Consider the following 57,671-nt stretch of genomic DNA (forward strand, 5'->3'; position numbering starts at 1 on the left):
CCCCGCACCTCCCTCCCTACCTCCCTCCATCGTTGTTACTTGCTTCGCTCGCCCTGCGGGCCAGCCTTCGGCTGTTACTTCGCTTCGCAACGATTCCGCTCGGCCTCCTGAAGGGGCGTAGTCGCTGCCCCACCTCGTCTGCCCGGTGTCAGGCCCGTGTGGGCTTCGGGATGGTTCCTGCCTTGCCGGCGCGAGTCACCCCTCTCCTCTTCAGGGGTGAAGCGGCACGCTTTCGTAAGCATCGCTTCCGGTGCCGATGAACGCCGGAGCGCAAAGCGATCAGGCCGGGGCGCAGGGCGGGGAACGGGGCGGGCCGCGTTCGGATGAGGGGGAGGATTGGCACGGAGTCTTGGAGGTGCGGGGCTAGAGGACTCTACTCAACGTTGCAACAGCTAACGCAGACAGAGCCAATGTATTCGCAAGTGAACCCGCTCCCACGGCTGGTCGCATATCCCCGCCCACCACTCGGCGGCGAATCCTGACTGATGGCAAGTTAATTCCTCATCCCAGATTCCTATTGTCCGACAGCTCTCATAGACTCTTGCCCACTTCTATCCAGGGATGGCCTTGATGAAACGTACGTTGTGGACGCTGTTTGGGGTGATTGGGCTGCTCACGGTTTCCTGGGCTGAGGAACCGCCCGCGCAGGACCCGTTGCTCGATGCGCCCGCCGCGGCCACTTCCACCGGAAGCGAAGCCCGTGGCGTTCTGCGTGCCCGCAACCAGGCCGTGCTGGCCAGCGAGCTGCCCGGGCGTATCGTCGAGATGCCTTACGCCGAAGGCCAGGCCTTCAAGAAGGGCGAGGTGCTGGTTCGCTTCGACTGCAGCGCCTACCAGGCCCAGCTGAATGCCGCCAACGCCGCCGTGCGTGCGGCGCGAGAAGAACTGAAGAACAAGCAGCAACTCGCCGCCCTCAATTCGGTTGGGCGCTTCGAGGTGGCCGTGGCCGAGGCGCGGCAGGCCCAGTCCCAGGCAGAGGCGCAGGTTTACCAGGTGCAAGTGCAGCGCTGCCAGGTGAAGGCGCCCTTCGACGGCCAGGTGGTGGCGCGCAAAGTGCAGCCCCACGAGAGCGTGGCCAGTGGCGCGCCGCTGTTGGAGGTTGTGGATAACCGCAACCTGGAAATCCACCTGCTGGTGCCTTCGCGCTGGCTGGACCGCCTCAAGCCCGACCAGTCCTTCGAGTTCATCCCCGATGAAACCGGAAAGTCGCTGCAGGCTGTGGTCAAGCGTCTTGGGGCGCGTATCGACGAGGGCAGTCAGACGCTTTTGCTGATCGGTGGCCTGCCCGCTGATGCCGATGGTCTGCTGGCCGGCATGAGCGGCACCGCGCACTTCCCGGAGACGCCATGAACGCGGCGACACCCGGTGCTGTCGAGCGTGTTTTCGCGCTCTTCCTCGGCCTGGAAAAAAAGGCTCGCCAGGCGGCCAGCACCGAGCAGCTGGGCTTCGCCATGGTCAACGACGGACAGACGCTGTTCGGCTTTCGCCATGCGGCACTGCTGATTGCCGGCAAGGTGCAGGCGTTGACTGGCATCAGCCTGGTGGAGCCCAACGCTCCCTTCGTGGCGTTTGTCGAGCGTGCGGCCTCGCAATTGCTGGGTCAGGGCCAGCTGAATGAAGTCCGCGCCGTCGATGCTGTGCTGCTGGACGAACAATCCCGAGCGGATTGGCAGTCGTTGTCGGCCGCCCAGGCCTGCTGGGTGCCCCTGAAAGATCGCCGTGGCGAGATGTTCGGCGGGCTCTGGTTGGCCCGCGAGCAATCGTTCAACGAGGCTGAACTGGCCCTGCTGGTCCAGCTCGGTGAAACCTATGCCCACGCTTGGCTGGCCTTGCAGCCGCGCAAGCCCTGGCGCCTGCGCTGGCCGAAGAAGAAGTTGCTGGCCATTGCCGGTGGCCTCTGCCTGCTGCTCCTGGTGCCAGTGCGCCAGTCTGTGCTGGCTCCCGCCGAAGTGGTGCCCCTGGGCGGCCGCGTGGTGGCTGCCCCGCTGGACGGCGTAATTGCCGAGATCCTGGTCAAGCCAAACCAGAGCGTGGCCGCCGGCGACCTGCTGGTGCGCTTTGACGCCACCAGCCTCAAGGCCCAGGCGGATGTCGCCGAGCGTACCTTGGGGGTGGCTGAGGCCGAGCTAAAGGCCAACATCCAACGCGCTTTTGCCGACGCCGAATCCAGCTCACGTATCGACCTGCTGGCCGCGCGGGTGGAACAGAAGCGTGCCGAGCGCGATTACGCCCGCCAACTGCTGGCCCGTAGTGAGGTGCGTGCCGAGCGTGCCGGTATTGCCGTGTTCGCCGATGCAGAGCGCCTCACTGGCAAACCGGTACAGACCGGCGAGCGTTTGATGCAGATCGCCGACCCACGCCAGGCCGAACTGCGTATCGAGTTGCCCGTAGGGGATGCCATCGCCCTGCAGCCTGGCGCCGAGGTGGCGCTTTTTCTCGACAGCGATCCGCTGAACCGCCACGGTGCGCGCCTGGAACGGGCGGCCTATGAAGCCCAGGCCACCGCCGCCGGGCAACTGGCCTACCGCCTGGACGCTGCCTTCCTGGAAACGCCGCCCCGCATCGGTCTGCGCGGCACCGCCAAGCTCTTCGGTGACCGCGCGCCGTTGGCGTATTACCTGCTGCGCCGGCCGCTCGCCGCACTGCGCCAGAGTCTGGGCTTCTGATGCTGCCCGCACTGCGTCCCGACCTGCAGCTGTCACCGGCCGCGCCAGCGCTCGACGGTGCGCCCCAGTGGACACTGGCCGACCCACTGAGCGGACGGTACTTCAAGCTCGGCGCCGCCGCCGTGCGCCTGCTGCGTCATTGGGCGCTGGGCGATCCGCAGCAGGTGCTGGAGGCCGCCAATACCGAACCCGGCCTGCCTCTGGGAAAGGAGGAGGTCGAGGAATTGCTGCGTTTCCTCGGCAACCACGATCTGATCACTGGCCTGGATGACGCGCAGCGGGCCAGCTACGCCGTGAAGGCCACGTCAGTGCGCCAAAGCCCGTGGAAGAAGGTGCTGCACCAGTACCTGTTCTTCCGCATCCCACTGTGGCGGCCCGACGCCTTCCTCAACCGCGCCTGGCCCGTACTCGAGCGCAACGGCCATTGGCTGCTGCGCTGGGGGCTGCCGCTGGTGTTCGCCCTCGGCCTGTTCCTGGTGGCGCGGGACTGGCAGCGCTTTATTGCCACCTTCCCGCATTTGTTCAGCCTCGGCGGCGCCCTGGCTTTTGGTGTCGCAGTGACCTTCGCCAAGCTCTGCCACGAGTTCGGCCATGCCTTCATGGCCAAGCGTGCCGGCTGTCGGGTGCAAAGCATGGGCCTGGCGTTCATGGTGCTGCTGCCGATGTTCTACACCGACGTGAGCGACGCCTGGCGGGTCAATGACCGCCGCTCGCGGCTGCTGATCGGCGCTGGCGGCGTGCTCGCCGAGCTGGTGCTGGCCGTGCTCGCACTGCTGGCCTGGTCGCTGCTGCCGGACGGGCCGGCGCGCACGTCGGCCTTCATGCTGGCAAGTGCCACCTGGATCACCACGGTGATAATCAACCTCAACCCGTTCATGCGCTTCGATGGCTACTTCCTGCTCAGCGACCTCTGGGGCGTGGAAAACCTCCAGGCGAGGGCCTTCGCCCTGTGCCGCTGGCGTCTGCGCGAAGCGCTGTTCGGTTACGGCGAGCCCATGCCCGAACCCTGGCAGCCGGCCATGGCGCGGCGCCTGATTGTCTGGGGCTACGGCTCGTGGCTGTGGCGCGCGGTGTTGTTCTTCGGGATAGCCCTGGCGGTCTACCACCTGTTCTTCAAGGTGCTGGGCATCTTCCTGATGCTGGTGGAACTGGTCTGGTTCATCGGCCTGCCGATCTGGCGCGAGCTGGGCGAATGGTGGCAACGCCGCGCCCAGGCCGAACCTCGCAAGGTCGTGCTGACCGGGTTTGGGCTTGCGGTGCTGCTGGCATTGCTGGCGATGCCCTGGCGCGCTTCGGTGGAAGTGCCAGCGCTGCTGGAAGCCGCCCGCGCTACCACCCTGCACGCACCGGTGGCCGCGCGGCTGAAGGCGCTGCATGTGAAGGATGGCCAGGCGGTGGAAGCGGGCGAACTGTTGCTGGAACTGGAATCCCCGGACCTGGACGCCCGGCAGTCCATCGTTCGTCGCGAGATAGAGATTCTCCAACTGCAGCTGCGCCGTCAGGCCGGGCGCAGCGAGACAGCCGCCGACGCCGGTATTATCGAGCAGCAGCTGGCCGAAGCCGTGGCTGAGTACCGTGGCCTGGCCGCCCAGCGTGAGCGCTTGCAACTGCGCGCGCCCCAGACCGGGGTGGTGCGCGACCTGCTGCGTGACCTGATCCCCGGCCGCTGGCTCAACCCCGGCGAAACCCTGGTGCGCGTGGTGGAGCCTGGTCTGCGCCTGCGCGGCTACCTGGCCGAAGAAGAACTCTGGCGGGTGGCGCCCGGTGCCGAAGGGCGCTTCATCGCCGACGACCCCGCGCGCCCGGCTCTGCCGGTACGGCTGGACGAGGTGGATGCCACCGGCATTGCCTATCTGGAGCTGGAGGCCCTGAGTTCCGATCACCACGGCCCCATTGCCGTGCGCCGTGACGCCCAGCAGCGCGCCGAGCCGGTACAGGCCCAGTACGGCGTGCGCCTGAGTCTGCTGGACGACGACATCCACCCGGCCCAGCCCTTGCGTGGCGTGGTCGTGCTGGATGGGGAAGGGCAGTCGCTGCTGGGCGCCGCCTGGCGAAAACTGGCGGCGTTGGGCGTGAGGGAAAGCGGTTTCTGATCTCCAAGGAGCAAGGACGGTTCCATGCCAATCCCCCCATTGCCGATCTGCTCGCGCCTGCCGCTGAGGTTCGCGCTGGCCCCCCTGCTGGAAGCCCTGGCGCGTATCGAGGCCGAGGCATGGCAGAGCCACTTCAACACCGGCTACTACGAAGGCGACTGGAGTGGCGTCGCACTGATTACCCCCGAGGACTCGCTCTTGCCGCTGGCGCCAGGGCAGGGCTCGCCTATCCGCAGCACCTGGTGGCAGCGCGAGGCGGCCTGGAATGAGCTGCTCGGAGCCTTCCACACCACCGTGCGCAGTGCGCGCCTGCTCCGCCTGGGCCCGGGGTCGCGAATCCATGAGCATCGCGACCTGGATCTGGGCCAGTCCGGTAGTGACGTGCGCCTGCACGTACCCTTGCTGAGCCCGGTCGGCGTGGAGTTCCTCGTCGATGGCCTGCAGGTGCCCATGCAACCTGGCGAGTGCTGGTTCCTCGACCTGTCACGCCCGCATCGGGTGGACAACCCAGGGCCGGGGGAGCGCATCCATATGGTGCTGGACTGCCAACCCAATGACTGGATGGTTGCTGCCATCGACCAGGGGCTGCCCACCACTCCCACGCTGCAACAGAGTAGGGCGGGGCAGGACTTTGCACGATTCCGCCAGTTGGTGGAGCAGGACGCGAGCCTTGCCCAGCGACTGCGGTCGTTGACTGAGGTTCGCGACTTCTTACGGGAAGCCGTCGAACTGGCTGCCGCGCGCGGCCTGCACTTTTCCGAGGCGGACGTCCGTGCCGCCATGCGCCTGGGCAAGCAGGCGTGGAGCGAGCAATGGAAAGCATGAATTCACACGGCGATCTTCACGGCTGGCTGCCCGTCCGCGCCTGGCAACGCGACGGCGAATGGCGCCTGGACTGGTGCTGGTTCGGCGAGCAGCGGCTCACTCGACCGTTCTTTCGTGACGACGTTGACCTGGCCCTGCGCCTGCCGTTCAACCAGGCCTTCCGCCGCGAAACGGGATTGGATGCGCTGCTGGAGTGGCACGTCTCCAGCCCGGGGCTTGCGCCGAGTGCCCTGATCTTTCATGCCTCCCGCTGCGGCTCGACCCTGATGGCCCAGATGCTGGCAAGCCTTGAGCGGCATGTCGTGCTGTCCGAACCGCCACCGCTGGATAGCCTGTTGCGCGCGCATTTCCACGATCCCGCCGTGGCGTCGCAGCAGCCGACGTGGGTCGCAGCACTGATGTCGGCCTATGGCCAGCGCCGTAGCGGGGGCGAGCAGCGTCTGATGGTCAAGCTGGATGCCTGGAACGTGTTCGAAGCGCCGCTGCTACAAGGCCTCTACCGGAATACGCCGCGCATCTTTCTGTACCGCGATCCGCTGGAAATCGTCGTTTCCCAACTGCGCCAGCCCGGCATGCATCGGGTGCCGGGCATGCTGGGGCCATCGGCCCTGGATTTCGCCGGGGAGGACATCGCAGCCATGTCGCCGCTGGAGTACACCAGCCGCACGATCGGACGCATTCTCCAGCAAGGGCTTGAACTGTGTTTGGACCACGGAGGCATACCGGTGAATTACAGCGAACTGCCCGATGCGCTCTGGGGGCGACTGGCTCCCGTGTTTGGCCTGGACGAAGCCGATACGCCGACGCTACGAGATATTGCGGCATTCGATGCCAAGCAGCCTGCCATGTGGTTCAGCGCCGACAGCCAGCGCAAGCGTGATGAGGCCAGCGGCGAAGTGCGCGCGGCCGTGGAACGTTGGGCGGACGATTCGTACGAAGGATTGGAGCGCTTACGCCGCATAGAGCGGACATGTCCGACAGGCTTTGGTGATTAGTCGTATTGATTATTAACTGAACGGTGGCTATTGGCCGGCAGGTTCAGCTAATCTCTCGCTGTTGAGGTCGCGTGATATCAGAACAATAGGATGCCTACTCTCCCAGGCGGGGAGGTCAGCAAGGACGCACGACACCATGGCAACTCTCGAGTTGAACCTTCGCCCCATTGCAGAAGCCGACGTGGTTTTCCTGCGGCAGCTTTACGCGACCACCCGTGCTGATGAAATGGCCTCCACCGGCTGGAGCCAGCCGGCCATCGACGCCTTCCTCGCTCAACAATTCGAAGCCCAGCACCGCTATTACCAGGAGCATTACCACGATGCGCAGTTCTCGCTGATCTGCCATCTGGGCCAGGCCATCGGCCGGCTGTATGTCTTCCGTGGTCCAAACACTCTCAATCTGATCGATTTCGCCCTTTTGCCCGAATGGCGCGGGCAAGGCATCGGCACGCGCTATCTACAGGCGCTGACCAACGAGGCGGATGAAGCCGGCAAGGCGATCCGCCTGTTCGTCGAGCCTGGTAATCCGGCTACGCGCCTGTACAGCCGTTTCGGCTTCGTCGTCACGGGCAATAACCGCGTGTATCTGCAGATGCAGCGCAGCGCCAGGACTTCACTCGCACAGGAAGCATCCGCATGAGCCTGATCCCGACTCGCCAGGATTTCGAACAGCAGCTTCATCAGCCATGGCAGCTGAGCTGGGAGAGCGGCGAAGGTGTCGCCGTGACGTTGATCGAGGTCAGCGAGGGCCAGGCGATGAACTCGCGCCATGAATGCTACAGCGCCATCTTCGCGCAGCCGGTTGGCATCCAGATGCCACAACACAGCTATCGGTTGCGTAGCCCCAGCAACGCCGAATGGACGGTGATGCTGAGCCCCATCGGGCCGGATGAGGACGGCGAGCATCATTTGTTGCAGGCGGTGTTCCACTGCCGCAAGCCCCTGTAGGGCGGTCCGGATTCAAGAGTTGTCCGCGCATCGATGCGCACCCTGCCGCCTGGGCGGCATCAACAAGGAGCAACAGCAATGAGTGATCCCTTCCTCGGCGAAATTCGTATGGTCGGCTTCAACTTCGCCCCCCGTGGGTGGGCCTTATGCCAGGGCCAAGTGATGTCCATCGCGCAGAATTCCGCCCTGTTCTCGCTGCTCGGCACCATGTACGGCGGCAATGGCCAGGTCACCTTCGGCCTGCCGGACTATCGTGGTCGCAGCCCGGTGGGACAGGGGCAAGGCCCGGGCCTGAGCCCGATCGATATCGGTGAGGTGAGCGGCACGGAGAACGTGACCATTCTCTCCAACCAGATGCCGGCCCACACCCACACCGCGACGCCCGCCAGCAACTCCATCAGCGCGTCCGGTCAGGCCTCCATTCCTGCTGCGACCACCGGTACCACTCAGGCCAATCCAGGTCCGACCACTGTCCTGGGCCCGATCGCGGCTGCTGGCCGTGCTGGCAGTCTGTACGCCACCGGTACCCCGGATACCACCCTGGCACCGTTCAATGTCAGCGTGCTGGGCGACATGCCGGGCATCACCATCGGCCTTGCCGGTGGCAGCCAGCCCCTGGCGATCCGCAACCCGTTCCTGGGCACCAACTTCGTAATCGCGCTCGAGGGTATCTTCCCGTCGCGCAACTGACGCCGGCCCCGCGCTGGCGGATGACTGGAGTCGTAACAGTACAGAGGGGGCAGGCGAGACTCGTCTTCCCCCTCGTTGAATGGCAGTAGGAGGTGTTCCATGTGGTGGAAGAAGACTGCTCGCGAGCAAGTGGCCGTTCAGCCGGCTCGCTCGGCGCTTGCCTTGGCGCTCGAAGCTCGAATGATGTTCGACGGCGCAGTCGCTGCCACCGCAGTGGAAGCGGCGGATGCCGCACCTGCTGCTGATGCCTCCGGTGACCAGGGTGGGCAGGCGGATGCTACCCAACACGACAGTGCAAGCGAGAACCTGGCCGCGACGCCCTCGGGCACCTCCGACAATCGCCAGGAAGTGGTCTTTGTCGACAGCAATGTCAGGAATTACCAACAGCTCGTCAGCGGCCTGAAACCGGGCACCGAAGTCGTGGTGCTGGATGCGAACAAGGACGGGCTGCAGCAGATTGCTGACTACCTCGACGGTCGCAGCGGCATCGATGCCATTCACATCCTTAGTCACGGCGATGTGGGCAAGATCCAGCTGGGTAACGACTGGCTGGGCAGTGGCGATCTAGCCGCTCGTAGCGAGTTGCTCGATGCCATTGGCCGATCCCTCGACAAGGATGGTGACATCCTGGTCTATGGCTGCCGAGTGGGAGACGGCGGCGCGGGCAACGACTTTGTCCAGACCCTGGCCAACGCAACTGGCGCGGATGTCGCCGCCTCTAACGACATGACCGGCGCGGCAGGATTGGGCGGTGATTGGACCCTGGAGCGAAGCCAGGGCACCGTTGAAACCATCGCGTTGCTTGGTCTGGAGACCTACAACGGGCTGCTGGCAACGCCCGCGGACCAGAATTTCGACGCGCTTCCTCTTGCGGGCCAGGGGAGCAATAGCGTCACGATCGGCGGTGTCACCTACTTCAACAACGACAGCGTTCCCATCTCGATCGTCAATGACGGTTTCATCGCGGGCGGCACTGACCATGTCCTCGCATACAGAAGCACGGGCCCCAATACCTCTACGGAAGTCGGATTCAAGACCCAGGATGGGTCGGAATTCAAACTGAACGGGTTTGTCGTGGACCGTGGTTTTGGTCTGGACAACTCGTTCACTATCACCGCCTATCGGAATGGTGTGCTGATCGATACCAAAGTTGTCGATGTGTCGGCGGGCACCGCGACCTTCAACGTCAGCGGCGACAGCAAATGGGAGTACATCGACGAAGTCAGGATCACCGGAGCCGACCTTGACGTCGATATCGATGACATTGACTTCACCGATCCCGTCATCCCCGATACCACGCCGCCAACGGTGACGTCCGTCAGTTCCAGTACGGCCAATGGCACTTACAAAGCGGGAGACGTGATCTCCGTCACCGTGACCTTCAGCGAGGTGGTCACGGTCACCGGCACGCCCCAGCTCACCCTGGAAACTGGCGCCATCGATCGAGTCATCAACTACAGCAGTGGTTCCGGGTCCAACACCCTGACCTTCAATTACACGGTACAGGCGGGTGATACCAACGCCGATCTGGACTATCTCAGCACCGGCTCCCTGGCCCTCAACGGCGGCACTATTCGTGATGCCGCCGCCAACAATGCCACCCTGACACTGGCGTCACCGGGCGCTGCCGGCTCGCTAGGCGCCAACAAGAACATCGTGATCGACTCGGCGCCGAACATCAGCAACGTCAATGGTGAAAGCGTCGCCTGGGCTGGGGTCGGCAACACGGTCACGCTGGATTCGGGCAGCAACGCTGTCGTCAGCGATATCGAGAAGGGCGCGCTCAATAGCGGCAACGGCAACTGGGCGGGCGCAAGCCTGACCGTGCAGCGCTCGGGTACAGCCGTTACTACGGATACCTTTGACTTCAACACCTCGGGTGCGTTGTTCACTGTCAGCGGCAGCAACCTGCAGTCCGGCGGCCAGACCTTCGCCACCTTCACCTCCGCTGGCGGCGTGCTGACAATCACTTTCACCAGCAGCGGCACCACTGCCACGACCGCCCTGATCAACAACGTGGCACAGCGCGTTACCTATAGAAGCGATACGCCAGCTGGCGACGCCACCATCCAGTACGCCCTGAGCGATGGCACCTCCAGTACCACGGCCGATGTCACGGTCACCAGCGACACCATCTACGTCACCAACACCAGTGATACCGCCACCATCGGCGCCAGCGATGGCGTGGGCCTGCGTGAGGCGGTAGCCATCGCGGCGGCTGATGCAACGGGTACGCAGACCATCATTCTCGGCAGCGGCGTGGCGGGCCAGACCATCACGCTTGGCAGTGGCCTGAGCCTGGGCGAGAGCCTGAGCTTCAATGGCGATTCGGCCGCCGGGCTGACCATTGCTGGCAGCACCATCACCCTGGGCGGCGGCACCACCACAGGTTTCACCAACGCCAGTGGCAGCGTCACTCTCAACAGCACCCTGGCAGGCACTGGCGCATTGGCCAAGTCCGGCGCGGGTACGTTGACGCTCGGCTCCACCAGCAACAACGGTGGCTGGTCCGGTGCCCTGTCGGTGACCGGCGGTACCCTCAATGCCGATACCGGCTCGCGCTTGTCGAGTGGGAACCTGACCCTGGACGGCGGCACCCTGGCCATGACCGTGACGGGCGCGGCAGGGACGACCACCACCGTCGCCAACGCGGTTACCTTGGGAGCGGGCGGCGGCACGATCAGCGTCGGCGGTGACTTCGACACCAATATCGCCAACTTCAGCGGCGTGATTTCCGGTTCCGGTAGCTTGACCAAGACCGCGACGGCCATCCTGCAGCTCAGCGGTAGCAACAGCTACGCCGGGACGAGCACCGTCAATGCGGGCACTCTGTCTATCAGTGGCGATGGCAATCTGGGAAGCGGCGGCGTCGTCCTGAACAACGCCGCCACGCTAGCGATCACGGGCCCCACTACCATCGACAACGCCACCACTCTCAATGGCTTCGCCACCGTCCGCAACAGCGGAGCAGTAACGCTGGCTGGCGCAATCAGCGGTGGCGGTGACTTGAATAAATTCGGTGGCGGTACGCTGACTTTGACGGGAACCAACAGCTACCTGGGCTCCACAACGGTGAGTTTGGGCACCCTGAGTATTGCCGGTGATGCCAACCTGGGCAGTGGTGTGGTGAACCTGAACAGCGGCGGGGCGCTGACGGTGACCGGTGCGACCACCATCGATAACAACATTGTCCTGGGAGACAATATCTCGTTCACCAACACCAGCGCGGTCACCGTGTCGGGTGTGATCAGCGGCGGTGACAATTTCAGCAAGTTCGGGGCGGGCACCCTGACGCTCAGTGGCACAAACACTTACACCGGCACTACCGAAGTGAGAGCTGGCACCCTGAGCATTACTGGTGACCAGAACCTGGGCAGCGGCGCCGTGAGCTTCCTCAGCGGGACCGCCCTGAGCATCACGGGCAACACCACGATCGACAACGCCATCGGCCTGGCCGGTACGGCCAGCCTGGCCACCAGTGCAGCGGCCACCCTCTCCGGCGTCATCAGCGGCTCGGGCGGCCTGACCAAGACGGGCACCGGCACACTGACCCTGTCGGGAACCAATAACTACACCGGTGCCACGACGGTGTCGGCGGGCACGCTTGCCGTGAATGGCAGCACCACCAGCGCCACCACCGTAGCCAGCGGCGGAACCCTGGCCGGCAGTGGCACCCTGGGCGGTGCCGTGACCATTCAGAGCGGCGGCATTTTATCTCCCGGCAATTCCGGCGCAGGCGCGTTGACCATCAACGGCAACCTGGGCATGGCCACCGGCAGCACCCTGGCAGTGGATATCAACGGCACCGCTGCCGGTACCGGCTTCGATCAGTTGGTGGTCACTGGCACGGTGGATGTTTCCGGCGCGACCTTGGCTGTCAATCACGGCTATGCATCTGGCAACGGCGACACCTACACCATCATCTCCAACGATGCCGCCGATGCCGTCACCGGTACCTTCAGCGGCCTGGCCGAGGGCGCTACCACCACCGCAGGTGGCAACAACACGGTGCTGACCGCCAGCTACATCGGCGGCACCGGGAACGACTTCACCCTGACCGCGCCGATCAACGCAGCGCCTGTTGTCGGCAGCCTCAACGGCGACAGCATCACCTTCACCCAGGGCAGCGGCACCGTCCTGCTCGACGGCGGCAGCAACGCCACCGTCATCGACTCCGATTCGCCCGATTTCGATGGCGGCAACGTGACCGTGTCCATCGTCACCAACGGCGTAGCCGGCGAGGATGCGCTTGGCATTCGCAACCAGGGCACCGGCGCGGGGCAGATCGGCGTCTCCGGCAGCAACGTGACGTACCAAGGGACCATCATCGGCAGCCTCACCGGCGGCAGCGCAGGGGCCGATCTGGTCATCAGCCTGAACAGCTCGGCCGATGCAGTAGCCGTCCAGGCGTTGATTCGCAACCTCAGCTACAACAACACCAACGCCACCAACGGCATTGGCCAGGCCGACCGCACGGTCCGCATCACCGTCAATGACGGCGATGGCGCTACGTCCAGCAATGCCGATGTAACGGTTGCCGTGGTCGAGACCGTCGCGCCGGCTACCGTCAGCATCGTGGTTGCCGACACAGCACTGAGCGCTGGCGAAACCAGCACCGTCACCATCTCCTTCAGCGAAGCGGTGACGGGCCTCACCACCGCTGACTTCACCGTGGCCAACGGTGTACTCAGCAACCTCAGCACCTCGGACGGCGGCATCACCTGGACCGCCACCCTGACGCCGGATAGCAATGTCCAGGATGCCGGCAACCTGATCACCCTGGACAACACCGGCTACACCGACCAGGCCGGCAATGCTGGTGTCGGCACCACCGATTCCAACAACTACGCCATCGACACCCAGCGCCCAACAGCCACCATCGTGGTGGCCGACACTGCATTGAAGGCCGGCGAAACCAGCACCGTCACCATCACCTTCAGCGAAGCGGTGAACGGCCTCACCGCCGGCGACTTCACTGTCGCCAATGGCGCGCTCAGCAGCCTGAGCTCGTCCAATGGCGGCATCACCTGGACCGCCACCCTGACGCCGGATAGCAATGTCCAGGATGCCGGCAACCTGATCACCCTGAACAACACCAGTTACACCGACCAGGCCGGCAACACGGGTTCCGGCACCACCGATTCCAACAATTACGCCATCGACACCCAGCGTCCAAACGCCACCATAGTCGTGACCGACACCTCGCTGATTGTTGGAGAAACCACCACCGTCACCATCACCTTCAACGAAGCGGTGACGGGGCTGGACCTGGCCGATTTCACCGTCGCCAATGGCAGCCTGAGCAACCTTTCGAGCGCGGATGGTGGCACCACCTGGACCGCCACCCTGACCCCGAGTGCCAGCGTCGAAGACAGCGGCAATCTCATCAGCCTGGACAACACCGGTGTGATCGACGCCGCTGGCAATACCGGCTCCGGCAGCACCGACTCCAACAACTATGCCGTCGATACCCAGGCTCCGTTGAATGCAGTGCCGGGCGCGCAGGTCACCAACACCGTGACGCCGATCGTGTTCAGCAGTGGTAACGGCAATGCCCTGACCGTGACCGAGGGTGGCAACCTGACGACCGTCGTCTCGGTGGCCAGCGGCACCCTCAGTGCCACCACCGGTGGCGGCGCGATCGTCAGCAACAACGGCACCGGCAGCGTGACCATCAGCGGCACGGCAGCAGAAATCAACGCCGCGCTGGAAGGGTTGGTCTACACCCCGGCAGCGGCCGGTGGTACCAGCATCAGCATCCAGTCTACCGATGCCGCCGGCAACACCGACAGCGACAGCGTTGCCGTGACAGTGAACAACAGCACCCTGCTGGTGACGTCCAACCTCGATACCGGCGATGACCAGAGTGCGTCCAGCAACATGGCGGCCGATCAGGCTGACGGCGGCGGCCTGAGCATTCGCGAAGCGCTCTTCTGGGCGCGCGGGGGCGACACCATCACTTTCGACCTGAATGGCGCGCTGGCCGGCAACCAGGGCGGCACTATCGTCCTTGGCGGCAGCCAGCTCGACATCAGCTACAGCAACCTGCGCCTGGACGGTGACCTGAACGATGACGGCGTCGCCGACGTGACCCTCTCCGCCAACGGCGCCAGTCGGGTGATGCACGTCGGCAACAGCCTTACCGGCGTCGAGATTTCCGGCCTGGTGCTGACACAGGGCAGTACGGGTGGGGGAGGCGCTGGTCTCAATATCGGCATTGGCTCCAGCGTGACCCTTCGTGATTCGGTAGTCAGCAACAGCGCCGACAGTGGCCTCGGCGGTGGTGGCATTTATGGAAGTGGCGCGAACCTGACGATGGTCAACAGCACCGTCAGCGGCAATACCAGCAATAATTTCGGCGGCGGTATTCGTGTGGTGGGGTCTGGCGGCACGCTGACGATGCTCAACAGCACCGTCACCGGCAACACCACCACCGGCGCTGGCGCACACGGCGGTGGCCTCCAGTTCGGCGGCACTGGCGGTTTGACGATCATCAACAGCACCTTCAGCGGCAACGCCGCCCTTGGCGCCGGCTCGCTGGGGGGCGGTATCCGTGTCACCAGTGGTACGTCCTTCATCTACAACACCACCGTGGTCGGCAACGCCGCGTCCGGCAGCGGTGGCGGTATCCACGCCAATGGCATCGATACCCTGATCAACACCGTGGTCGCCGGCAACACCTCCGGTGCCGGCGCCGCCGCGGCAATTGGCGGTTCGCCGCTGGCTACGGGCGGCATCGCAGATGACGTGGCCTCGACAGTCGAGGCAGCCACCAACAGCTATTTCGGCAGCAACGTCAGCATCACTACTGCCAGCGGTGTACTGAACAACCAGGGCACCGCCAACCTGCTGCTGGGCAACCTTGCCAATAACGGCGGATCGGTGCAGACCCACAAGCCCCAGGCGGGCAGTGCTTTGCTCGACGCTGGCAGCAATGCCGGCCTGCCGCTCGACACCTATGACCTGGATAACGATGGCAATACCACCGAGGTGCTGCCGCTCGACGCCATAGGCAACGTGCGGGCCACCGGCAGCGCCGTCGATATTGGTGCAGTGGAAGCCAATGCACCGCCGGTGCTGGGCAACGTAAATGGTGGCGGCAGCTACACCGAGGGTGGTGCGGCCATCGTGATCGATGCCGATGCCAGCGTGTCCGATGCAGACCTGGACCTGCTGGGCGGCGGCAGCGGCAACTACGACGGTGCCTCCCTGGTCGTGGTGCGCAATGGCGGCGCCAATGCCAGCGACCTGTTCGGCTTCCTCGATGGCAACGGCATTACCCTGGTGGGCAGCAATCTGGTCAAGAACGGCCAGGTGATCGGCAGCTTCGACACCAGCACGAGCGGCCAACTGACCCTGACCTTCACCGACGCCAACGGCCAGATTCCGACCACGGCGGACGTGAACCACATCCTCCAGCAGCTGACCTACGCCAGTAGCACCAATGACCCGGCCGCTAGCATTACCTTGAGCTGGGCCTTCACCGACGAACTGGGCGCCACCACTGCAGGCAGCACTCTCGTCAACATTGTCGCGGTCAACAACGCACCAACGGCCACCGCCACCGGTGGCAACCCCACCTTCACCGAGAATGGCGCCGCCGTCGATCTGTTCAGTGGCATCAGCGTCGGCACGGTCGAAACGGGTCAGACCATCACCGGCCTGACCCTGACCGTCAGCAACCTCGCCAACGGCACCAGCGATATCCTGAGCATCGACGGTACCGACGTCCTGCTGATCAACGGCGCCAGTGGCACTACCGCCAGTAATGGCATCGGCTACAGCGTCAGCCTGGTGGGCGGCATCGCCACCATCACCCTGACCCATGCCGGCCTGAGCACTGCAAGTGCGCAGGGCATGATTGATGGCATGACCTATCGCAACAGCAGCGAGGCGCCTGCTGCCGGTAGCCGCGTGGTCGCCCTGGCCAGCATTCGTGACAGCGGCGGCACCAGCAATGGCGGGGTGGACACCAGCAGCCTCGCGATTGCGGCCACCGTGAACGTGGTGGCGGTCAACGATGCACCGGTCATCACTGCACCGGGCTCCATCGGCGTCACCGAAGATGTTGCCCAGGCCCTGACCGGCATCTCCTTCAGCGATGTGGATGCCAGCACTGGCAGCGTCACCGTGACCTTCAGCGTGGCCAGCGGCAGCCTGGGCGCCATCAGCGGCAGCGGCGTGACCGTGGCCGGTTCCGGCAGCGGTACCCTGACCCTCGCGGGCAGCATCAGCGATATCAATGCCTTCATCGCCGCCAACGGTGTGAGCTTCACCGCCGCAGCCAATGCCACGGCCAACGTGACGCTGACCGTCAGCATCGACGATGGCGGCAATACGGGTGCCGATCCAGGTAACTCCGGCACCGGTACCTCCGAAGCCTCCAGCACCACCGTCACCCTGGCGGTAAGTGCGGTGAACGATGCACCGGTCAACAGCCTGCCAGTGGGGCAGGGCGTCAACCAGGATGCGAACCTGGTGTTCAACGCCGGCAATGGCAACCTGATCAGCATCAGCGATGTGGACGTCGGAGGTGGCCTGCTGGAGATCACGCTCACCGCCAGCAACGGCCTGATTTCCCTGAGCGGTATCACGGGTCTCAGCTTCACCAGCGGCGATGGCACTGGCGACGGCAGCATGACCTTTACCGGCACATTGGCGGACATCAACAACGCCCTTAACGGCCTGACCTTCAGCCCGACCGCTGGCTACAACGGGCCGGCCAGTATCCAGATCAGCACCGGCGATATGGGGGGCACGGGCAGCGGTGGCGCCCAGGCCGACATCGACACCCTCGCCATTACCGTCAACCCGATCAACCCCGTGATCACCAACATCGGCGTCAGCAACCCGGATGGCGGCTACAAAGTGGGCGACGCGATCACCATCACCGTTACCTTTGATCAGTCGGTGATCGTTGACACGTCCGGCGGCGTGCCCGCGCTGCTGCTGGAGACCGGGCTGATCGATCGCAACGCGACGTACCTGTCCGGTTCGGGCACCAATACCCTGACCTTCAGCTACACCGTGCAGGCGGGTGACCTCAGCGCCGACCTGGATTACCAGTCCACCGGTGCCCTGGCACTCAACGGTGGCAGCATCCGCAATGCGGGCAACGCCAGCGCCATCCTGACGCTGCCGACCGCTGGCAGCGCCGACTCCATCGCTGGGCAGCACGGCATCGTCATCGACGGTGTGGTGCCGCAAGTCACCAGCGTCGCCGTGCCGGCCAATGGCACCTACGTGGCCGGGCAGAACCTGGACTTCACCGTCAACCTCAGCGAAGCGGTGACCGTCGACACCACTGGCGGCACGCCGCGCATCGCCATCACCCTGGACGGCGGCGGTACGGTGTTCGCCGACTACCTGAGCGGTTCTGGTACTACGGCGCTGGTGTTCCGCCTGACTGTCGCCAGCGGCCAGCTCGATACCAATGGCATCAGCGTCGGCGGCGCCATTCAGGCCAATGGCGGCACCCTGCGCGATGGCGTGGGTAACGACGCCAACACCAGCCTCAACAACGTCGCCAGCACCATGGGTGTGCGGGTAGATGCCGTAGTGCCGGTGGTGGGCAGCGTCAGCGTGCCGGTGGGCATTCCCTACAATGCTGGCGATACCCTGACCTTCGTGGTCAATGCCAGCGAAGCGGTGATCGTCAATGGCGTCCCGCGCCTGTCCCTGGATATCGGTGGTACCACGGTCTTCGCCAACTACGTGGCCGGTTCCGGTACCAGCACCCTGGTGTTCCAGTACACGATCCAGGCGGGCGACAACGACGCCAACGGCATCGCCGTGACCGGTCTCGCCAGTAATGGCGGCAGCCTGCTGGACGCCGCTGGCAACGCCATGACGTTGACGCTGAACAGTATTGGCGACACCAGTGGCGTGATCGTCGACACCGTCGCGCCCAACCCGAGCGGCATCGTCAGCGTCGATCCGTCGCCGATCAACGCCGGCAGCGTGCGCTACACCGTGACCTTCAGCGAAGACGTCAGTGGTGTGGACCTCGGCGACTTCACCCTGGTGACCACCGGCAGCGCAGGCGGTAGCCTGACCGGCCTGGTGCAGATCGACGCCCGCACCTATCAGCTCACTGTCAGCGGCGTGAGCGGCACCGGTACCCTGGGGCTCAACCTCAACGGTTCCGGTACCGGCATCGTCGACGTTGCCGGCAACGCCCTCAGCGGCGGCCTGACCGGCGCGGTGTACAGCGTCGACCGCGATGGACCCACCGTCACCGGCGTCAGCGTGCCGGTCGGCGTGCATTACAACGCCGGCGACACCCTGACCTTCGTGGTCAACGCCAGTGAAGCGGTCATCGTCAACGGCGTACCGCGCCTGGCCATCGACATGGGCGGCACCACCGTGTTCGCCGATTACGTGGCGGGCTCGGGCAGCAGCACACTGGTGTTCCAGTACGCCGTCCGCGCGGGCGACAACGACGCCGACGGCATCGCCGTCACGGGCCTGGTGGCCAATGGCGCGACCCTGCGTGATGCCATCGGCAACTCGATGAACCTGACGCTGAACGGCGTCGGCAACACCCGCGGTGTGATCGTCGATACCACGGCGCCGAACGCCAGCGCGACAGTCACGCCGCTGCCCACACCCGGCAGCGTGCAGTACACCGTGACCTTCGACGAGAACATCAGCGGTATCGACCTCGGCGACTTCAAGCTGGTGACCACCGGCAATGTCACCGGCACCCTGCAATCGCTGGTACAGGTGGATAGCCGTACTTTCCTGGTCACCGTCAGCAACGTTGCAGGTGCTGGCACTCTCAGCCTCGGCCTGAACGCCACCGGCACGCTGATCACCGATACCGCAGGCAACGCCATGCTCAGCGGGCTCCCGGCGCAGACCTACAGCGTTCCGCAGAACGATGGCGATCCGGAGTTTCGTCACAACCCGCCGGTCATCGTGCCGCCGGAGCCGACGGTGCCGGTGGACACGGTATTGCCGAATCCGCCGCCGCCGCCGTTCACCTCGCCACTCATTCCGCCGCCGCTGTTTGAGCAGCCGACGCTGGGCAGCGGTATTCCGACCCTGGGCAATATCTTTATCAACCAGGGGGCCCTGGCGCCCAGCTTCATCGCCCAGGTATTCGGCAGCAGCGACGGCTTCGGCGATGGCTCCGGTTCGGGCTTCCTCGGCTTTGGCGGGGGCGATGGTGGTGTGTTCGGCAGCAGCAGCCTGTCGAGCTTCTTCGACAAGGATGTGCCGCAGGACTCCGAAGAAATGAAGCTGTTCGACGGCAAGCAATGGAAGGGCGGCTCCGGGGGGAGCGGCCAGGGCATCTTCGGGGCGCCCACGCTTGGCCAGCAGTTGCAGGACATCAAGGACAATGAGCAGCGTCAGGTCAGGGAACTGGCCATGGCACTGGGACAGATCCAGGTGGGTCGCCCGCAGGCTTAAGAACAACGAATTAGAAATCTGTAAGTGCCGTGTCTAGGGGGCGGCCCAAGGATGAGCAAAGCAGTGAAGCTTTTCACCGTAAGCGTACTGGCGCTGGCGGTCACCGGTTGTGCGGTGACCAGCCAGCCCATTGACCGTAACGTCAGCGAACAGCGCGCCCGCGCGGACCTGGCCACCATGTTCAAGGACCAGGAACCCCTCAGCGGGCCCCTGACCTTGCATGAGGCCATGGCCCGTGCGGTGAAGTACAACCTGGAGGCACGCCTCAAGGTGATGGAAGAAGCCCTGGCCAAGCGCCAGGTCGATCTGGCCAGCTTCGACATGCTGCCGCGCATGGCCATGGAAGCGGGCTACGCCGGGCGCAGCAACGTCAGCGCCTCCAGTAGCCAGAGCGTGCTGACCAACACCCAGTCGCTGGAGCCTTCCACCTCCCAGGACCGCGACCGTGGCGTGGCGGACCTGACCATGGTGTGGAACGTCCTCGACTTCGGCGTCAGCTACGTCAGCGCCAAGCAACAGGCTGACCAGCGCCTGATCGTCCAGGAGCGCCGCCGCAAGGTGGTCCACACCATCATCCAGGACGTGCGCTCGGCCTACTGGCGTGCTGTGGCGGCCGACCGCCTGCTGAAGCAGATCGACAGCTTGATGGCCCGCGTGGATGAAGCACGCAACAGCAGCCAGCGCATGAGCTCGGAGCGCATTGGCGATCCGGTGCAGGCCCTGAGCTACCAGCGCGCCCTGATCGAGGCCACGCGCCAGCTAGAAGAGCAGCGCCGCGCGCTGTCCCTGGCCAAGACGGAACTGGCCGCGCTGATCAACCTGCCGCTGAACACCGACTTCACCCTGGCCGCCACAGACGATTACCAGGTGCCGGAACTCAAGGTGGACATGAACCGCCTGGAAGAAGAAGCCCTGGCCAGCCGCCCGGAACTGCGCGAGCAGGATTACCAGGCGCGCATCAGCGCTGCCGAAACCCGCAAGGCCATGCTGCGCCTGCTGCCGGGCCTGGAGTTCTCCGCTGGCGGCCATTACGACAGCAACTCCTTCCTGGTGAACCAGAGCTGGGCCGACTACGGCGTGAAGGTCACCTGGAACCTGTTCAACGTCCTCTCCGGTCCGGCTGCCATTGACGTCGCCAAGGCTGGCGAGTCCGTCGCCGCTGCCCGTCGCCAGGCCATGTCCATGGCCGTGCTCGCGCAGCTCTACGTGGCGAACGCCAACTTCCACGAGGCGCAGCGGCAGTTCCAGACCAGCGAAGAACTGGCGAAGCTGGACGGGCAGATCGCCGAACAGCTGCGCAATCGCTACAAGACCCAGAGCATCGGCGAGCTGGACCTGATACAGGGCGAGCTGAACACCCTGCAGGCGCAGCTCAAGCGAGACCTGTCTTACGCCGAACTGCGCAACGCCTACGCCCAGCTGTTCGTCAGCGCAGGCGTCGACCCGCTGCCCGAGACGCTCCCGGACGACAAGCTCGCCACCATCGCCAATGCGCTGGAGAGCGGCGAGTCGCGTTGGGAGAGTGGGGAGATCGGTAAGTAGCTCGGAATATCGCAGGCAGCAGGGCTCATTCGCTGTCGGTAGGGTGGGCCAGGCGGCGCTTCGCCTGGGTCGATCTGCGTGGGCTAATGCCCACCCTACTGGGCTGCCTCACGCATCTCTGATGTGAGTCACCCCTCTACCGCGTGTGGGAGAGGGGTCGGGGGTGAGGGCCGCTCAGAACCACAGTCGAACACCCGCCACGAGGCGGGCTTCGTCATTGTCTTCACCTTCTTCGCGTGCGAAGTCGGCGGTGTTGCCGTAGTTGCGGTTCCAGGTCACGCCCACGTAAGGGGCGAACTGGGGAACGATCTCGTAGCGCAGACGCAGTCCCAGCTCGGTATTGGCCAGGCCAGAGCCGACGCCGCGCTCGTGGTCGTTGCGTCCGTAGAGGTTTACCTCCGCCAGGGGCTGCAGGATCAGCCGGTTGGTCAGCAGGATGTCGTACTCGGCCTCCAGGCGCATTGCGCTCTGGCTGCTTTCGCCGAGGTAGGCGGTGGCCTTCGTTTCCAGGCCATACACGGGCATGCCCTGTGCCCCGAATGCCGCCCAGGTTTGCGGCGAGCCGGGCTTGAAGTCCTGACGCACTCCGGCCACCAGCTCCCACCAGGGGCTCACGGCGCGGCCGTAGAGGGCCTGGACCTCGGCTTCCTCGGTAGTGCCGTTGCTGCGCTCGCCTTCCGAGCGCAGCCACAGCCGATTGATATCGCTGCCGATCCAAGCCGAGGCGTCCCAGCTCAGCACGCTGGCATCGTCGGCGTCCTGGTACTCCAGTTGGTCCATCAGGAAGTAGCTGTTGATCCCGCCGGCATGCATGGCGTGGGGCGGCAGGTCCGGGAAGGCTGCGGCACGGTCGGCGTCGGTCGGCACCGGGATGGGCGCGCGACTGCCATGGCCGCCGGGCTGTTTCTGCGGGTGCTCCATGGAACCGTGATTCATCTGCCCATGATTCATCTGGCTGTGATCCATGGCGCCGTGGTCCATCTGGCCATGCTGCATCTGGCCGTGATCCATGGTTTCGGCCGCCTGTGCACTGCCGGCCGAGCCAAGGGCCATGGCCAGGGCGAGCAGGGCAGGGCGCTTGAGGCTATCGATCATCTTTGCTGTCCGCCTTGGGTTTGGCGTCCTGGGCCGGATGCATGGCGCCGTGGCCCATCTTGCTGTGATCCATGTTCTGCATCTGGTTGTGGTCCATGCCCTGCATCTGGCCGTGATCCATCTGCCCGTGATCCATCTTCTGCATGTTGCCGACATGGGGTTTCTGGTGGTCGCCATGGTCGTTCTCACCGGCCCAGGCGGCCGGCGCCAGCAGGGCAAGGACCAGGGTGGCGACTGTGAGGGGCTGCATCGATTTGTTCATAGGTTTCTCCTTCATTCGATTACGCGGACTTCACGGAACATGCCCATGTCCATGTGGAATAACAGGTGGCAGTGGTACGCCCAGCGGCCCAGTGCATCGGCCGTGACGCGATAGCTGCGTCGTGTGCCGGGGGGCATGTCGATGGTGTGCTTGCGCACCTGGAAGTTGCCTTGCTCGTCCTCCAGGTCGCTCCACAGGCCGTGGAGGTGAATGGGGTGGGTCATCATGGTGTCGTTGACCAGGGTGATGCGCAGGCGATCGCCGTATGTCAGTAGCAGCGGCTCCGCGTCGGCGAAGGGGATGCCGTCGAACGACCAGGAGAAGCGCTCCATGTGCCCGGTGAGGTGCAACTCGATGGTGCGAGTCGGCTCACGGCCGTCAGGGTCGGGGAAGGTGCTGCGCAGGTCGGCGTAGGTCAGCACGCGGCGGCCGTTGTCGCGCAGGCCGATGCCGGGGTCGTCCAGCTTGGGCGCTGGTGTCATGGTCTGCATGTCCACTAGCGGGTTGTTGGCTTCCGATACCGGGTGGGCCTGCATCTGGCCACCCATCTGCGAGTGGTCCATGCCCTGCATGGCCGAATGGTCCATTCCTGCCATGTCGTCCCCATCCTGCGATCCATGTCCCATGGCACCGTGGTCCATACCCATATCGGCCATGCTGATCAGCGGGCGTGGGTCGGGGGTTGGTACGGGTGCGCTCAGCCCTTCGCGCACCGCCAGGGTGCCGCGGGCGTAACCAGAGCGGTCCATGGACTGGGCGAAGATCGTATAGGCCTCGTCGCTCGAGGGCTCCACCAGTACGTCATAGGTCTCGGCCACGGCAATACGGAACTCATCCACGCTCACCGGCTCAACGGGCTGCCCGTCGGCGGCGATCACCGTCATTTTCAGGCCGGGGATGCGCACATCGAAGTAGGTCATGGCCGAGCCGTTGATGAAGCGCAGGCGGATCTTTTCGCCCGGCCGGAACAGCCCGGTCCAGTTACCATCCGGCGCCTGGCCGTTGAGCAGGTAGGTGTAGGTGGCGCCGCTGACGTCCGCGAGGTCGGTGGGGCTCATCTTCATGTCTGCCCACATCGTGCGGTCGGCCAGGGTGGCGGACCAGCCCTTCTCGCTGACGTCGTTGATGAAGTCCCCGACGGTGCGCTTGCTCTGGTTGTAGTAGTCCGACTGCTTCTTCAGCTTGGCCATCACGCGGGCCGGGTCTTCGTCAGTCCAGTCGCTCAGCATCACCACGTAGTCGCGCTGGTACTGGTAAGGCTCCGGCTCCTTCGGGTCGATGACGATGGGGCCGTACACGCCCACCTGCTCCTGCAGACCGGAGTGGCTGTGGTACCAGTAGGTGCCGTGCTGCTTCACCTGGAAGCGGTACTCATACATGCCGTCCGGCGCGATGCCAGCGAAGCTGAAGCCCGGCACGCCGTCCATGTTGGCCGGCAGGATCATGCCGTGCCAGTGGATGGAGGTGTCTTCGTCCAGGCGATTGCGCACCCGCAGGGTCACGATGTCGCCCTCGCGCCAGCGCAGCAGCGGGCCGGGGAGGGTGCCGTTGATGGTCTTGGCGATTCTCGCCTTGCCGGTGAGGTTAACCGGCGTCTCGCCAATGAACAGGTCGAACTCGGTGCCGCTGAGTACCGTAGGCTGCCCCGGGCTGGTCACCGCCCAGACAGGCGCTTTCCACAGCCCCAGGCCACCGAGAATGCCGCCAGCGGCAAGGCCTTTGACGAAGGTCCGCCGCGAGGTTTTGCACTGCATGCCGTTTCAATCCAGTCAGTCAGAAAGGGCGCCGCGCAACGGTCTGCTGCACGGCTTACGTGCAAAACTGCCACATCGGAAAACGGCGGGTGATTACATTTCTGTCAGTTTGGCCAGGCTCGGTGCTGGCCTCTGGGCTATCGTTTCTCCACGGCAGCGGTAAGGCTCAGCCCTTTGCCGGGTTCAGGGACAACCACTCCTTTTGGCGGGAGAAACGCCATGTCTATCCGCACCCGATTCAGCGCCGTGCTGCTGGCCTTGCTGGCCTCCGGCGTCAACCTGGCCATTGCCGCCACGGATGCAGGCATCTCCGCCGCCGAAAGCGATGACGCCCCTACCGCTGGCGTTTCCGCCGCGCCGGCCGCGGATGCTGCTCCGGCAACTGACGCCGCGCCAGCGACCCAGCCCGCCGCCACTCAGGCGGTATTCAGGACCGAAGAACTCGACCAGATGATGGCGCCCATCGCTCTCTATCCGGATTCCCTGCTGGCCCAGGTGCTGATGGCCGCGACCTACCCGGGCAACGTGGCTGACGCCGTCGCCTGGTCCAAGGCCCACCCGGACGCCCAGGGCGATGCGGCCGTGAAGCAGGTGGCCGACCAGCCGTGGGACCCCAGCGTGCAATCCCTGGTGGCCTTTCCGCAGGTGCTTGCCACCCTCGGCCAGGACCCGGCCTGGGTGCAGCGTGTGGGAGATGCCTTCCTGGCCCAGCCCAATGACGTGATGGATTCCGTCCAGCGCCTGCGGCGCCAGGCCCAGGCCGCCGGCAACCTGGAATCCAATGAACAGCAGACGGTCAGTGTCCAGCAAGCTGCGCCCGCGCCCAGTTCCACCACCACCGTGGTGCAGCCGGCCGCCAGCACCCAGACCATCGTCATCGAGCCCGCCGACCCGCAGGTGGTCTACGTTCCCAGCTACAACCCCACCGTGGTTTATGGCAGTTGGTCCTATCCGTCCTACCCGCCGCCCTACTACCCGCCGCCACCCAGCTATGGCTATCCGGTTGCCACCGCATTGGCGACGGGCCTGGCCTTTGGCGTCGGCGTGGGCATCGTCAACTCCCTCTGGGGCGACTGCGACTGGGGCGGCGGCGACGTCGATATCGACGTCAATCGCTACAACAACATCAACACCAACCGGCAGATCAACGCCAACCAGAACAAGTTCGTCCACAACCCCGTCAACCGGCAGGGTGTGCCCTACCGCGACAACATCAACCGTCAGCAGAACGGCCTGCGCCTCAATGGCAGTCAGCAGCGCGAGGCCCTGCGTGGGTACGACGCCAATCGCACCGCGCAACGCCAGCGCGCCAGCCAGAGCTTGCAGCAACGGGGCATCCAGGCGCCCGCCGGCAGCAACCAGCAGGCACGCGAACGCGCCCAGGCTGCAACCCGCGATCTGCGCAACGACCCGCAGGCGCGCCAGCGCGCCGAAAGTGCGGTGCAGCAGCGCCAGCGCACCGACGCCAACCGGCCGCAACAGCGCCCGCGTGCGCAGAGCAACCAGCAAGTGAGGCAACAGGCCCGCCAGCAACACACCGCCGCCCGCCAGCAGGCACCGCGCAACAACGCCTTTGCTGGCGCTCGTCAGCCGTCCCAGACGCGTGCGGCTGCCAGTCGGGGTGAGGTCAGTCGGGCCTCAGCGTCGCGCCCGCAAAAGGCTTCTGCCGGCCGGCAGGTACAACGTCCAGCCCAATCACCGTCTCGTGGCGGTGGTGGCCGTAGGCGCTGAAAGGAGACAGCCCATGAACCGCGTAACCCGCATCCTCGCCCTGCTGTCGCTGGCCGCCTGCGCCATAAGCGTCAATGCCATCGAACGCTTCAAGACCCCGGAGGCTGCAGCTGATGCCTTCGTCGCTGCCCTCGGAACCGAAAAGGCCGATGCCAATCGCCTGGCCGCGTTGCTCGGCGCCGACTGGCAGGACTACATCCCTACCAAGGGCATCGAGCGCAAGGACGTCGACGCCTTCATCGCCCACTACAAGGAAAAGCACGAGATCGACATCGCCACCAAAGGCCGTGCCCACATAGTCGTTGGCAATGACCCGTGGAAGCTGCCCATCCCCATCGTCCAGGGCAAGCAAGGCTGGAGCTTCGACGCCAAGGCCGGTGGCGAGGAGATTCGCCTGCGCCGCATTGGCCGCAATGAATTGGCCGCCATCCAGGCCGCCGAGGCTTACCACGACGCGCAGATGGACTACGCCGAAGTCGATCGCAACGGCGACGGCGTGCTCGAGTACGCGCAGAAGTTCATCAGCACCGACGGCCAGCACGACGGCCTGTACTGGGCCGATGAAGACGGCACCGACGAAAGCCCCCTCGGCCCCCTGTTCGGCGGCCAGACCAAGGGCGACGACTGGCACGGCTACCACTTCCGCATCCTCGCTGCCCAAGGCCCCTCGGCTCCCGGCGGCGCCTACGGCTACATGCTCGGCAAGGCCATGAGCCGGGGCTTCGCCCTGGTCGCCTGGCCCGCCCAGTACGGCGACAGCGGCGTGATGAGCTTCATGATCAGCCACGAGGGCCAGGTCTTTCAGAAGGACCTTGGCCGCGACAGCGAGAAGATCGCCAAAGCCATGAAGACCTTCGACCCCGACAGCAGTTGGGATGAAGTTCAGCCCCAGGACGCGCCGGGCTCGTAAGGCGTTTGCGCGGAAAGAAAAAGCCGCAGGGGCACATGGGCACCCTGCGGCTCTTGTATAAGGTCGGGCTTCCTTGCCCGCCCACGCTTACCAGGAGGCGAGCGCGGGGTTCATGCGAGCAGGAACCTGGGCGGTAGTCCGGTTGGCGGCCCACTTGACCAGCAGGGTCATCGCGGCGAAGCCAAGGCAGATGAGCACCGGGTAGGCGAACATGATGTCGCTCAGGGAGTATTTCCAGCTCAGCGGACGGGCGATACCCAGCATCGCGCCGTAGAACCAGGACACCCCGGAAACGACACCCGAGAACAGCGCGAGGTTACGGGCATTGATGTCGAGCTTGAGCAGGCTGCCGGCCTTGTCCATCGCGGGCATCACCACACTGTGCAGTACCCAGCCGTTGAGGGTCAGCAGCGCGACGACCAGGATCTTGGCCTGCAGTTTGGGGTTGAGGAAATACACCGCACCCTTCTGCGAGTAGTCCAGCGCCACGATACCGATCCCGGTCACCCAGAGTGCTGCCAGGGAAAGCAGTACGGTCTGCTTCAGCGCATGCAGATGTTCCTTGTCGGCCGCGGTCGAATCACGGCCCTGGAACAGTTGCTTGATCATGGCGATATCGCTGGTCAGCACCATGCCGATAGCCACGCAGCAAGCGATGAGGTGGGCGTAGACCACGCCCATGCGAGTCAGCTCCATGGTTGCCGGCTGTTGGAACAGGGAAGCAACAAGATGAAAAAGCTCCATGGTTTACCTCTTTCTAACAATTTGAGCGGCTGTACTGATGCAACAGCGGCATTGGAATTATGTATTTGCACGTTCGCCGTTTACTGCGAGCGAAGGCCTACCCTTGGCCTTTTTTCGGGACGAAAAATCCCCGGCACATGAACTCTCATGCACTGTGGAGTCGTTCCGGATTTATGTAGAAGTCAGTCGCACCATCAGTGGTGTTGATGGCAAGTCGCGTCCTGATCGCCGGTGCATAATAATCGCAACACCCCGTTTTTGTTCAAAAAACGATCAAAACCCCGACCGGCGGCAGTGTCGGCGATGGTTATAACAGCCCTTCAAAAAGTAAGGGATCGCCTCTAAACCGGTGGTTTCCGATACACCCGGAACCCCTCCGGACACCTCCGAAATTTCGACTATCACTGGGCGGCAAGTCAGCCATTTTATGGCTGATTTGCCGCTCAATCTTGATCCCAACCATCAACTCGCGGGCACATCCGGGATACCCATCCGTTCGTACCAATTCTGCGGTCTTCCGCCGCATTGCTCCTTTCTCGGTGCACCGCCACTATCAGGCTTCGATTCCGGAGGCTCCCTATGGAAGGCAACGGTTGGTTACTGCTGGCCGCTGCGGCCACTACGCTCGCCGCCGCTCTGCATGCCTGCTGCATCGTTTTCGGTTCAGCCTGGTACGACGCCATGGGCGCCGGCGAACGGATCGTCCGCCGGTCGCGCGAGGGCCGGTGGCAGCCGGCGCTGATCACCAGTGTGATCACCCTCGTGCTCCTGATCTGGGCACTGTACGCACTGGCCGGCGCCGGCGTGCTCCCCGCCCTGCCGGCTGCCCGCTTCGTATTGTCCGCGATCACCGCCGTCCTGCTGGTGCGCGGGATGGCGGGCCTGGCCATTGCCCGGTTCAGACCCGGCTACAACGGTGCCCGCTTCTGGATCGTCAGTTCGGTGGCCTGCCTGGTGCTCGGCGGGCTGTACCTGACCGGGACCCTTCAGGCCTGGCCCAGGCTGTAGGTGCACGCGGACTTCGTGCCGGCACCCGATCAGTTCGTAGGATGCGGTAGAGCAAAGCGAAGCCCATCACCCTCGTCGTTGGGCTTCGCTCCGTGCCACCCAGTAGCCTGGATGCAATCCAGGGTAGACCTGCCACAGCCCCCGGATTCCATCCGGGCTACGGCCTACCAATCGGACTTCGTGCCGGCGCCCACCACATCCTATGGCGCTATTCCCGCGGCCATCGCCCGCTGATGCATCCGCATCAGAAACCCCAATTCGAACGCCTCCCGCGCCCAACCGCCGCGCCGCTGCCGACGCCCCTCGGCGAGCGCCGCCCAAGGCGAGGCGGATGCGCACTCGGGCAGGCTCAACTCCGCCGCCTCCATCCCGACCAACACGTCCAGCCGATGCTTCCAGTGCCAGCCCATCAGCGGCAACTCACGGCAATGCTCGATTGCGGGCACCCGTTGCCCGACGGTCCTTCGCAACGCTGCCAGCAAGTCCCGGTCTTCCTGCGCAACCTGCACCGACAGCTCGTACATCTGGTACGCGTCAAGCAACAGACGTTGCAGCTGCCGCAGGTATGGCTCGCCTTCCTCCCGGCTCCCCCGGCATCAGCGCGTCGAGCAGGCTATCCACCGCTGCGCTGGCCTGCACCAGCTGATAGTTGCCCAACTGTCGAAAGGCGCCGGGAGGCGAGGAAGCACTCACTTCCTGCACCTGCTCGCTGAAATCCGACAGCGCCGGGAAACTTGCGCTGCGGCTCACTCTGACGACTCCTCGCCACCCAGCTGCATCGCCAGCTCATGCGCGGCCTCTTACACCGCCCAGAGCGCTTGTAGGCGCTCAAGGCTAAAGGCTCATAGGAAGTTTCCCTGTAGGCGGCTGAGTTTGGAGTACAGAAAAGGCTGTAGGAAGCGGCCTTCACCGTACGTCGCCGGGGCCAGGTCCGCCGACGCAAGGTAGTGCCCTGTCCGGGTTGAAACGGGTCAAAAACTATACTGGGAGTGCGGGGGTGAACTGTGGGGGGACCCTTCAGGAGGGCTCGCCATGCGTATCCTCAAGCTGTTGATCATCTTCCTGGCCTGCGCTGGCAGCGGGCATCTCCTTGCCCAGCAACCCTGGCCCACCTCCAGCAACGCCGGTGACACCCTGCTGGCCTGGAACGGCGGTGGACACGGCGGTGGACGCCACAACGGCTATCGCCACGGTAATGGCTACAAACACCACAAACACTTCCACCGTCACCGTGGCTACTACAGACACGGCCCGCGCGTTATCTATGCCCCTCGTTACTATGGCGGCTACTACCTGGGCGAACGGCCCTATTACTACCAGCGCCACGGCAGCCCGCGAATCGTCATTCAGTACTATGACCCGAGGCTGGGGATATTCATTGGGTCGGATTTTGGAGGGTATTGAGGGGGATGGCGGAAGGCCGGATACAACAAGGCCCGCGCATGCGGGCCTCGTTGTGGAACGTGCGAGTCGATCAGTCCTGGCGGCTGGTGACTTCCAGCAGGTGATAACCGAACTGGGTTTTCACCGGGCCTTGCACCACGTTCAGCGGGGCGCTGAATACGACGGCGTCGAATTCCTTGACCATCTGGCCACGGCCGAAGGAGCCGAGGTTGCCGCCGTCGCGGCTGGAGGGGCAGGTGGAGTTTTGCTTGGCGACTTCGGCGAAGTCGGCGCCGGCTTCAATGGCGGCTTTCAGTTCGTTGCACTTGGCTTCGGTGGAAACCAGGATGTGGCGGGCGGTGGCGCGTGCCATGGTGGGGTACTCCTTGCTCGTTTGAGGGGGCAGAGACTAGCGGAATTGGCGGTTGATTCAAGGTGGTTTGTCGGCGGCGGCGCACTTTCTGCGGGGCGCTTGGCGACCTTGCAGGGGCTCAGGCCGCGCGGGCCTGGGCCATGAGCCAGTTCACCAGTTCACGCAGCTGCGGACTGGGATCGGTGCGCTCGGGGTAGACCATGAAGTAGGCGCCGCCAGTTGGCGTCTTCAGGTCGAAGGGTGCCACCAGGTTGCCGTTGGCCAGGTCATCGCCGATCAACGACCAGTCCCCCAGCGCAATGCCGGCGCCCTGGGCCGCGACGGACAGGGCCAGGTCCATGGTGTCGAAGTGGTGCCCGCCGCTCAGTGGGCCGGGGGTGAGGCCGGCGGTGCGCAGCCAGGTTTCCCAGTCGTGCTTGTCGCGCGCCGGGTGCAGCAGCACGTGGTGCTCCAGTTCGGCTGGGGTTGTCAGTGGCCCTGATCGTTCCAGGTAGTGCCGGGTACAGACCGGCGTCAGTTGTTCATTGAACAGGTGGTGGGCGGTGACGTTCCCGGAGGGCGCAGTACCGTAGATGATCGCCGCGTCGAATTGGTCGCGCCGAAAGTCCACGCCATAGGCGATGGTCGTGGTCAGCTCCACAGGTACATCGGGGCGCTCGGCCTGCCACTTCATCAGGCGCGGCAGCAGCCAGCGCATGGCGCACGTGGGTGCCTTGAGTTGCAGGGCCTTACGCCTGGCGCCCACTTCTTCGACGGCCTCATCGATCAGGGCGAACACTTGCTGGATGCGCGGGTAGAGGTCGCGCCCCTGTTCTGTCAGGGCTAGCCCCCGCGCCTGGCGCAGGAATAGCGGGTAACCCAGATGGCTCTCCAGTCCGGCGATTTGTCGGCTCACTGCGCCTTGGGTGATGTGCAGCATTTCTGCGGCCCGAGTGAAGTTGCAGCACTGGGCAGTGATCAGGAAGGTCTGTAGAGCGGGCAGGGGAGGCAGGCGTTTCATCATTCGAGCCATGACTTTAAGACATGGCTAGTATGACGATTTTTGCCTTGTCAGTCGCGCCTCCTGGCGGCTCAATTGGCGCCACTTGTGGCCCTCCAGCCGTTTAGGTTCTGTGTTCAGGGAGCGGCCACCCTTAGCCTCGCTCATGGAGCCCATGCAATGTCGAATACCCTTCCGACCTTTCCCGAGACCCTGGCCGGCGTATACATCAACGGCCAGTGGCTGCCCGGTGGCGCCGTTCTGGATGTCGTGAACCCCTCTACCGAAGAGCGCCTGGCCACCATTGGCACTGGTGACGGCGTCAGCGTCGAGCAGGCCGTGCAGGCCGCCAGCCAAGCCTTCCCGGCCTGGGCCCACAGCAGCGGCGCCGAGCGCGGCGCCGCGCTGCGTCGTATCGCCGAAGGTGTGCGCCAGCGTCGTGAAACGCTGATCCAATTGCAGTCGCTCAACAACGGCAAGCCGCTGTTCGAAGCGGGTATCGACGTGGACGACGTAATCGGCACGTTCGAGTACTACGCCGGCATGGCCGAAGGGCTTGACGCCCAGCAGGACCGCCCGGTGGAGCTGCCCAGCGAAGACTTCACCGCGCGCCTGCGCCGTGAGCCCGTCGGCGTTGTGGGCCTGATCGTGCCGTGGAACTTCCCTATGGTGACCACCGCCTGGAAACTCGCCCCGGCCCTGGCTGCTGGTTGCGCCGTGGTGCTGAAACCCTCCGAGGTAACGCCGTTGGCGGAGCTGGAACTGGTTCGCATCATCGCGGAGGCCGGCCTGCCGGCTGGCGTGCTCAACGTTGTGTGCGGCACCGGCCTGGCCGTGGGTGCGCCGTTGTCGTCCCACCCGAAGGTGGCCAAGGTGTCCTTCACCGGCAGCAACGCGGTGGGCGTGCAGGTGATGCAGCGCGCGGCGGAAACCGTGAAGGGCATCAGCCTGGAACTGGGCGGCAAGTCGTCCTTGCTGGTGCTGGAAGAGGCGGACCTGGACCTGGCCGTCGAGCTGGCCTGCGGTGGTGCGTTCTTCAATGCCGGGCAGATGTGCTCGGCGACCAGCCGCGTGCTGGTAGCCGAACCCCTGATGGCAGAATTCCTGGCTCGCGTGCAGGCCCGTGCCGAGTCCACCAAGGTCGGTGACCCCTTCAGTGAAGGCGTGGAAATGGGCGCGCTGGTGAACCAGGCGCAGTACCAGCGCGTGCGTGGCCATATCGAGCGCGGCATTGCCTCTGGCGCCCGCCTGGTGTGCGGCGGCGAGCGTCCGGCTGCGCTTACGCGCGGGTTCTTCCTCAAGCCGACTGTGTTCACCGATGTGCCGAAGGACAGCGCTCTGTGGAACGAAGAGATCTTCGGCCCGGTGCTCTGCGTGCGAAGCTTCGCTACCGAGGACGAGGCGATCGAACTGGCCAACGACAGTGAATTCGGTCTGGTGGCCAGCGTGGTGAGCCGCAACCTTGATGCCGCCGAGCGCGTTGCCAACGCCCTGCAGGCCGGCATGGTGTGGATCAACTCGCCGCAGGTGATCTTCCCGCAGACCGCCTGGGGTGGTTACAAGCAGAGCAGCATCGGCCGTGAGCTCGGCCCGTGGGGCCTGGCTTCGTTCCAGGAGCTGAAGCACGTCGTACGGGCGGTCTGACACCCGCCGAGCGGCCTCTGTGGGTGCGACTTCGGTCGCGAATCAAGTCGCCCCTGCAGAGCTTTGCTTGTACCTGACCGGTGAAGGCGCACACTGGCGGGTGAATCTGGATAGGGAGTGCTGATCATGGATCTTCAACTGGAAAACCGCAGTGCCCTCGTATGCGGCGGCAGTTCCGGGTTGGGTTTCGGCGTGGCCGAGGCCCTGGCCAGGGAGGGGGCGCGTGTCTGCCTGCTGGCGCGCAACCTGTCGAAACTGGAGTTGGCGGTGGAACGCATCCGCAAGGAGGGCGGCGAGGCACAAGCGGTCGCGGTGGACCTGAATGACCTGGGCGCCGTGGACATGGCCATCGAGCAGGTGGTGGCGGCCATTGGTGCGCCGGACATTCTCGTGGCCAACAACGGCGGGCCGCCGCCGGTCAATGCGGTGGATTTCGACCCGAAGCTCTGGCATCAGCAACTGGACGCCATGCTGCTCGGCACCATGGCGCTGACCAACGCCTTCCTGCCCGGTATGCGCCAACGCCGCTTTGGCCGCATCCTGATGATTTCGTCCACCAGCGTGGTGGAGCCCATCCCGGGATTGGTGCTGTCCAGCGCCTTGCGTGCTGCCCTGGCCAATTGGGCCAAGACACTCTCGGCCGAAGTGGCTGCTGATGGGGTGACGGTGAATACCCTGATGCCCGGCTCCTTCTGGACCGAGCGCACGGAAACCTTGCTGCTCCGCGCTGCCGAACGCAGCGGCACATCGGTGCAGAGCCTGATGGCCAGGGAGCAGGCGGCGATTCCCGTGGGGCGCTACGGGGCTGCGGAAGAGTTCGGCGCGGTGGCGACCTTCCTGGCCAGCCCCTTGGCCAGCTATGTGACCGGGACGCTGATCCCGGTGGATGGTGGCGTGTTGAAAGGTTGATGGGGCAGGCCTTTGGCCTGCTTGGCGAATGAATTCGCCCCTACAAGAGCGGCATTCGCTTTTCCTGTAGGGGCGAGTTCATTGGCTATGTCTGCATTAAGTGTTGCTAGAACGTCCTGAGCCAGGCTGCTTGCCGAATTCTGCGGATGCTTCTGGTTTCGCCTTCCCAGGCGAGTCCCTTTCTCAAACGCCAGAAAGGAACCAAAGGGCTTGCCCCTGCATCCGGCCCCGGCTTCGCCGGGGTTCCCTCGCTCCATCGTTGTTACTCGCTTCGCTCGCCCTTCGGGCCGCACTGAAGTGCGTTCGCTGCAAGCAGCGTCCGGGGGCACGGTGCGAGGGGCCGTCCATGGCCCCACACGCCTCTCGCGGCATCCATGCCGCTCGTCCCTCTGCACAACGATTCCGCTCGGCCTCCTGAAGGGGCGTAGTCGCTGCCCCACCTTGTCTGCCCGGTGTCAGGCCCGTGTGGGCTTCAGGATGGTGTGTGCCTCGCCGGCGCGAGTCACCCCTCTCCTCTTCAGGGAGAGGGGCCGGGGGTGAGGGCTGTGTCAGGCTGGCGCGGAAGCCTGGACGGCCTGCGCTAGAGCACTTCGTTCAACGTCGCAACAGCTAACGCAGACATAGCCAATTCATTCGCCAAGGGCCGCGCAGCGGGCCCGCTTTCTCACCACGCGCACGACGGTTCGAAGCTGTCGGCCCGCGCCATCGCCCACATGCGTTCGTAGAAATCCGCTTCGATCGTGTCGTTGAGCAGGTCTCCGGGCTTGAGGAAGACGTGGATCTGCGAGAACAGGCGAATCTCCTTGTCTGAAACGCGCCGCACCAGGTGACGGGGCTCCAGTTGGTTGGGGTGCTCGAGGCCGGCTGCGGCGAGCATTTCCGCCAGGGCCTTCAAGGTATTGCGGTGGAACATCTGCACCCGCTGCGCCTTGTCCGGCACCACCAGGGCGCGCTGGCGAAGCTTGTCCTGGGTGGCAACGCCGGTGGGGCATTTGTTGGTGTGGCACGACTGGCTCTGAATACAGCCAATGGCGAACATGAAGCCACGCGCCGAGTTGGCCCAGTCGGCGCCGATGGCCAGCACGCTGGCGACGTCGAAGGCGCTGATGATCTTGCCGCTGGCACCGAGCTTGATCTTGTCCCGCAGGTTCAGCCCGACCAGGGTGTTATGCACGAACAGCAGCCCTTCGCGTAGCGGCACGCCGATGTGGTCGGTGAATTCGAGGGGCGCCGCGCCGGTACCGCCTTCCTTGCCGTCGACGACGATGAAGTCGGGGAGGATGCCGGTTTCCAGCATGGCCTTGGCAATGCCCATGAACTCCCAGGGGTGGCCCAGGCAGAACTTGAAGCCCACCGGTTTGCCGCCGGACAGTTCACGCAGTTTGGCGATGAACTGCATCATCTCGATGGGGGTGGAGAAGGCGCTGTGCCGTGACGGGGAGATGCAGTCCTCGCCCATGGGCACGCCGCGGGTAAGGGAGATTTCCTCGGTGACCTTGTGCTTGGGCAGGATGCCGCCGTGACCGGGCTTGGCGCCCTGGGACAGCTTGATTTCGATCATCCGCACCTGCGGGCTGCGCGCCTGGGTGGCGAAGCGCTCCGGGTCGAACTGGCCGTCGCTGGTGCGGCAGCCGAAATAGCCGCTGCCCAGTTCCCAGACCAGGTCACCGCCATTCTCGCGGTGGTAGGGGCTGATGCTGCCTTCGCCGGTGTCGTGATAGAAGTTGCCGAGCTTGGCGCCACGGTTCAGGGCGCGGATGGCGTTGGCACTGAGGGAGCCAAAGCTCATGGCGGAGATGTTGAACACCGAGGCCGAGTAGGGCTGGGTGCACTGCGGCCCGCCGACTACCACACGAAAGCTGGACGGGTCGCTGAGCGGCGCCGGGCGCATGGAATGGCCGATGAATTCGTAGCCGGCCCGGTAGACGTCGATCAGGGTGCCGAAGGGTTTGTCGCCGCCCTCGTTCTTGGCCCGTGCGTAGACCAGCGAACGCTGGGCGCGGGAGAAGGGCAGGCGGTCGTCGTCGGCTTCCAGCAGGTACTGGCGGATTTCCGGGCGAATGCCTTCGACCAGGTAGCGGATGTTGCCGAGGATCGGGTAGTTGCGCCGTACCGCGTGGCGCGACTGCATCAGGTCGAATACGCCCAGCACGCTGAGCCCGGCAGCGAGGAGCGTGAAGGGCCAGACCCAGTCGTGGTCAGTAAAGGGCAGGCTAAACAGTGTGAACAGTACGCAGAAAGCGAAGAAGGCGTAACGACTCAGCAGCGAGAGGCTCATGCGGATTCCTTGTGTGCAGGTACCGGCACAGCGTAGTGCGAATGCGCGTGAATTGTCTTGCGACGGCTCAAGAATGGGGCCTTGGCCTACAGGAATGCGGTTCGCGATGCGGTAAGAAAACGAAAACCCGGCATTAGCCGGGTTTCGAGAGTTAGAGCGAGTTGGGGTCAGCTGACGCGCTGGGTTTGCAGCAGACGGTCGGAACCACCTTCGGCGATGCGGTTGGCACCGGTACGGTCGGAGCCACCTTCGGCGATGCGGTTGGCGCCGGTACGGTCGGAACCACCTTCGGCGATGCGGTTGGCGCCGGTACGGTCGGAACCGCCTTCGGCGATGCGGTTGGCGCCGGTACGGTCGGAACCACCTTCGGCGATGCGGTTGGCACCGGTACGGTCGGAACCACCTTCGGCGATGCGGTTGGCGCCGGTACGGTCGGAACCGCCTTCGGCGATGCGGTTGGCGCCGGTGCGGTCGGAGCCACCTTCGGCGATGCGGTTGGCACCGGTACGGTCGGAGCCACCTTCGGCGATGCGGTTGGCACCGGTACGGTCGGAGCCACCTTCGGCGATGCGGTTGGCACCGGTACGGTCGGAGCCACCTTCGGCGATGCGGTTGGCGCCGGTACGGTCGGAACCGCCTTCGGCGACGCGGTCCAGGACCATGTAGCTGCCTTCAGCGGCAACCGGGTCGGTGCCTTGGGAGGAGGATGGCAGAGCGAAAACAGAGCTGCTCAGGGCGGCGATGAACAGGGCGGCGAAGGCTTGGGTTTTCATGGTCTGGCTCCTCGTAGGGGGCTGGAAACTGGGTACGGGGCCAATCTTACGGATGGGGGTTTGATTAAAAAGTGATCGTGCGCGATAGAGACCATCAACGTCGTTGATGGTTGGGTAAATTCATCAATATCAATGGCTTGTGTTGTTTCTTTCCGCTTGGCGCGTTGATGAGGGCGTCAGACAGGAGCAACCCTGTAGGGTGGACATCGTTTTTCATGCCCACCCTGCGTGGTGGAACCAGTCTCCGATGGTGGACCGGTAAAACGTGGTCCACCCTACGGAAAAGCGCCCAACCGCAGGGAGCCGAAAAAAGAAAACGGCCCGCGAGGGGCCGTTTCTTTTGCAGCGTCTGGCGTTAGCCGCCGAGGTAGGCGTCGCGGACCTTGGGGTCGTTGAGCAGGTCGTCGCCGCTACCCTGCATGACGATGTGGCCGTTTTCCAGCACATAGCCACGGTCGGCCAGCTTGAGCGCCTGGTTGGCGTTCTGTTCCACCAGGAAGATGGTCACGCCGTCCTTACGCAGCTGTTCGATGATGTCGAAGATCTGCTGGATGATGATCGGCGCCAGACCCAGCGAAGGCTCGTCGAGCAGCAGCAGCTTGGGCTTGCTCATCAGCGCGCGGCCGATGGCGAGCATCTGCTGTTCGCCGCCGGACATGGTGCCGGCGCGCTGTTCGAAGCGTTCCTTCAGGCGCGGGAACAGGTGCAGCACCTTGTCCATTTGCTCCTGGAAGTCGCCCTTGGCGGTGAAGAAGCCACCCATGGCCAGGTTTTCTTCGACGGTCAGGCGGGCGAACACGCGGCGGCCTTCCGGCACGACGGCGATGCTCTTGCGCATGATGTCGCAGGACTCCTGGCCGACGAGTTCCTCGCCTTCATAGCGAATGCTGCCGCTGGCGGCACGCGGCGAGCCGCAGAGGGTCATCAGCAGGGTCGACTTGCCGGCGCCGTTGGCGCCGATCAGGGTGACGATCTCGCCTTTCTTCACATCCATGCTGACGTTGTGCAGCGCCTGGATCTTGCCGTAGAACGTGGAAACCTTGTCGAAAGTAAGCATGGTTCAGGCCTCCCCCAGATAGGCTTTGATCACGTCGGGGTTGTTGCGGATCTGCTCCGGCGTGCCGTCGGCCAGGGGGGTGCCCTGGTTGATCACATAAATGTGGTCGGAAATGCTCATCACCAGCTTCATGTCGTGCTCGATCAGCAGCACGGTCACGTTGTGCTCGTTACGCAGCATGGCGATCAGCGCCTTGAGGTCGTCGGTCTCACGCGGGTTGAGGCCGGCGGCCGGCTCGTCGAGCATGAGGATGCGCGGGCGGGTCATCATGCAGCGGGCGATTTCCAGGCGGCGTTGCTGACCGTAGGCGAGGGTGCCGGCCGGGCGGTTGGCAACTTCGGTGAGGTTGACCTTTTCCAGCCAGTGGGCGGCGTAGTCCATGGCCTCGCGTTCGCTTTTGCGGAAGCCCGGAGTCTTCAGCAGGCCGGCGAGGAAGTTGGTGTTGAGGTGGCGGTGCTGGGCGACCAGCAGGTTTTCCACCGCGGTCATTTCCTTGAACAGACGGACGTTCTGGAAGGTCCGCACCACGCCTTTGCGGGCGATCTTGTGGCCCGGCAGGGCTTCGATCTGCTCGCCATCCAGACGGATGCTGCCGGAGGTCGGCTGGTAGAAGCCGGTCAGGCAGTTGAACACGGTGGTCTTGCCGGCGCCGTTCGGGCCGATCATGGAGACGACTTGTTTTTCCTGTACGGTCAGCCCCACCCCGTTGACGGCCAGCAGACCGCCGAAGCGCATGGTGAGACCGCTTACTTCGAGAATCGGGCGGCTCATTGTTTCAGCTCCAGGTGGGGACGTTGCATCGGCAGCAGACCTTGCGGGCGCCAGATCATCATCAGCACCATCAGAGCGCCGAACATGAGCATCCGGTACTCGCTGAACTCACGCATGAGTTCGGGGAGCAGGATCATCACGATGGCCGCGAGGATTACGCCCAACTGGGAGCCCAGGCCACCCAGCACGACGATGGCGAGGATGGTCGCCGACTCGATGAAGGTGAAGGACTCAGGCGTCACCAGGCCCTGGCGCGCGGCGAAGAAGCTGCCGGCAAAGCCCGCGAAGCAGGCGCCCAGGGTAAAGGCGGAGAGCTTGATCACGGTGGGGTTCATGCCCAGCGCGCGGCAGGCAATCTCGTCTTCGCGCAGGGCTTCCCAGGCGCGGCCCAGCGGCATGCGCAGCAGGCGGTTGATTACGAACAGGGTCAGCAGCACCAGCAGCAGGGCGATCAGGTAGAGGAAGACCACCTTGTTCACCGAGTTGTAGGCGAAACCGAAGTATTCGTGGAAGGTCTGCAGGCCTTCTTCGGCACGGCGCTCGAACGACAGGCCGAACAGGGTTGGCTTGTCGATGTTACTGATGCCGTTGGGGCCGCCGGTCAGCTCGGTCATGTTGCGCAGCAGGATACGAATGATCTCGCCGAAGCCGAGGGTCACGATGGCCAGGTAGTCACCGCGCAGGCGCAGCACCGGGAAGCCGAGGATGAAGCCGAAGAAAGCCGCCATCAGGCCGGCGATCGGCAGGCACACCCAGAAACCCAGGCCGTAGTAGTGCGAGAGCAGGGCATAGCTGTAGGCGCCGACGGCGTAGAAGCCGACGTAACCCAGGTCCAGCAGGCCCGCCAGGCCGACCACGATGTTCAGGCCAAGGCCGAGCATCACGTAGATCAGGATCAGCGTGGCGATGTCCACGGCGCCGCGGGAGCCGAAGAACGGCCAGACCAGGGCCAGCACGATCAGGCCGAGGATGAACCAGCGCTGGGTCGAGGGCAGGGTCAGGAAGTTCGCGGTGCCCTTCGACATGCCGGGCAGCTTGGGCGCGGAAGCCCAGGCACCCTGGACTTTTTCACGCATCAGTTGCCAGAAGAACATGGCCACGGCGCACGCCGCGATGGCCAGCAGGGTGGGGGTGTCGGCACCGGTGACCACCAGGCCCACGCCGACGACGCTGAGTTTCAGGCCGAGGATGGGGTAGGCGACGGCCAGCACCAGAAGGGCGCTGAAGAACGCCGTTTTGAGTCGAGTGTTCATACCTTCTCTACCTCCGGACGGCCAAGGATGCCGGTCGGCCGGAACAACAGGACCAGAACCAGCAGGCTGAAGGCCACGACGTCCTTGTACTGGTCGCCGAAGAGGTCGGCGCCGAAGGCTTCGGCTACGCCCAGCACCAGGCCGCCGAGCATGGCACCCGGAATACTGCCGATGCCGCCGAGCACGGCTGCGGTGAAGGCCTTGATACCGGCGAGGAAGCCGATGTGCGGGTTGATCACGCCGTATTGCATGCCCAGCAGCACCGCGGCCACGGCGGCCAGGGTGGCACCGATGACGAAGGTCAGGGCGATGATGTTGTTGGTGTTGATGCCCAGCAGGTTGGCCATGCGGATGTCTTCGGCACAGGCGCGGCAGGCACGGCCCAGGCGCGAACGCGAAATGAACATCGTGAGGCCGTACATGACCAGGAAAGTGACCACGAAGATCAGGATCTGCATGTAGGAGATCACCACGCCATTCATGGTGCTCTCGCCGAACACGAAGTTGCCCGGGATAAGGTTCGGGATTGCCTTGTCCTTGGAATCCTGAGTCAGCAGGACTTCGTTCTGCAGGAAGATCGACATGCCGATCGCGGAGATCAGCGGGATCAGGCGGTTGCTGCCGCGAAGCGGACGATAGGCGACCCGTTCGATGCTGTAACCGTAAGCACTTGCAACGATGATGCTCGCAGCGAATGCCGCGACGATAACGATCGGAAGGCTTTCCAGACCGAGCATGGTGAGCCCGGCAATCACGATGAAGGCTACGTACGAGCCAATCATGTAAACCTCGCCGTGGGCGAAGTTGATCATGCCGATGATGCCGTAGACCATGGTGTAGCCGATGGCGATCAGGGCATAGGTGCTGCCAACGGTAAGCCCGTTAACCAGCTGTTGCAGATAGTGGTAGAGATCAGGCATTCCCTAACTCCTCGGGCATCACGAAAAGCGGCGCTTGTGGCGCAGCGGAGCCCGTAAAACACGGATAAACAAAGCCCACTGCCGAAGCAGTGGGCTTTGCGTTCAGGCGGGAAGCTTATTTAGCTTCGGTTTTGGTGCCGTCCTTGTGCCACTCGTACACCACGAAGCTGAAGTCCTTCAGATCGCCCTTCTCGTCGAAGGCCAGGTTGCCGGTCGGGGTAGCGAAGGAGTTGGCGCGCAGGGCGGCAGCTACCTTGGCGGTGTCGTCTTCGCCGGCTTTCTTGATGCCTTCGGCGATGACTTGAACGGCAGCGTAGGCCGGGAACACGAACGGACCGCTCGGGTCTTCGTTCTTGGCCTTGAACGCGTCTACCAGGGCCTGGTTCTTCGGATCCTGGTCGAACGACTTCGGCAGGGTGACCAGCAGGCCTTCGGAAGCCGGGCCAGCAATGGCGGACAGCTCTTTGTTGCCTACGCCTTCCGGACCCATGAAGCGTACTTTCAGGCCCTTTTCAGCCGACTGGCGCAGCAGCAGGCCGAGTTCCGGGTGGTAGCCGCCGTAGTAGACGAAGTCCACGCCAGCCTGCTTCAGCTTGGAAACGATGGTGGAGAAGTCCTTGTCGCCGGCGTTGATGCCTTCGAACAGGGCGACTTTCACGCCTTTGCTTTCCAGGGTCTGCTTCACGGCAGTGGCGATGCCTTCGCCGTACTGCTGCTTGTCGTGGATGACGGCAACGGTCTTCGGCTTGATGTGATCGGCGATGAAGTTGCCGGCGGTCGGGCCTTGCAGGCTGTCCAGGCCGATGGTGCGGAACACCAGCTGGTAGCCACGGGAGGTGATGTCCGGGCTGGTGGAAGCCGCGGTGATCATCAGGATGCCTTCGTCTTCATAGATGTCGGACGCGGGCTGGGTGGAGCTGGAGCAGAGGTGGCCTACGACGTAGTGGATACCGTCGTTGACGATCTTGTTGGCTACGGCAACAGCCTGTTTCGGATCACAAGCGTCGTCATAAACCACGCCTTCGAGCTGAGCGCCGTTCACCCCGCCGGCCTTGTTGATCTGCTCGATCGCCATCTTGGCGCCGATGAACTGCATCTCGCCGTACTGGGCAACCGCACCGGTCACCGGGCCAGCCAGGGCGATCTTGATGGTGTCAGCTGCTACGGAGTAGCTGGCGACACCGGCGAGAGCCATGGCGGCGAACAGTTTGGAAATCTGCTTGGTAGCCTTATTCATAGTGCTCCACTCTTGTGTTTTTCATTGTTGTTGTCCTGATTGCCGAAGCTACGGGACAGGGAATTGCACCCCGCCAACACCCCCCGGCAACTGTACCGGAACAGTGTAGATTGCTGATTTGCGGCTTGAAAAGTCGGGTTTTGATGGCGGAATGATCTTGTGTCGCTTAATCGAAACAAACGTATAGAAATACGGCGTGTCTCGGGTGTAGCTGGCGTCGTCAAGGCGTGCTTGTCTGAATGTTGCTCGACGCTATCATTGCGCCCCCCCCAATCCATTCGTTACCAACCAACACAAAACAAGCCATGAACGATAACGCTAGCACCCTCTATGCCAAGCTGCTCGGCGAAACCGCCGCCATTACCTGGGAAGAGCTACAGCCCTTCTTCGCCCGTGGCGCGCTGCTCTGGGTCGATGGCGCCGAAGATCTGGTGGCCGTTGCCCTGGCCGTGGCCGAAGACGACAAGGCACAGGTCGCGGCATTCCTGGCCGCCGGCAAGCTCAGCAAGGTGGAGGAAGACCGTGCCCAGGACCTGCTGGCCCGCGATCCGAAGCTCTGGGCAGTGGTGGTAGCCCCCTGGGTTCTGATCCAGGAGCGGGGCGAAGCGCCGACCCGTCACTGACGGAGCGCGGATGGAGCCCAGGGAAGGGCTCCAGGAGTGTGCCGCATGCCCGGTTCTGCACTGGTCAGGGGCAGCGGCGAAATCGGTGGGGCGAGCTAGACTCAAGCCACCTTCTACTTCTCTTTGATATCCACAGGGAGTGCCATCATGTTCGAACCAGGCCATGTACACCGGGCCAACATCCCCGGTATTCCGGGGCAGCAGGAGTTCTCCATCGACCTTTATTACGAAGCTCGTCCTAATCCCAAGGAGGGCACCATGCTGCACTTCCGCATGGTGGGCGACATAGATGGTAAGCATTTCGAGGAAGAGTTCGAGATGCACCGCGACACGGCATTCAACTTCGCCAGCGTGGTTTCCAAGGTTGCGACGAAGAATGGGCTCCATCCCAACAGCACCCTGATCATGCGTAATCACAAAGAGTACGACCTGATCTTCGAAGATATCCGCCGCGTGCTTGGCGCCGAGCCCGGCGAGGCGGTGAACTTCGACCATCTGGAGAAGGACGGCCTCTGACCTTTGTCCCGGTGGAGGCCACAGCGTGGTTTCCACCTTTCTGCCCGGCCAATCTGAAACGATGGGTATCGCTTCGCTTAACCGCATCCTACGACGGCGAAGTCAGCTGTAGGTTGGCGTAGAGCGAAGCGATACCCAACGACCACCTACGCGCTGACCCAACGCTGGCGCATCCAGCCACTCAGGGCATCCACGCCCAATACCAGGACCAGCATGGCTAGGATCACGCTGGATGCCTGCGCTTCCTGGAACAGACTGAGGCTCACGTAGAGCATCTGCCCCAGGCCTCCGGCGCCGACGAAGCCGAGCACGCTGGCCATGCGGATATTGTTCTCCCAGCGATAGAGCATGTAGGCCACCAGTTGCGGCCATACGGCTGGCAGGGTGCCATAGCAGAACGCCGCAACGCGCCCACCGCCATTGATACGGATGGCTTCGGCGGGTTCCGGCGGGGTGTTCTCCAGGGCCTCGGCGAAGAGGCGACCCAGTACCCCTGCGGTGTGCAGGGCCAGTGCCAGGGTACCGGCATTGGGCCCGAGGCCCGCGGCCAGCACCATCAGGGCTGCCCATACCAGCTCGGGCACGGCGCGCAGGGCGTTGAGCAGCAGACGGGCCGCGCCTTGGGCCATATTGCCGAAGCGGCCAGCTGCTGGCAGGGCGATGAGCAGGCCCAATAGCGCCGCCAGCAGGGTGCCGAGTGCCGACATGGCGAGGGTCTCCAGGGCGCCCCAGCCGATGGCCCTGAGGTGGGGGCTGGAGAAGTCCGGCTGGAGGAAGCGCGCCGCGTAGCTGCCCATCTGCTGCAGGGCGTCGCCACTGACCAACGCACCCAGGTCGATGCCCAGCCAGATAAACGAAGCGGCCGCGGCCGCCAGCAGGGCAAGAATCACCAGAATGTTGCCCGCCCTCATGCGAACCTCCCGCGCAGGAAGCGGCTGAGCTGGTCGGCCAACAGCACCAGGGCAAGGAAGGTCAGCAGCATGCTGGCGACTTCACCGCCGGCGAACATGCGCATGGACAGGTCCATCTGCTGACCGAGTCCGCCTGCGCCGACGAAACCCATTACGACCGAGGCGCGCACTGCGCATTCCCAGCGATAGACGGTGTAGGAAATCATCTCCGCCGCCGCGCTGGGCAGCACGCCATAGGCGAATGCGGCCAGGCGCGGGCTGCCGGCGGTGAGCAGGGCGCGGGTGGGGCGCGGGTCGACGGACTCGAAGATTTCCGCATAGACCTTACCCAGCATGCCGCTGTAGGTGATGGCGATGGCCAAGACCCCGGCGGTGGGACCCAGGCCCACAGCGCGGACGAAGAGCAGCGCCCAGACGATTTCCGGCACGCTGCGCAGGAAGATCAGCAGGCCGCGCACCGGCCAGCGCAGGGCCTGGGCCCACCAGGCCGGACGACCGCCAAGGGGCAGGGCGGAGAGCGACAGGGCGCGGCTGGCCCAGAGCGAGGCCGGCACGGCGATCAGCAGCGCCAGGCTCATGCCGGCGGTGGCGATGGCCAGCGTCTCCAGGGTGGCACGGCCCAATAGAAGCAGAAACTCCTCGCCGTGCTCGGGCGGCCAGAAGGCGGAAAGAAACTGCCCCATGGTGCGGGCGTTGCCTTCGTCCAGCAGCACCGCCGGGTTCAGCTCGCTCAGCTTCAGGCCGGGCCAGAGCAGCGCCACGGCCAGCAGGGTCAGCAGCAGCCGGGGCAGCGCAGCAGGGTCGTGAGGCGCCGATCTCAGCATCGTGGAATATGCAGCGCGGGGGCCGCTACGGGGGGGGAGGACGGCACGTCGCTGCGTAATTGCTCGTTGGCGTAGAGGGCGTCCAGGTCGGCCTGTCTAACGGCCTCCCGTGGGCGATCGAAGGCGATGCGCCCGTCGCGCACACCCACGATGCGCGGGAAGTGTGCCAGTGCCAGTTCCACTGCGTGCAAGCTGGCCAACAGGGTGACGCCGCGGCGGCTGGCATCGGCGCAGAGCACGCCGAGGGTGTGGTCGGCCAGCACCGGGTCCATGGCCGAAACCGGTTCGTCGGCGAGGATCAGTTCCGGGGCCTGGTAAAGCACACGGGCGATGCCTACGCGCTGCAACTGGCCACCGGAGAGTTGGTCGCAGCGCTCGAAGAGCTTGTCGGCGAGATCGAGGCGGGCAAGGGCCATTTGGGCGCCTGTGCGGTCCAGCGGGTGCAGCAGACTGAGCAATCCCTTGGCCAAGGACCATTGGCCGAGCTTGCCGGCCAGAACGGCGGTGACCACCCGCTGGCGCGGAGGAATCGGAGGGGCCTGGTGGACGAGTCCAATGCGCGAGCGAAGGCGCTGGCGCTCCCGCGCAGAGAGCGCCCAAGGCGCCGCACCGAGCAACTGGAACTGCCCGGTGGCGGGTTTCAGGCTGGTGGCGATCAGGCGCAGCAGGCTGGTCTTGCCGGCACCGGAAGGGCCGATGATGGCTACCCGTTCGCCGCTGCCGACGCTCAGGTCGATAGCCTGCAGGGCAGGCTGGCCGTTGGCGTGGACCAGGTCCACGCCGTGTAGCGACAGGCTCACTTCAACAGGCCGGCCGAGCGTGCTGCTTCTTCGATGCCCTGGTAGTTCTCGGGCTTGGTCGGGATGAAGCGGGTAGCGGCTTGCAGGTCGAGGATCGCCTTGTGTTCCGGGTTGGCCGGGTCGAGGGCGAGGAAGGCCTGCTTGATCTTCTCGGCCAGGGCCGGGTCCAGGGTGCCGCGTACGGTCCAGTTGTAGTCGTAGTAGGTCGGGGTGGTGGCGAAGACTTTCACCTTGTTGGTGTCGACCTTGCCAGCATCCACAAGCTTCTGCCAGACGCTGGCGTTGAGCACGCCGCCATCTACCTTGCCAGCCTGGACCCAGGCCACGGTGGCGTCGTGGGCGCCGGAGTAGGCGACGCGAGAGAAGAACTCCTCGGGCACGACGCCGTCCTGTTGCATGAAATAGCGCGGCATCAGGCTACCGGAGGTGGAAGACACCGAGCCGAAGGCGAAGGTCTTGCCCTTGAGATCCTGCAGGGACTTCACCGCTGGATCGGCGCTGATGAATTTGCTGGTGAACTTCTCGTCCTGCTCACGTTGTACCAGCGGAACGGCATTGCCGGTTTTCAGGCGGGTCTGGACGAAGGTGAAGCCGCCGAGCCACGCCATGTCCAGACGGTCGGCCGCCAGGGACTCAACCACCGCGGCGTAGTCGGCCACGGGGACGAACTCGACCTTCATGCCCAGTTGCTGCTCGAGGTAAGCGCCGAGGGGCTTGAATTTGCGCAGCAGTTCGGTAGGGGCTTCATCTGGAATGGCCGACACCTTCAAGGTTTCGGCGGCTTGGGAAACAACGGCGGACAGGGACAGGGCGATGCCGGCCGCGAGGGCCAAGGAGCGTTTGAACATGGGATTCTCCGGTTCAATAGCGGAAAAGGCAGGCGGATTATAGTGATCGGACGACCGCTTGGTAGCTTCATCTCGCTGACCAGGCAGTTAAGATGTGCGTTTCGCCAACCGCCTGGAGTTACGGCATGACCGCTCCCCTGCCTTCCATTGCCTTTGCCGGCATCGGCCTGATGGGCCTGCCCATGACCCGCCGCCTGCTGGCTGCCGGCTTCCCGCTGACCGTGTGGAACCGTTCCCCGGAAAAGTGCGCGCCGCTGCTGGAACAGGGCGCCCGCCGTGTGATGACGCCGGCCGAACTCTGTGCCGAGGCGGATATCGTGATGCTCTGCCTGGCTGACACCCGCGTTGTGCGCAAGGTGGTATTCGGAGAAGGCGGCATTGTCGAACGGGCGAAGCCCGGGCAACTGCTGGTGGACTTTTCCAGCCTGGAACCGGCTGCTACCCGCGAGATGGCTGCGGAGCTTGAAGCCCGCACCGGTATGCGCTGGATGGATGCGCCCGTCTCTGGCGGCACCCCCGGCGCCGAGGCCGGCACCCTGGCGATCATGGCCGGCGGCCATGAAGACGACGTAGAACGGGTGCGGCCGATCCTCGCTCATCTGGGCCAGCGACTGACTCGCATGGGCGGGGTAGGTGCCGGGCAGGTGACCAAGGTGTGCAACCAGATGATCGTGGCCTGCAATGCCTTGGTGATCGCCGAAGTGGTGGCCCTGGCCGAGAAGGCAGGGGTGGACGCCAGTCTGATCGCCCCGGCGCTGGCCGGCGGTTTCGCAGACTCCAAGCCGCTGCAGATCCTCGCGCCGCAGATGGCTGAGAGCCATTTCGAGCCGATCAAATGGCATGTGCGCACGCTGCTGAAAGACCTGGACACTGCCGTGCGCCTGTCCCGCGAGCACGACTCGGCGACGCCCCTCAGCGGCCTGGCAGCGCAACTGATGCGTCTGCACGGCAGCCAGGGCAATCTGGAGCGCGATCCGGCTACGCTGGTGGAAATGTACCGGGAGAATCACTGATGAAGATCGCCGCCAACCTGTCCCTGCTGTTCACCGACCGCCCGTTGATCGAGCGTGTGATCGCTGCGCGCGTCGCCGGTTTCGATGGCGTGGAGGTGCAGTTTCCCTACGAGTTGCCGGCTATCCGCATGAAGGAAGTGCTGGAAGCGGCCGGCCTGCCGCTGATCCTGTTCAACCTGCCGGCCGGCGACCTGATGGAAGGTGGCCCGGGTCTGGCTGCAGTACCAGAGCGCCAGGAGCAGTTCGACGATGCCTTGGCTCAGGCGCTGGCTTATGCCGCGATGACCCGCCCGCGCTTCGTCAATGTGCTGGCTGGGCGCAAGGTCGACGGTGTGACTCGGGAGCGGGCACTGGCCTGTCTGGCCGCTAACCTGCGCAAGACGGCCGAGGCCTTTGCCGTACTGCGTATTGGTGTGGTCTGCGAGGCGATCAACCCGCTGGATATGCCGGGCTTCTTGATCAACACCCCGGAGCAACTGGATGAGCTGCTGCGCGACGTGGATCATCCCAACCTCAGTGCCCAGTACGACCTCTATCACATGGCTCGCCAGGGCGTAGACGCAGCTGCGGGCATTCGCCTTCTGGCCGGCCGTATCGGCCATGTGCAGTTCGCCGACTGCCCCGGTCGTGGCGAACCGGGCACGGGCAACACCGACTTCGGCCCGGCGCTGCACGCCCTGCAGGAAGACGATTACCCCGGCTGGATGGGGGCTGAATACAAGCCTGCCGGTGTGACCGCCGATACCCTCGGCTGGCTGCCGGAATGGAAGGCCAAGCTGGCCTGAATCGATGCAGATCACTGTGTAGGGGCGAATTCATTCGCCAAGGGGCGCGTAGCGACCCCAACAGATTTTCAGGGCAGGCCGTTGGCCTGCTTGGCGAATGATTTCGCCCCTACAGGACAACAATCCGCCCTTTGTAGAGAGAACCATGACCGACCCCATTCGCCTCACCCAGTACAGCCACGGCGCTGGCTGCGGCTGCAAGATTTCCCCCAAGGTGCTGGAGGTTATCCTCGCCGGCAGCGGCGCGCAGAACCTCGACCCTAAGCTCTGGGTGGGCAACGCCTCCAGGGACGACGCAGCGGTCTACGCCCTGGACGAGGAGCGCGGTGTAGTGTCCACCACCGACTTCTTCATGCCGATTGTCGACGACCCCTATGACTTCGGCCGCATTGCCGCGACCAACGCTATCAGCGACATCTACGCGATGGGCGGCGACCCGCTGATGGCCATCGCCATTCTCGGCTGGCCGGTCAACCTGCTGTCGCCGGAAGTGGCTCGCGAAGTGATTCGGGGTGGCCGCTCGGTGTGCGATGAGGCGGGCATTCCGCTGGCCGGAGGACACTCCATCGATGCTCCCGAGCCGATCTTCGGTTTGGCCGTCACTGGCGTGGTGGATAAACGCAATATGAAGCGCAACGACACCGCTACCGCCGGTTGCAAGCTCTACCTGACCAAGCCGCTGGGCATCGGCATCCTCACCACCGCCGAGAAGAAGGGCAAGTTGCGCGAGGCCGATGTAGGGCTGGCCCGCGACTGGATGTGCACGCTGAACAAGCCGGGCAGCCGCTTCGGCAAACTGGCAGCGGTCAAGGCGATGACGGATGTCACCGGCTTCGGCCTGCTCGGCCATTTGGTGGAGATGGCCGACGGCAGTGGCCTTACCGCCCGTGTCGAGTACGCCAAGGTGCCCAGCCTTCCTGGCGTGGAGTACTACCTGGAACAGGGCTGCGTGCCCGGTGGCACCCTGCGCAATTTCGATAGCTACGGCGATCGCCTGGCACCTTTGGCAGAGGTGCAGAAGCTGCTGCTTTGCGATCCGCAGACCAGTGGCGGCCTGCTGGTGGCGGTGACTCCGGAAGGGGAGGCGGAATTCCTCGCAGTGGCCGAGGAGCTTGGCCTGCAGCTGGCACCTATTGGCAAGCTGCACGAGCGACAGAGTCTCGCGGTCGAGGTGTTCTGATGCGTCCGGACACCTCGAATTACCGCGACATCTTCCTCAATGACCTGCCGATGATGGACGCCCGCGCTCCGGTGGAGTTCGTCAAGGGCGCCTTCCCGCATACGGTCAATCTGCCGCTGATGACCGACATCGAGCGGCAGAAGGTGGGCACCAGCTATAAACAGCATGGCCAGGAAGCTGCCATCGCCCTTGGCCACCAATTGGTCAGCGGCGCCATCAAGGCGGAGCGCATCGAAGCTTGGGCTGCTTTCGCTCGCGCCAATCCCCAGGGCTATCTCTACTGCTTCCGTGGCGGGCTGCGTTCACAACTGGTCCAGCAATGGCTGAAGACGGAAGCGGGCATCGAGTATCCACGCGTGAAAGGTGGCTACAAGGCGATGCGGACCTTCCTCCTGGAAACCACCCAGGATGCCGTGACCCAGTGCGACTTCGTACTGGTCGGCGGCCTCACCGGTACCGGCAAGACCGACGTGATTGCCCAGTTGGCTAACGGCCTGGACCTGGAAGGCCACGCCAACCACCGCGGTTCCAGTTTCGGCAAGCGCGCAACCCCGCAACCGGCGCAGATCGACTTCGAAAACGCGCTGGCCATCGACATCCTGAAGAAGCGTGCAGCGGGTCATGAACAGTTCGTGCTGGAGGACGAAGGGCGCATTGTCGGCAGTTGCTCGGTTCCGCTGGAGCTTTACCAGGGCATGCAAGCGTTCCCGCTGGTCTGGCTCGACGACAGTTTCGAGGACCGGGTGGAGCGCATCCTGCGCGATTACGTGGTGAACCTGTGCGCGGAGTTCATCGCGACCCACGGCGACGAGCACGGCTTCACGCGCTTCGCCGAACGGTTGCGCCAGAGCCTGGACAACATCGTTCGGCGCCTGGGCGGCGAACGCCACCAGCGCATGACGGCGCTGATGGACCATGCCCTGGTCGAGCAGCAAGCGACCGGGAATGTTGACTTGCACCGGGGCTGGATCGAAGGCCTGCTGCGCGAGTACTACGACCCCATGTACGCGTTTCAGCGTGAGAGCAAGGCGTCGCGCATCGAGTTCGCCGGGGAGCAGGCGGCGGTGCTGGAGTACTTGCGGCAGCGTCGGCCAGCGCGGGGCTGATTCAGCCCCTCACGCCGGATTCGTATCCACCGGCCTCAAGGGCAGCACATTGCTGTTGCCCAGCCCGTGGGGTTGGCGCAGGAATTCTTCGATGCTGACCAGTGGCTGGGGACGACTGAGCAGATAGCCCTGGATGTAGTCGCAGCTATGGCCGCGCAGGAAGTCCAGCTGTTCGCGGGTCTCCACCCCTTCGGCCACCACCTGCAAGTGCAGCGTGTGGGCCATGCCGATGATGGCCTGGACGATCTCCATGTCGGCACGGCTGTCGGGGATGTCCATGACGAAGGAACGGTCGATCTTCAGGGTATCCAGGGGCAGGCGCTTCAGGTAGGCAAGCGATGAGTAGCCGGTGCCGAAGTCGTCGATGGAGATGCTTACGCCCAGATTGCGGATGCGTTCCAGCAGGTGCAGGGCCTGGTTGACGTTGTGCATCAGGGCATTTTCGGTGACTTCCAGCTCCAGCCGCTGCGGCCGTACGCCGTTCTCCCGCAGGGCGCGTTGTACTTCGTCCGCCAACTCGTCGCGGCAGAGGTTGAGTGCCGAGCAGTTGACTGCAACGCGCAGGTCCGGAAAGCCCTGGGCGGCCAGGCTGGCCAGGTCTCGACAGGCTTGACGCAGCACCCAGGCGTCCAGCTGGGCGATGAATCCGTTGGCCTCGGCTACGCCGATGAAACGATCTGGCGGCAGCAGGCCGAGCTGTGGGTGCTGCCAGCGCACCAGTGCTTCCAGCTTGGCCACCCGGCCAGTGTGCAGGTCGAGGATCGGCTGGTAACTGAGGTACAGGCCCTGTTCCTTGGCCAGCGCGAGGTGCAGTTCCTCTTCCAGTTGCAGCTCGAAGGTGGCCTTGTTCTTCAGATGACGGCTGAAGAAGTGCAGGTTATTGCGTCCGCTGCTCTTGGCCTGGTAGAGCGCGAGGTCTGCATGCTTGAGCAGTTCCTCGCAGGTTTCGCCATCGTCCGGGTAGACGCTGATGCCGATGCTGGTAGTCATGGTGATGTTGCGCCCGGCCAGGGTGATGGGTTCCTTCATGCGCTCCATGATGCGCTGGGACAGGGTCTTGGCCTCCATCAGGTTGTCCAGGCTGGCGAGCACGCAGAATTCGTCGCCTCCCAGCCGCGCGATCACATCTTCGCGACGCAGCACGCTGCGTACCCGTTCGGCCACCACCTTGAGCAACTCATCGCCAGCGTCGTGGCCCAGGCTGTCGTTGATGCGCTTGAAGTGGTCGACGTCAAGGAACATGACCGCCAGTGACTGCTTGAGCTCGGCGTGGGTTTGCAGCTTTTCCACGAAGTACTCGTTGAAGGCGCGCCGGTTGGGGAGGTTGGTCAAGGGGTCGAAATGGGCAACATTCTGCAGTTTCACCTTCACCTGCTCGAGTTCACCCAGCAGGTTGCTGACATGCTGCAGGTCGAGCTCCTTGCGTTGCAGTTTCTTGTCGACCCAGGCCACGCCCAGGGCAAAAAGCAGCACCATGCCGACAATCACCGCCAGGCTGGAACCAAGCTGTACGGCATTGTCCGCAGGTTCCAGATACAGTTCGGTGCCCTCCGGCACCGCCAGTTGCAGGGCCAGCATACCGGTGAAGTGCATGCTGCAAATGGCGCCCCCCATGGTCAGGCTGGCAGGGATCTTGAGCAGTTGGTGGCCTTCGCCGCGCTCGCGGAAGAAGGTGGACAGAAGCATGGCGGCCATGCTGGCAGCGATGGCGACGCCTACCGAGATGAAGACCATGCCGGGGTGGTAGTACTGGGTCGCCACCGAGCGGATGGCGGCCATGCCGCAGAAGTGCATGAGGGCGATGCCAAGGCCGACGGCCAGCGCCGCAGCCATATAGTGATGCGGTTCGACCTCGGAGCGGCCGAGGGTGTGCATGCCCACCAATGAGGCGGCGATTACGATCAGAAGGGAAAGCGTAGTGGTGGGGATGTCGTAGTCGATGGCGATCGGTGTCTCGAAGGCCAGCATGGCGATGAAGTGCATCGTCCAGATTCCGCCACCCAGGCAGCCGGCGCCGAGCCAGCTCCAGCGTCGTCGGGTTTCCGGCTGCTGGGCATGTGCGACCCGCTCGACCATGTCGAACGCGCAGTAGCTGGCACCCGAGGCCACGAGGAAGGCCAGCAGCACAAGCCAGCTGTTGTGGGTGCATGCCAGCAATATCTGGCCATCCGCGGGAAGTGCAGTACCGAAACGCAGGCCCAGCCAGTCCATAGAGGGGATTCCCATGCAGACGGTTAGACTTCGGGGGAGGGGGTTGCTGGCACAGTGCCGTCAGTATAGTCAGCGTGGGTGACCTAGATTGGACGTCCGTACCTGGGCGCTGAACGGTCGTCGGTGGGGGATGGTCGGCAGGGGCAGGCCTTCATCGCCGCCGCATCGGGTTACATAAATCAAACTAATTTTCGCAGACAGTAGTCGGCAGGACCCTCTAGATTGCAGTATCGACCCCGGCTTGCGGTTACCCGGAGGCCTGACAACAACAACGAGACCGACTCATGCAGCAATCTCCTCAAGCAGCCAATGCCTGGCGCGTGCTCTTTCTGCTGTTCCTGGCGAACCTGTTCAACTTCTTCGACCGCACCATCCCGGCCATCATCATCGAGCCGGTGCGTCATGAGTGGAGCCTGAGCGACTTCCAGTTGGGCCTGATCGGAACCGCTTTCACGCTGGTCTACGCGGTCGCCGGCGTACCGCTGGGGCGCATGGCCGATACTGGCGCGCGAAAGAAGATCATGGGCTGGGGCCTTGCGGTTTGGAGCGGCCTGACGGCCGTGAACGGCCTGGCCTGGAACTTCTGGAGCTTCCTGCTGGTGCGCATGGGGGTCGGCATTGGTGAAGCCAGCTACGCGCCAGCGGCCAACTCGCTGATCGGCGACCTTTTCCCCGCTCACAAGCGCGCCCGCGCCATGGGCATCTTCATGCTCGGTCTGCCACTCGGCCTGGTGCTGGCCTTCTTCACTATCGGCGCCATGGTCAAGGCCTTCGACAGCTGGCGTGCACCGTTCTTTATCGCCGCCGTGCCGGGACTGGTCCTGGCGCTCTTCATGTTCTTCATCAAGGAGCCTGCCCGCGGCGCCGCCGAAGCCGTGAAGGTGTCATCCACAACGCCGGTAGACAAACCGCTGCGCCGGGTGCTGGCGATCCGCACCTTCTGGTGGCTGACCCTCGCAGGCCTCACTTACAACTTCGCCACCTATGCCACCAACTCTTTCATGGTGCCGATGCTGCAACGCTACTTCCTGATGCCGCTGGAGCAGGCAGCCATCGCCACGGGCATCATCACTGGCCTCACCGGCCTGGTGGGGCTGACGCTGGGCGGCTGGGTGGCGGACAAGGTGCACCAGAAGTCCGAGCGCGGCCGCCTTCTGCTGGCGGCCTTCAGCATGCTCGTGGCGGCGGTTTGCACCGGCTATGCGCTGCTGGCCGGGCGTATCGAGATTGGCCTGTTCGTTGCCATATTCAGTCTGGGTTGGCTGTTCGCCTACAACTTCTACACCTGCGTCTACACCGCCATCCAGGATGTGGTGGAGCCGCGCCTGCGGGCGACCGCCATGGCGCTGTTCTTCGCCGGTCTCTACCTGCTGGGCGGGGGGCTTGGCCCGGTGGTCGTGGGGCTTCTGTCGGACCACTACTCCCAGGCGGCGATGCTGGCGGCCGGCGCGAGCGAGATGAACGAGACGTTCAAGGCCGTGGGCCTGCACAACGCCATGTTCCTGGTGCCGGTAGCGCTGACCCTGACCATGCTGGCGTTGTTCCAGGCGGCGCGTTGCTTCGTGCGCGATGCGGCGAACATGCGCGAAGGGCTGGCGGCGGCTGCAGCGGCAGCCTGATCGCCGTCCGAACGTAAAACGGCCCGCAATTGCAGGCCGTTTTTTTGAGGTGCGTTAATGGCCAGGGTGCCTGGCTGGACGGGTTGAGCGATACCGATCAACTCCTGCTGATGGGTATCGCTTCGTTCAAGCGGAGTGCCGCCCGTCACATCCTGCGAACCGCCCTTAGCCTGCGACGAGGATTCGAATCGACTCCAGGCGCAGGGCCGCCTTGTCCAGCAGTTGAAGCCCCTCGTCACGCTGGTGACGAACAGCTTCCAGTTCGCTGTCGCGTACGCTCGGGTTCACTGCCTGGAGCGCAGTGAGGCGCGCGAGCTCCTCGTCCAGTTCGGCCTTCAGGCGGCGCTGGGCTTCGGCCACGCGTTCGGCATGGCGCGGGGCGATCTTGGCTTCGGCGGCGTTGATCTGTGCCGCGAGCACGTCGCGCTGGGCCTGGACGAACTTGTTGGCACTGCCGCGCGGCACGCTCTCCAGTTGGTCGTTAAGGGTGTCGAAAGACACTTTGGAGGCCAGGTCATTGCCATTGGCGTCCAGCAGGCAACGCAAGGCCTTGGGTGGCAGGAAGCGGCTGAGCTGCAGGGCGCGCGGGGCCACCGCTTCGCTGACATAGATCAGTTCCAGCAGCACGGTGCCGGGCTTGAGTGCCTTGTTCTTGATCAGCGCCACGGCGGTGTTGCCCATGGAGCCGGAGAGCACCAGATCCATGCCGCCCTGCACCATCGGATGTTCCCAGGTGAGGAACTGCATGTCCTCGCGGGACAGGGCTTGGTTGCGATCGTAGGTGACGGTCACGCCTTCGTCGTCGCCGAGGGGGAAGCCAGCGTCGAGCATCTTCTCGCCGGGCTTGAGTACCAGGGCGTTCTCGGAGTGGTCTTCGCTGTCGATACCGAAGGCTTCGAACAGCGACTCCATATAGATGGGCAGGGCGAACTGGTCGTCCTGCTCGAGAATGTCCTCAACCAGTTGCTCGCCCTCACCGGCACCGCCGGAGTTGAGCTCCAGCAGGCGGTCGCGGCCGTTGTGCATTTCGCTTTCGAGGCGTTTGCGCTCGGTTTCGGCTTCGTTCACCAAGGCGTTCCAGGCATCGTCGTCGCCGCCTTCGAGCATCGGTAGCAGGCGCGGGCCGAACTGGTGCTGGATGGCATTGCCGGTGGGGCAGGTGGCGAGGAAGGCGTTCAGTGCCTGGTGGTACCACTGGAACAGGCGTTCCTGCGGGCTGGTTTCCAGGTAGGGCACATGAAGCTGGATGGTGTGCTTCTGGCCGATCCGGTCGAGACGGCCAATACGCTGTTCCAGCAGGTCCGGGTGGGCCGGCAGGTCGAACAGCACCAGGTGATGGGCGAACTGGAAGTTGCGGCCCTCGGACCCGATCTCCGAGCAGATCAGCACCTGGGCGCCGAACTCTTCGTCCGCAAAGTAGGCGGCGGCACGGTCGCGCTCGAGGATGCTCATGCCTTCGTGGAACACGGTGGCAGGGATGCCGGAGCGCACACGCAGGGCGTCTTCCAGGTCCAGGGCGGTTTCCGCGTGGGCGCAGATCACCAGCACCTTGAACTTCTTCAGCATCTTCAGGGTGTCGATCAGCCACTCGACGCGCGGGTCGAAGCGCCACCAGCGCTCGGCGTCATCGCCGTTGTCCTGCTGGGACTGGAAGCTGACTTCCGGGTAGAGGTCCGGGTGGTCACCGATCGGCAACTCCATGTACTCGACCGGGTTGGGCAGTGGATAGGGGTGCAGGTTGCGTTCGGGGAAGCCCTGCACGGCGGCGCGGGTGTTGCGGAAGAGCACGCGGCCGGTGCCGTGGCGGTCCAGCAGCTCACGCACCAGGCGCGGAGCGGCTTCCTCGTCGCCAGCGGCCAGGGCTTTGAGCAGGCCTTCGCCTTCTTCCCCGAGGAAGCCTTTGATGGTCGCTTCGGCCTTGGCGCTCAGGCGACCCTGGTCCAGCAGTTCCTGGACGGCTTCTGCCACCGGGCGGTAGTTGGCGCTTTCGGCGCGGAAGGCTTCCAGGTCGTGGAAACGGCTCGGGTCCAGCAGGCGCAGACGTGCGAAGTGGCTTTCCTGGCCCAGCTGTTCCGGGGTGGCGGTGAGCAACAGCACGCCGGGGATGGTTTCGGCCAGTTGCTCCACCAGACGGTATTCGGGGCTGGCCTGTTCCGGGTGCCAGACCAGGTGGTGGGCTTCGTCGACTACCAGCAGGTCCCAACCGGCGGCGAAGGCGGCATCCTGGGCGCGCTCGCTGCTTTTCAGCCACTCTAGGGAAACCAGGGCCAACTGGCTGTCCTCGAAGGGGTTGCTGGCGTCGCTTTCGGCAAAGCGTTCGGCGTCGAAGAGGGCGACCTGCAGGTTGAAGCGACGGCGCATTTCCACCAGCCACTGGTGCTGGAGGTTCTCCGGTACCAGGATCAACACCCGGCTGGCGCGACCGGAGATGAGCTGGCGGTGGATGACGAGGCCGGCTTCGATGGTCTTGCCCAGGCCCACTTCGTCGGCCAGCAGGACGCGCGGCGCTACACGGTCGGCCACTTCACGGGCGATGTGCAGTTGGTGGGCGATGGGCTGGGCGCGGGTGCCGCCCAGGCCCCAGAGGGAGGATTGCAGCAGGCGCGAGCGGTGCTCCAGGGTGTGGTAGCGCAGGGCGAACCACTTGTGCGGGTCGATCTGGCCGGCGAACAGGCGGTCATTGGCCAGGCGGAATTGGATAAAGTTGTTCAGCTGGGTTTCCGGCAGGATGCGGGGCTCATTCTGCGCGGTGATGCCGTGGTAGATCAGCAGGCCGTCGATATCCTCGACTTCCTGGACGTTGAGCTTCCAGCCGTCGAAGTGGGTGATTTCGTCGCCCGGGGCGAAGCGCACGCGTGTCAGCGGCGCATTGCGCAGCGCGTACTGGCGGGTCTCGCCAGTGGCCGGGTAGAGCACGGTGAGCAGGCGGCCATCCGATGTCAGGATGGTTCCGAGCCCAAGCTCTGCTTCGCTGTCACTG

Annotated in this window: 44 protein-coding genes (1 of these 44 running past the window's edge); 23 read left to right on the plus strand and 21 right to left on the minus strand. The window is 64.4% G+C overall.

Annotated elements, in window-relative coordinates; genetic code table 11:
- Positions 1 to 570 precede the first annotated feature (570 nt).
- The 10 genes from AAHM40_RS15455 (at position 571) to AAHM40_RS15500 (ending at position 21,174) form a co-directional block, all read left to right on the plus strand.
- Positions 571 to 1,350 carry an efflux RND transporter periplasmic adaptor subunit gene (locus AAHM40_RS15455; RefSeq protein ID WP_342245433.1) on the plus strand — a complete coding sequence of 260 codons (780 nt, stop codon included), beginning with the start codon at positions 571 to 573 and terminating at the stop codon, positions 1,348 to 1,350.
- The gene (locus tag AAHM40_RS15460) at positions 1,347 to 2,666 is read left to right on the plus strand and encodes an efflux RND transporter periplasmic adaptor subunit (protein ID WP_342245434.1); all 1,320 of its coding nucleotides are present in this window, start codon (positions 1,347 to 1,349) and stop codon (positions 2,664 to 2,666) included. The genes AAHM40_RS15455 and AAHM40_RS15460 overlap by 4 nt, the downstream gene beginning before the upstream one ends.
- Entirely contained in the window at positions 2,663 to 4,759 is a 2,097-nt protein-coding gene (locus AAHM40_RS15465) for an HlyD family efflux transporter periplasmic adaptor subunit (RefSeq protein ID WP_342245501.1), read from the plus strand. The genes AAHM40_RS15460 and AAHM40_RS15465 overlap by 4 nt, the downstream gene beginning before the upstream one ends.
- Positions 4,760 to 4,783: 24 nt before the next feature.
- On the plus strand, positions 4,784 to 5,584 hold the full coding sequence (locus AAHM40_RS15470; protein WP_342245435.1) for an aspartyl/asparaginyl beta-hydroxylase domain-containing protein: 801 nt from the start codon (positions 4,784 to 4,786) through the stop codon (positions 5,582 to 5,584).
- Positions 5,572 to 6,579, plus strand: coding sequence for a sulfotransferase family protein (locus tag AAHM40_RS15475; protein WP_342245436.1), 1,008 nt, complete (start codon positions 5,572 to 5,574; stop codon positions 6,577 to 6,579). The genes AAHM40_RS15470 and AAHM40_RS15475 overlap by 13 nt, the downstream gene beginning before the upstream one ends.
- A 151-nt stretch (positions 6,580 to 6,730) precedes the next feature.
- On the plus strand, positions 6,731 to 7,219 hold the full coding sequence (locus AAHM40_RS15480) for a GNAT family N-acetyltransferase (RefSeq protein WP_342245437.1): 489 nt from the start codon (positions 6,731 to 6,733) through the stop codon (positions 7,217 to 7,219).
- Positions 7,216 to 7,527, plus strand: a complete 312-nt coding sequence (locus tag AAHM40_RS15485; RefSeq protein WP_342245438.1) for a DUF6916 family protein — start codon at positions 7,216 to 7,218, stop codon at positions 7,525 to 7,527. Before AAHM40_RS15480 ends, AAHM40_RS15485 begins: the two co-directional genes overlap by 4 nt.
- Before the next feature lie 78 nt (positions 7,528 to 7,605).
- Positions 7,606 to 8,217: a phage tail protein gene (locus AAHM40_RS15490; protein ID WP_342245439.1), complete on the plus strand. Its 612-nt coding sequence runs from the start codon at positions 7,606 to 7,608 to the stop codon at positions 8,215 to 8,217.
- Between the two features lie 99 nt (positions 8,218 to 8,316).
- Positions 8,317 to 19,632, plus strand: a complete 11,316-nt coding sequence (locus tag AAHM40_RS15495) for an Ig-like domain-containing protein (RefSeq protein ID WP_342245440.1) — start codon at positions 8,317 to 8,319, stop codon at positions 19,630 to 19,632.
- 51 nt (positions 19,633 to 19,683) lie between these two features.
- Positions 19,684 to 21,174 (plus strand): TolC family protein, encoded by a 1,491-nt coding sequence (locus AAHM40_RS15500; protein WP_342245441.1) that lies wholly within the window; start codon positions 19,684 to 19,686, stop codon positions 21,172 to 21,174.
- A gap of 174 nt (positions 21,175 to 21,348) precedes the next feature.
- On the opposite strand, the gene AAHM40_RS15505 is transcribed toward AAHM40_RS15500, so the two are convergent.
- The 3 genes from AAHM40_RS15505 to AAHM40_RS15515 are packed head-to-tail and all read right to left on the minus strand — an operon-like array spanning position 21,349 to position 24,285.
- Entirely contained in the window at positions 21,349 to 22,269 is a 921-nt protein-coding gene (locus tag AAHM40_RS15505) for a copper resistance protein B (protein WP_342245442.1), read from the minus strand.
- Complete coding sequence (locus AAHM40_RS15510; protein WP_342245443.1) at positions 22,259 to 22,531, minus strand: hypothetical protein; 273 nt, start codon at positions 22,529 to 22,531, stop codon at positions 22,259 to 22,261. Before AAHM40_RS15510 ends, AAHM40_RS15505 begins: the two co-directional genes overlap by 11 nt.
- Before the next feature lie 11 nt (positions 22,532 to 22,542).
- Positions 22,543 to 24,285, minus strand: a complete 1,743-nt coding sequence (locus tag AAHM40_RS15515; protein WP_342245444.1) for a copper resistance system multicopper oxidase — start codon at positions 24,283 to 24,285, stop codon at positions 22,543 to 22,545.
- 219 nt (positions 24,286 to 24,504) lie between these two features.
- Here AAHM40_RS15515 and AAHM40_RS15520 point away from each other — a divergent pair, with 219 nt between their 5' ends.
- Together AAHM40_RS15520 and AAHM40_RS15525 are read left to right on the plus strand one after the other, a co-directional pair.
- Complete coding sequence (locus AAHM40_RS15520; protein WP_342245445.1) at positions 24,505 to 26,016, plus strand: DUF3300 domain-containing protein; 1,512 nt, start codon at positions 24,505 to 24,507, stop codon at positions 26,014 to 26,016.
- A 13-nt stretch (positions 26,017 to 26,029) separates the two neighbouring features.
- The gene (locus tag AAHM40_RS15525; protein WP_342245446.1) at positions 26,030 to 26,926 is read left to right on the plus strand and encodes a DUF2950 domain-containing protein; all 897 of its coding nucleotides are present in this window, start codon (positions 26,030 to 26,032) and stop codon (positions 26,924 to 26,926) included.
- Positions 26,927 to 27,013: 87 nt separating this feature from the next.
- Here AAHM40_RS15525 and AAHM40_RS15530 read toward each other — a convergent pair whose 3' ends face one another.
- Positions 27,014 to 27,670: a hypothetical protein gene (locus AAHM40_RS15530; RefSeq protein ID WP_280282444.1), complete on the minus strand. Its 657-nt coding sequence runs from the start codon at positions 27,668 to 27,670 to the stop codon at positions 27,014 to 27,016.
- Between the two features lie 579 nt (positions 27,671 to 28,249).
- Here AAHM40_RS15530 and AAHM40_RS15535 point away from each other — a divergent pair.
- The gene (locus AAHM40_RS15535; RefSeq protein ID WP_342245447.1) at positions 28,250 to 28,678 is read left to right on the plus strand and encodes a hypothetical protein; all 429 of its coding nucleotides are present in this window, start codon (positions 28,250 to 28,252) and stop codon (positions 28,676 to 28,678) included.
- A 200-nt stretch (positions 28,679 to 28,878) separates the two neighbouring features.
- On the opposite strand, the gene AAHM40_RS15540 is transcribed toward AAHM40_RS15535, so the two are convergent.
- Both AAHM40_RS15540 and AAHM40_RS15545 read right to left on the minus strand, forming a co-directional pair.
- Positions 28,879 to 29,202: a hypothetical protein gene (locus AAHM40_RS15540; RefSeq protein WP_342245448.1), complete on the minus strand. Its 324-nt coding sequence runs from the start codon at positions 29,200 to 29,202 to the stop codon at positions 28,879 to 28,881.
- A 10-nt stretch (positions 29,203 to 29,212) separates the two neighbouring features.
- The gene (locus AAHM40_RS15545) at positions 29,213 to 29,428 is read right to left on the minus strand and encodes a hypothetical protein (RefSeq protein WP_342245449.1); all 216 of its coding nucleotides are present in this window, start codon (positions 29,426 to 29,428) and stop codon (positions 29,213 to 29,215) included.
- Between the two features lie 282 nt (positions 29,429 to 29,710).
- Here AAHM40_RS15545 and AAHM40_RS15550 point away from each other — a divergent pair, with 282 nt between their 5' ends.
- The gene (locus AAHM40_RS15550; protein WP_342245450.1) at positions 29,711 to 30,082 is read left to right on the plus strand and encodes a hypothetical protein; all 372 of its coding nucleotides are present in this window, start codon (positions 29,711 to 29,713) and stop codon (positions 30,080 to 30,082) included.
- A gap of 70 nt (positions 30,083 to 30,152) precedes the next feature.
- On the opposite strand, the gene AAHM40_RS15555 is transcribed toward AAHM40_RS15550, so the two are convergent.
- Both AAHM40_RS15555 and AAHM40_RS15560 read right to left on the minus strand, forming a co-directional pair.
- Complete coding sequence (locus AAHM40_RS15555) at positions 30,153 to 30,434, minus strand: peptidylprolyl isomerase (RefSeq protein WP_028626677.1); 282 nt, start codon at positions 30,432 to 30,434, stop codon at positions 30,153 to 30,155.
- A 118-nt stretch (positions 30,435 to 30,552) separates the two neighbouring features.
- The gene (locus AAHM40_RS15560) at positions 30,553 to 31,434 is read right to left on the minus strand and encodes a LysR substrate-binding domain-containing protein (RefSeq protein WP_342245451.1); all 882 of its coding nucleotides are present in this window, start codon (positions 31,432 to 31,434) and stop codon (positions 30,553 to 30,555) included.
- A 159-nt stretch (positions 31,435 to 31,593) separates the two neighbouring features.
- Between AAHM40_RS15560 and AAHM40_RS15565 the strand changes: the two genes are divergently transcribed.
- Together AAHM40_RS15565 and AAHM40_RS15570 are read left to right on the plus strand one after the other, a co-directional pair.
- Positions 31,594 to 33,057, plus strand: coding sequence for an aldehyde dehydrogenase family protein (locus AAHM40_RS15565; protein ID WP_342245452.1), 1,464 nt, complete (start codon positions 31,594 to 31,596; stop codon positions 33,055 to 33,057).
- Positions 33,058 to 33,183: 126 nt separating this feature from the next.
- On the plus strand, positions 33,184 to 33,966 hold the full coding sequence (locus AAHM40_RS15570; protein ID WP_342245453.1) for an SDR family oxidoreductase: 783 nt from the start codon (positions 33,184 to 33,186) through the stop codon (positions 33,964 to 33,966).
- A 664-nt stretch (positions 33,967 to 34,630) separates the two neighbouring features.
- Here AAHM40_RS15570 and AAHM40_RS15575 read toward each other — a convergent pair.
- The 7 genes from AAHM40_RS15575 to AAHM40_RS15605 form a co-directional block, all read right to left on the minus strand.
- Positions 34,631 to 36,244, minus strand: a complete 1,614-nt coding sequence (locus tag AAHM40_RS15575) for an FMN-binding glutamate synthase family protein (protein WP_342245454.1) — start codon at positions 36,242 to 36,244, stop codon at positions 34,631 to 34,633.
- Positions 36,245 to 36,411: 167 nt separating this feature from the next.
- Entirely contained in the window at positions 36,412 to 37,017 is a 606-nt protein-coding gene (locus AAHM40_RS15580; RefSeq protein WP_342245455.1) for a phage infection protein, read from the minus strand.
- Positions 37,018 to 37,372: 355 nt separating this feature from the next.
- Positions 37,373 to 38,074, minus strand: coding sequence for an ABC transporter ATP-binding protein (locus tag AAHM40_RS15585; protein ID WP_342245456.1), 702 nt, complete (start codon positions 38,072 to 38,074; stop codon positions 37,373 to 37,375).
- A gap of 3 nt (positions 38,075 to 38,077) precedes the next feature.
- On the minus strand, positions 38,078 to 38,845 hold the full coding sequence (gene livG / locus AAHM40_RS15590) for a high-affinity branched-chain amino acid ABC transporter ATP-binding protein LivG (RefSeq protein ID WP_028626684.1): 768 nt from the start codon (positions 38,843 to 38,845) through the stop codon (positions 38,078 to 38,080).
- Positions 38,842 to 40,098, minus strand: coding sequence for a high-affinity branched-chain amino acid ABC transporter permease LivM (locus AAHM40_RS15595; protein ID WP_028626685.1), 1,257 nt, complete (start codon positions 40,096 to 40,098; stop codon positions 38,842 to 38,844). The genes livG and AAHM40_RS15595 overlap by 4 nt, the downstream gene beginning before the upstream one ends.
- The gene (gene livH, locus AAHM40_RS15600; protein ID WP_280282430.1) at positions 40,095 to 41,018 is read right to left on the minus strand and encodes a high-affinity branched-chain amino acid ABC transporter permease LivH; all 924 of its coding nucleotides are present in this window, start codon (positions 41,016 to 41,018) and stop codon (positions 40,095 to 40,097) included. Before livH ends, AAHM40_RS15595 begins: the two co-directional genes overlap by 4 nt.
- Before the next feature lie 115 nt (positions 41,019 to 41,133).
- Positions 41,134 to 42,255: a branched-chain amino acid ABC transporter substrate-binding protein gene (locus AAHM40_RS15605; RefSeq protein WP_179060861.1), complete on the minus strand. Its 1,122-nt coding sequence runs from the start codon at positions 42,253 to 42,255 to the stop codon at positions 41,134 to 41,136.
- Between the two features lie 305 nt (positions 42,256 to 42,560).
- Here AAHM40_RS15605 and AAHM40_RS15610 point away from each other — a divergent pair, with 305 nt between their 5' ends.
- Positions 42,561 to 42,878, plus strand: a complete 318-nt coding sequence (locus tag AAHM40_RS15610) for a DUF2288 domain-containing protein (protein WP_342245457.1) — start codon at positions 42,561 to 42,563, stop codon at positions 42,876 to 42,878.
- Positions 42,879 to 43,025: 147 nt separating this feature from the next.
- Positions 43,026 to 43,394, plus strand: coding sequence for a DUF5064 family protein (locus AAHM40_RS15615; protein WP_342245458.1), 369 nt, complete (start codon positions 43,026 to 43,028; stop codon positions 43,392 to 43,394).
- Between the two features lie 146 nt (positions 43,395 to 43,540).
- Here AAHM40_RS15615 and phnE read toward each other — a convergent pair whose 3' ends face one another.
- Genes phnE through AAHM40_RS15635 form a run of 4 tightly spaced genes read right to left on the minus strand, consistent with a single transcriptional unit; the run spans position 43,541 to position 46,777 of the window.
- Positions 43,541 to 44,305, minus strand: coding sequence for a phosphonate ABC transporter, permease protein PhnE (gene phnE, locus AAHM40_RS15620; RefSeq protein WP_342245459.1), 765 nt, complete (start codon positions 44,303 to 44,305; stop codon positions 43,541 to 43,543).
- Positions 44,302 to 45,129, minus strand: coding sequence for a PhnE/PtxC family ABC transporter permease (locus AAHM40_RS15625; RefSeq protein ID WP_342245460.1), 828 nt, complete (start codon positions 45,127 to 45,129; stop codon positions 44,302 to 44,304). Before AAHM40_RS15625 ends, phnE begins: the two co-directional genes overlap by 4 nt.
- Positions 45,123 to 45,929, minus strand: coding sequence for a phosphonate ABC transporter ATP-binding protein (locus AAHM40_RS15630; protein ID WP_342245461.1), 807 nt, complete (start codon positions 45,927 to 45,929; stop codon positions 45,123 to 45,125). The genes AAHM40_RS15625 and AAHM40_RS15630 overlap by 7 nt, the downstream gene beginning before the upstream one ends.
- Positions 45,926 to 46,777: a putative selenate ABC transporter substrate-binding protein gene (locus AAHM40_RS15635; RefSeq protein ID WP_342245462.1), complete on the minus strand. Its 852-nt coding sequence runs from the start codon at positions 46,775 to 46,777 to the stop codon at positions 45,926 to 45,928. Before AAHM40_RS15635 ends, AAHM40_RS15630 begins: the two co-directional genes overlap by 4 nt.
- 125 nt (positions 46,778 to 46,902) lie before the next feature.
- Here AAHM40_RS15635 and AAHM40_RS15640 point away from each other — a divergent pair, with 125 nt between their 5' ends.
- The 4 genes from AAHM40_RS15640 (at position 46,903) to mnmH (ending at position 50,861) form a co-directional block, all read left to right on the plus strand.
- Positions 46,903 to 47,790, plus strand: coding sequence for an NAD(P)-dependent oxidoreductase (locus AAHM40_RS15640; RefSeq protein ID WP_342245463.1), 888 nt, complete (start codon positions 46,903 to 46,905; stop codon positions 47,788 to 47,790).
- The gene (locus AAHM40_RS15645; RefSeq protein WP_342245464.1) at positions 47,790 to 48,575 is read left to right on the plus strand and encodes a hydroxypyruvate isomerase family protein; all 786 of its coding nucleotides are present in this window, start codon (positions 47,790 to 47,792) and stop codon (positions 48,573 to 48,575) included. Before AAHM40_RS15640 ends, AAHM40_RS15645 begins: the two co-directional genes overlap by 1 nt.
- Positions 48,576 to 48,720: 145 nt before the next feature.
- Positions 48,721 to 49,755 carry a selenide, water dikinase SelD gene (gene selD, locus AAHM40_RS15650; RefSeq protein WP_342245465.1) on the plus strand — a complete coding sequence of 345 codons (1,035 nt, stop codon included), beginning with the start codon at positions 48,721 to 48,723 and terminating at the stop codon, positions 49,753 to 49,755.
- Positions 49,755 to 50,861, plus strand: a complete 1,107-nt coding sequence (gene mnmH / locus AAHM40_RS15655; protein ID WP_342245466.1) for a tRNA 2-selenouridine(34) synthase MnmH — start codon at positions 49,755 to 49,757, stop codon at positions 50,859 to 50,861. Before selD ends, mnmH begins: the two co-directional genes overlap by 1 nt.
- Before the next feature lie 9 nt (positions 50,862 to 50,870).
- Here mnmH and AAHM40_RS15660 read toward each other — a convergent pair whose 3' ends face one another.
- Positions 50,871 to 53,072, minus strand: a complete 2,202-nt coding sequence (locus AAHM40_RS15660; protein ID WP_342245467.1) for a putative bifunctional diguanylate cyclase/phosphodiesterase — start codon at positions 53,070 to 53,072, stop codon at positions 50,871 to 50,873.
- A 284-nt stretch (positions 53,073 to 53,356) separates the two neighbouring features.
- Between AAHM40_RS15660 and AAHM40_RS15665 the strand changes: the two genes are divergently transcribed.
- Entirely contained in the window at positions 53,357 to 54,691 is a 1,335-nt protein-coding gene (locus AAHM40_RS15665) for a spinster family MFS transporter (RefSeq protein WP_342245468.1), read from the plus strand.
- 165 nt (positions 54,692 to 54,856) lie between these two features.
- Here the strand turns inward: AAHM40_RS15665 and rapA are convergent, their stop codons facing one another.
- Positions 54,857 to 57,671, minus strand: partial view of an RNA polymerase-associated protein RapA gene (gene rapA, locus AAHM40_RS15670; protein WP_342245469.1) — the 3' portion only. It continues 35 nt past the right edge of the window; only the last 2,815 of its 2,850 coding nucleotides appear in the window; its start codon lies beyond the right edge, outside the window; the stop codon is at positions 54,857 to 54,859.

Source organism: Pseudomonas sp. OTU5201, from assembly GCF_038440135.1.
Lineage (GTDB): Bacteria > Pseudomonadota > Gammaproteobacteria > Pseudomonadales > Pseudomonadaceae > Metapseudomonas > Metapseudomonas resinovorans.

Coding starts and splice junctions, on each gene's coding strand:
- AAHM40_RS15455 (WP_342245433.1), top strand. CDS start 571: ATGAAACGTACGTTGTGGACGCTGTTTGGGGTGATTGGGCTGCTCACG.
- AAHM40_RS15460 (WP_342245434.1), top strand. CDS start 1,347: ATGAACGCGGCGACACCCGGTGCTGTCGAGCGTGTTTTCGCGCTCTTC.
- AAHM40_RS15470 (WP_342245435.1), top strand. CDS start 4,784: ATGCCAATCCCCCCATTGCCGATCTGCTCGCGCCTGCCGCTGAGGTTC.
- AAHM40_RS15475 (WP_342245436.1), top strand. CDS start 5,572: ATGGAAAGCATGAATTCACACGGCGATCTTCACGGCTGGCTGCCCGTC.
- AAHM40_RS15485 (WP_342245438.1), top strand. CDS start 7,216: ATGAGCCTGATCCCGACTCGCCAGGATTTCGAACAGCAGCTTCATCAG.
- AAHM40_RS15490 (WP_342245439.1), top strand. CDS start 7,606: ATGAGTGATCCCTTCCTCGGCGAAATTCGTATGGTCGGCTTCAACTTC.
- AAHM40_RS15495 (WP_342245440.1), top strand. CDS start 8,317: ATGTGGTGGAAGAAGACTGCTCGCGAGCAAGTGGCCGTTCAGCCGGCT.
- AAHM40_RS15500 (WP_342245441.1), top strand. CDS start 19,684: ATGAGCAAAGCAGTGAAGCTTTTCACCGTAAGCGTACTGGCGCTGGCG.
- AAHM40_RS15505 (WP_342245442.1), bottom strand. CDS start 22,269: ATGATCGATAGCCTCAAGCGCCCTGCCCTGCTCGCCCTGGCCATGGCC.
- AAHM40_RS15510 (WP_342245443.1), bottom strand. CDS start 22,531: ATGAACAAATCGATGCAGCCCCTCACAGTCGCCACCCTGGTCCTTGCC.
- AAHM40_RS15515 (WP_342245444.1), bottom strand. CDS start 24,285: ATGCAGTGCAAAACCTCGCGGCGGACCTTCGTCAAAGGCCTTGCCGCT.
- AAHM40_RS15520 (WP_342245445.1), top strand. CDS start 24,505: ATGTCTATCCGCACCCGATTCAGCGCCGTGCTGCTGGCCTTGCTGGCC.
- AAHM40_RS15525 (WP_342245446.1), top strand. CDS start 26,030: ATGAACCGCGTAACCCGCATCCTCGCCCTGCTGTCGCTGGCCGCCTGC.
- AAHM40_RS15530 (WP_280282444.1), bottom strand. CDS start 27,670: ATGGAGCTTTTTCATCTTGTTGCTTCCCTGTTCCAACAGCCGGCAACC.
- AAHM40_RS15535 (WP_342245447.1), top strand. CDS start 28,250: ATGGAAGGCAACGGTTGGTTACTGCTGGCCGCTGCGGCCACTACGCTC.
- AAHM40_RS15540 (WP_342245448.1), bottom strand. CDS start 29,202: ATGTACGAGCTGTCGGTGCAGGTTGCGCAGGAAGACCGGGACTTGCTG.
- AAHM40_RS15550 (WP_342245450.1), top strand. CDS start 29,711: ATGCGTATCCTCAAGCTGTTGATCATCTTCCTGGCCTGCGCTGGCAGC.
- AAHM40_RS15555 (WP_028626677.1), bottom strand. CDS start 30,434: ATGGCACGCGCCACCGCCCGCCACATCCTGGTTTCCACCGAAGCCAAG.
- AAHM40_RS15560 (WP_342245451.1), bottom strand. CDS start 31,434: ATGAAACGCCTGCCTCCCCTGCCCGCTCTACAGACCTTCCTGATCACT.
- AAHM40_RS15565 (WP_342245452.1), top strand. CDS start 31,594: ATGTCGAATACCCTTCCGACCTTTCCCGAGACCCTGGCCGGCGTATAC.
- AAHM40_RS15570 (WP_342245453.1), top strand. CDS start 33,184: ATGGATCTTCAACTGGAAAACCGCAGTGCCCTCGTATGCGGCGGCAGT.
- AAHM40_RS15575 (WP_342245454.1), bottom strand. CDS start 36,244: ATGAGCCTCTCGCTGCTGAGTCGTTACGCCTTCTTCGCTTTCTGCGTA.
- AAHM40_RS15580 (WP_342245455.1), bottom strand. CDS start 37,017: ATGAAAACCCAAGCCTTCGCCGCCCTGTTCATCGCCGCCCTGAGCAGC.
- AAHM40_RS15585 (WP_342245456.1), bottom strand. CDS start 38,074: ATGCTTACTTTCGACAAGGTTTCCACGTTCTACGGCAAGATCCAGGCG.
- livG (WP_028626684.1), bottom strand. CDS start 38,845: ATGAGCCGCCCGATTCTCGAAGTAAGCGGTCTCACCATGCGCTTCGGC.
- AAHM40_RS15595 (WP_028626685.1), bottom strand. CDS start 40,098: ATGAACACTCGACTCAAAACGGCGTTCTTCAGCGCCCTTCTGGTGCTG.
- livH (WP_280282430.1), bottom strand. CDS start 41,018: ATGCCTGATCTCTACCACTATCTGCAACAGCTGGTTAACGGGCTTACC.
- AAHM40_RS15605 (WP_179060861.1), bottom strand. CDS start 42,255: ATGAATAAGGCTACCAAGCAGATTTCCAAACTGTTCGCCGCCATGGCT.
- AAHM40_RS15610 (WP_342245457.1), top strand. CDS start 42,561: ATGAACGATAACGCTAGCACCCTCTATGCCAAGCTGCTCGGCGAAACC.
- AAHM40_RS15615 (WP_342245458.1), top strand. CDS start 43,026: ATGTTCGAACCAGGCCATGTACACCGGGCCAACATCCCCGGTATTCCG.
- phnE (WP_342245459.1), bottom strand. CDS start 44,305: ATGAGGGCGGGCAACATTCTGGTGATTCTTGCCCTGCTGGCGGCCGCG.
- AAHM40_RS15625 (WP_342245460.1), bottom strand. CDS start 45,129: ATGCTGAGATCGGCGCCTCACGACCCTGCTGCGCTGCCCCGGCTGCTG.
- AAHM40_RS15635 (WP_342245462.1), bottom strand. CDS start 46,777: ATGTTCAAACGCTCCTTGGCCCTCGCGGCCGGCATCGCCCTGTCCCTG.
- AAHM40_RS15640 (WP_342245463.1), top strand. CDS start 46,903: ATGACCGCTCCCCTGCCTTCCATTGCCTTTGCCGGCATCGGCCTGATG.
- AAHM40_RS15645 (WP_342245464.1), top strand. CDS start 47,790: ATGAAGATCGCCGCCAACCTGTCCCTGCTGTTCACCGACCGCCCGTTG.
- selD (WP_342245465.1), top strand. CDS start 48,721: ATGACCGACCCCATTCGCCTCACCCAGTACAGCCACGGCGCTGGCTGC.
- mnmH (WP_342245466.1), top strand. CDS start 49,755: ATGCGTCCGGACACCTCGAATTACCGCGACATCTTCCTCAATGACCTG.
- AAHM40_RS15660 (WP_342245467.1), bottom strand. CDS start 53,072: ATGGACTGGCTGGGCCTGCGTTTCGGTACTGCACTTCCCGCGGATGGC.
- AAHM40_RS15665 (WP_342245468.1), top strand. CDS start 53,357: ATGCAGCAATCTCCTCAAGCAGCCAATGCCTGGCGCGTGCTCTTTCTG.